Raw genomic sequence first — 57671 nt, forward strand, 5'->3', positions numbered from 1 at the left:
AATGATAGGCACTTCAATCTTTGTTCTAGTGTGAAGCTTTGCAATGTCTAGGTTTACTTGTAATCCTTTTCCTAAAGAAACAGCGTTCCCTAGTATTTCAATATCATTAGGCATTTCTCTCTACGTACTTTATAATGTAGTTTGCAATATTTTTTCCTGTTGCAGTCTCAATCCCTTCAAGACCTGGAGACGAGTTTACTTCTAGAATTAATGGACCACGAGAAGATTGTAAGAGATCTACTCCTGCAATTCCTAATCCCATTGCTTTTGCTGCTTTAAGCGCCGCATTTTCCTCTTCGTCTGTGAGTTCGATAACGTTTGCACTTCCTCCTCTGTGTAAGTTAGATCTAAACTCTCCTTCTTTACCTTGTCTTTTCATAGCTCCCACTACTACTCCGTCTACAATAAAAACACGTATATCTGCTCCTCCAGCTTCTTTAATAAATTCTTGAGCAATTACTCTTGCTTGTAAACCATTAAAAGCTTCTAGTATAGACTCTGCAGAGTTCTTATTATCTGCAAGTACTACACCTAGGCCCTGCGTTCCTTCAAGTAATTTAATTACAAGTGGCGCTCCTCCTACTCCATCTACAACCTGACCAACATCCTTAGAGTAGTTTGTAAAAACTGTTTTAGGAAGTCCTAAACCTGCTCTTGATAATATCTGTAAACTTCTTAATTTATCACGTGATCTTACTAATGCTTGAGATTCTGTTGCAGAGAAGACCTTCATCATCTCAAATTGTCTCACTACTGCTGTACCAAAAAATGTTACAGAAGCCCCTATTCTCGGGATTACCCCATCAATATCCTTTATCTCCTTACCCTTATAGACAATAGTAGGGTTTTTCTTTTCAATAACGAGGTTACACTTAGTGTGGTCAATAATGATCATCTCATGACCTTTTTTCTCCCCCGCTTCGATAAGACGCTTTGTTGAATATAAATTTGGATTCTGTGATAGCACTACAATTCTCATAATGTGGATTTAGTTTCTTTTGCCGAGAAGATAATCTAATAAGTGGTTATTTAATATTATTTGAGGTAAATATTTGTGCTTAATCACATAACTATTAATGCTTTTTTATAATAGGTACTATGTGAAGCAGTTAAACCTATTCACTTATCGCAAAATACAGCGCATAAAAAAAGCTCCACATTGCATTGAAGCTTTTTTTATAAGATCATTACTTAATAATCATAGCGGTGGGAATCTATGTCTAAGTCTAATCTTTATATCATCCCTCCAAACAGCATATGACAAGCCAAGAAAGCCACTACAGAAAGAATAATACCCACTAGAAAGATATTAAAGGATTTTCTTAATAGTTTAAATTTTCTATCCATCGTTTTACCTAAATGATACGTATCCTTTGCTATTGTTTTATAAAGCTCATCACCCTCATTCATCAATGAGGTAATATTCTCAACATACTCATGCTCCTCCATATCTTGAAAATTACCGTAAAACATTAAGTTACGGGCATTCCTATCTCCATGAATCAATTCTGGACGGGTTGCAAATATGGCATAAGCGATAGAAGACAAGTTTGTAATGAGAATGAGAACTACAGGATATATTAGGTGCGGGTCTGCGCTAAGCTGGCTCATGACAGTTCCTAATACTAAAGACAAAATAAGTGCATTGATAGAAATCAAAATATTTGATTTTGTATCAATCATTGTATTTAATGTATATTGATTTTTAGAAAGCAGTCTAAATAAAGTTTCTACCCCACGTTCTGAGCGTGGCTCTAGCTTTGCAAGCTTCTTTTTTAACTGCTTTAAGGCTTCTTTATCTATATTAAGCTCTGCCATTAAATATTTATCTTCTTCTTTTTTCTCTTTTTTATCGCTCATAATTACCTTTAAAAAATTACTCATCGCCTGAGACGCACTCTTAATTACTGATCAAAACAGCTGCGTACCTGTCAATTACAGTTACTTGATGTCAAATATAACAATGACTCTTAATATGAATACTAAGAGTTTATATTGCTAGTCATTTTTATATATCGCTTTTGCAAAAACACCTATTGAAAGTCCTTGAACGATTATAGAAAATAGCACAACTATATATGTAATATGCAGTATTAAGTCTTTTGATAACTCATCACTTAAACTTAGTGCTAGTGCAATAGATATACCGCCTCTCAATCCACCCCAAGTCAAAATTGCAATAGTTTTAATAGGCTTCTTCTCATCATGTTTAAGTAATGAGTACGGTAAAAACACAGAGCAAAACCGGGCAAAAAGAACAATTAAAATAGCCATTATTCCTAATATGAAGTAACTACTATTAAATTCTAATAAGTGAATAGCGAGCCCCATAAGGACAAATAAAATACCATTAAAGACCTCATCTAGTATTTCCCAGAAAGAATTGATTGCTTTTTGTATCGGGTTTTTATCTTCATTTATATGTATTTTATTTCCTATAAGTAACCCTGCTACTACCATAGCTAATGGCGCCGAGACATTCAATAAAAATGCGCCAGATGTTCCTCCCATGACTACAGCTAGGGTGATTATTACGGCTAGTTGTGGGTTATCTTTTAATGAGTTGATACACTTCAATCCTAAAAATCCGATGAGAAGTCCATAAAGAATGCCTCCTACAGCTTCTTCTAGAAATAAGAGTCCAATCTCTGTGCCTATCTGGGCAGCGCTATGATGCTCTGTAGCTGTGGCAATCAATAATATTCCAGAAAAAACGACAACGCCTATCCCATCGTTAAATAAAGATTCACCTTCTATTTTAATACCTAGAGACTCTGCAATATTTGTTTTTTTCAGAATTGCCATTACAGCGATAGGATCAGTAGGTGATATTAAAGCTCCAAATAACAGGGCGTGTAAAAAAGGTAACTCTACATCAATTAATTGTGCACCAAAAAAGACAAGGCCTCCTACTAAAAAAGTAGATATAAGAACACCTAAGGTGGCAAATAATAAAATTGATTTCCTCTGTTCCTCGAGTGCTGCAAGGTTAACATGTAATGCTCCTGCAAATAATAAAAAACTTAAAATCCCATCGAGTAGGAGGGTTTTAAAATCTGCCTTAACGATAATATCACAAAAGAATTTATAGAATTCCGGGAATATAGTTTCACTTAATGTTAATGGAATAATTAAAAGCAAGCTTAAAATCATTAACCCAATCGTTGTCGGTAATTTTAACCACTTGTAATTTATATAACTAAAAAGAGCCGCAATTGTAAATACAATACTAAAAGATTCAAACATATTACTTTGATTTTGTATTAATATACTTCCCTACAAACACTCCGATTACAATAGCTAGATAAAATTGGCCTATTATATTCATCACTAATGTTATAGACTGAGCAGGTGCTGTAAGTGGTGTGATATCACCATAACCGACTGTAGTAATGCTTATAAAACTAAAATAGTAAAAGCTATAACCAGAGTATCCCTCAATTAACCTAAACGAATCGCTATTTATTAAATCAATAGATTCAAAAAGAACTCCTCCTATTATACCTAGATAAAGGAATCCCAATAAAGGCCCTAATATAAACTGTAGGTTTATCTCTTTTATGAGCAATAATTGTCTCACTAAAATGACACAAAAACAAGCAAATAATAAAAAGGAGGACACTAATCTATAAATTAATATCACTATCGAACCGTCATTAGAGAGTTCTAACCATATAGCGAGCAATGTAAAAAAGCCAATGATATAGGTGATAGATTTTGCCAGCTTGTTAGTTGCTAGTAAGGAGCTCCCTATGATTAATAAGGTATAATTTATGACAGTAACATAAGCCGGGCTTATACCCGTAATAAGAATATGAAAAGGTGTTAAAAGAAAGTTGAACACACTTAATATAGCAATCAGGTATTTATAATTTGCTATTATGGAATTAAGCCTACTCATTTTATTTATAATTTATAAATTAACCCTTCTAATAGCAATCAACCTCAACTTAGACTCTTTTGCTATATTAATGATCTACTTCTAGTGCACTTTACAGATCAATAAGCTTTCTAAAACAATACCCTAAGTTGTCAAACTCCTTACTTCATAAACCTGTTCTAATGTGTAGTGTCTATATTAAATTTACGTCTGTGATTACTTCTAATAGCGCAGGGCCATCATGATCATTAAGCTTCTTCATAGCTGGCAATAAATCCTCGAGTTTCTCAACGCGAATCCCCAGAGCACCGCAGTTTTCTGCATATTTTGCAAAACTCGGATTTGTTAATGAGGTTTGCCATACATCAACCTCTGCCGCACGTTGCTCCTTTGATATTTTCCCTAGTTCTGAATTATTGAGTACAATGTGCTTAATATTCATATTATACTTAACAAGGGTGTTTATTTCCGCTAGATATTGACCTAAACCAGCATCACCAGATACAGACCATATAGGTCTTTTATCACCTTCTGCTGCCCAAGCACCCATGGCTGCTGGCAAAGCAAAACCTATAGAACCTAAATAACCAGACATTAATACAGACTGATTTGTAGGCTCAAAATATCTTCCAAATGAATACGTGTTATTACCCACATCAACAGCTATTACTGCATTTTCTGGCGTAACTTTATTCATGGCATCAAATACAGATATAGAACTAAGTCCATCGCCACAGTCTTGAAGGCGGCTTTCTTTTTCTTCGCGCCATAGTCTCCAGCGCTCTTTTATTTCTCCACGTTGATCTACTGCCACAGTCATATTATTAGTCTGAGCCGTAATGATTTTCATTGTTTCTGAGATTTCTCCCCATAAAGCAACATCTACTTTATGATGTTTACTAAGAGCCATAGGGTCGTAATCGACTTGAATGATTGGCTTCTTTGGAGTGATACCCGTATGATTAGAAAAAGAAGCACCTAGCACAAATAACAAGTCACTTTCGTTCATAAACCATGATGCTATAGGAGTACCACTTCTCCCTAAAACTCCACAACCTAAAGGGTGCTTATCTGCTATTAATCCTTTTGCTTTAAAAGTGGTGATGATTGGACAGTTTAACGCTTTCGCGAAAGCGGTAATAGCTTCCATTTCAAAACGTGCGCCATGCCCCACTATAATTGCTGGTCTTTTTGCTTTCTTAAGTAGCTGTAGAGCCTTTTCAACCATCTCCTTCGGAGGGCTTATATTAAAAGGAGTAATTCTATCTTCTGGAGTTTGTGCCTTTGCCCCTTCTGGCTTCTCTGTAAACGCTACCTCATCTGGAAAGGTTAAATGCACCACATCTCTCTTTACAAGAGCCGTCTTTAAAGCAAGAGACATCAACTCACTATGATTAGAATTTAAATGAACCGCGTGGTTGAATTGGGTCACGCTATCAAAAGCCTTCACCAGGTCTACTTCTTGAAAAGCGCCTGTACCCACCACTTGAGTGTTAACTTGACCAGAAAGCGCTAGCAAGGGTACTCTATCCACCTTTGCATCCCACATTCCAGTATACATATTTGTCGCACCTGGACCTGCAATACCAAAACAAGCAGCAGGCTTACCTGTTAATTTTGCATATCCTGAGGCTGCAAAGGCTGCTGCACCTTCATGTCTGATTCCAAAATATTGTAACTTCCCTTTTTCCTCCTGCCTTCTCATTGCATCTGCCACAGCAAGATTACTATGCCCTACCATTCCAAAAACGGTATCTACACCCCAATTTACCATGGTCTCAATCATCACGTCAGATATGGTCTCTTTGTGTGGCTCCTCTTCTGGGATTGCAACATAAATAGCCTCACCCTCCTCCTTCACTTCAAAATTCTTTATTCCATCGTCAAAGCCTCCAGGAGAATTTCCTGTGCAAGGATCATAGTCCCAGCCATGCCATGGACAGCGCAGCATACCATTCTCAATAGACCCCTCACCTAGAGGTCCACCTTGATGTGGACAAGCATTATCTAAAGCCGAAAATTTTCCTTTGTAATGAGTTAAACAAATACCTTGATGACCAGCGGTTACTGTCTGGACTCGTCCTTCAGGAAGCATTTTTCTATTGTCTAATACCTTGTACCATTTTTTGCCCTTTGAGTCCATATCTTTTATATTTAATTCAACTTATTTTTAAATTGCTGCTGACGTATTCTCACTGCTCTAAACGAATATGTTATTAAAGAAAGAATCCCTATTAATGCTAGAATAATTGCAAAAACACTAGTGTATAATGATGTTCTTTCTAAATCAAACAGCCCATTAATCACACTTGAGATTAATAGAAATGCTACTGCTACATAAAGAAAAACCATTGCTGTATTTAATAACTTTAACTGCACTAGCTTGTGACTAATCATCTCCTTTTGCTTGGATTGCTCAATCATCTGGTTTATCTCATTACTCAATGCCACCATTAAAGTGGATGTAGAAAGAATAAGCAATCCCAATCCAGGAACTATCGTAATAGGCAGATACCAGTTTTCCATAATTTACATGATGTCTAGGTTACTTGAATAGATCCAGCACTTCTAGTAGACTTATATTTTATACCGCTAGTAATAGATTGATTACCTCTTTAAAGAACTTCATGCCATCTGCCTCTACAATTCCGCTAGTATCGAGTATGGCACCTTTAAAACCGTCAGATTTCCACGTACCTAAGGTTAGTGGTTCTAGTCCAGAAGTATCTATAGCTTGACCTCCTTTGTAACCAGTGATATATAAATAGTGATTATCACAAACGCTATCTGGAATCGCTAGTCCTAAACCAATAGTTATGCTTGAATCTGGTATCTGGCTATAAATTCCAGTATCAAAATGATGTGGCCAGATTCTTATAGAGGCATTGAGATTATAGTTGTTGTCTATCCTTTCAAGAATAAATTGAGCCAGAATGCGTAGATGCATCATCTCACTTAAATCCTCAACATCAGATAATTTAAAGGTGAAATTATCATCAATAGTGTAAGGCAATTCATAGTGAAATTTATACGAATATTCTTTATTGAGAAATTCACGAGAGCTATTTGAAATCCATACTAGAAGCTCTTTATGAGTCGCTCCATCAAGACTAATTATTTTTGATACTGTATTAGATTTCCATTCTAAACTAAAGTTTCTATAATTTAATATGAGCTTATCATTAGCATCAGACAGTGGGTGAGTCTCAAGGAAACCTCCCTCAGGATTAAACCCTAGGTTTGTATGACTATCGTCTTCTTCTTTAGGTAAAAAACTTATTCCTGCTGCAGCTAGGTATTGAGAAGCGATGTGTAATTGTTTTTCTATAGTGTCCATAATGTGTCGTATTAAATTCCAGCATAATTAATTCCTGTCAAGAAGTGTATATCTCTATCGTATGTAGAAAGGTCATCTTGATTAAATTTTTCAATATCGTCATACCCACAAGCCCTTGCTATAACTCTAATTAAATTGTTTGTAGCTTCAAAGTAGTTTTGTAACTGCTTTGCAGATGAGTCAATAATTAAACGACTACGCAAAGATTCCTTTTGTGTAGCGATACCTACTGGACAATTATTACTCCCACACGCGCGCATTCCTAAGCATCCTATAGCTTGCAATGCAGAGTTTGAAACTGCTATTGCATCTGCTCCTAGCATTAATGCTTTTGCAAAATCTTCTGCTACGCGCAAACCTCCTGTAATTATAAGGGTTACATCTTTTGCTCCTACTTTATCTAGATAAGTACGCGCTCTAGCGAGTGCTGGAATGGTAGGTACATTAATATGATCTCTCAAAACGGTAGGCGCAGAGCCTGTTCCTCCTCCTCTACCGTCCAGAATAATGTAATCCACACCTACATCTAGAGCAAACTGGATATCCTTTTCTATATGGCTAGCTGCAATTTTAAATCCTATGGGAATACCTCCTGTACGTTCTCTTACCGCTTTCGCGAAAGCTTTAAAATCTTCAACACCATGAAAATCTGGAAATGTAGCTGGTGATATTGCTGTCTCTCCTTCTTTCAACCCTCTTACCTCGGCAATTTCTTTACTTACTTTACTGCCTGGCAGGTGCCCTCCAGTACCTGTTTTGGCACCTTGGCCACCTTTAAAATGGAAAGCTTGAACGTTATCTAATTTATCCCAAGAGAATCCAAATTTCGCGGAAGCGAGCTCATAAAAATATTTTGAATTATTTGCTTGCTCTTCTGGTAACATCCCTCCTTCTCCAGAACAAATACCTGTTCCTGCTAGTTGGGCTCCCTTTGACAAAGCAATTTTTGCTTCACGTGATAGTGCACCAAAACTCATATCACTCACAAACAAAGGCATATCTATGGTTAACGGTTTCTGTGCTTTAGGCCCTATAACAACTTTTGTAGCAACTGCTTCTTCATCTAGTAGTGGTCTTGAAGCTAGTTGCGCGGGTAAAAATTGAATATGATCCCATTTAGGAAGTGTGTTTCTATCTACACCCATGGATGCAGAAAAACCGTGATGACCTATGTTCTTTAAGCCATTTTTTGCAAGCTCTTTTATATAACCCGTATAAGGTTCTGTATCTTCTGGATGGGTATCTGCATACGCTCCTAGGTATTCATCTCGATCAAAAGGTTGCGGATTCTTTTTGAGATATGCATCTATCTCAAATGCATCTACCATAAGCATTCCACCTTCTATTTTGGTAGAAAATTTATGCAACACCTCACTATTATTATATTCTGAAACGCCTGAGTCTACACGATAATCCCATCCGTGTACTCCACAAATTAAATTTTCACCATCTACGTGACCATCAGACATTAAAGCCCCTCTGTGATGACATCTCCCGTAAAGTACAGAAATTTCTTCATCAAATTTTACGACGACTAGATCAAGTCCATTTACGAGCGCATGTTCTGGCTCTTTGTTTTTTAAACTGTCTACTTGAATTATTGCTACGGGCTGTTTCATATACTATATAATTTTTTTGAAGTTTAATATTAAAAGACAAAGCCTAGGGAAAACACGATTCTTCCACCATCTGTGCTTGAGTAATACCCTAGATTAGTGGTAAAAGTTTCTAAGCCACTTACCCAAAAGGAGCCCCCTACACTATTATGCCATTTGTCTGAATTATCATTTTCTACCCATACTCTTCCGTAATCAAAACCACCGGTTACACCATACTTGAGAGGGATAAAACTAGTTTTAAATTTACCTAGCAACAATCTCAAATCTGTATTTTGATACACTGAGTATTTACCTATAAAGCGTTCTTTTCTAAATCCGCGCAAACTATGATTACCTCCTAATGAGGCACCGTGATAAAATTCAAAATTATCACCTAGAATAGCTTCTCCTCCTATTTTTGTAGCTAGTACGATACTGGCACTTTTGTTTAGTCTATGGTCTATTGCTATGTGAGGACGTACATATCCAAATTTATTGTCGATGTCTTCTCCACCAATATTAGCTTTATAACCTGCCGTGATACCGGCATCTAACCCTAATGTAGGGTAAGAAATATCATCTTTATTCTTATAACCATAGTTAACCTCAAGACCAGCATAAGTTTGCTTCTCAAAAACTGTAGCCGAAGATGGTAAGAAGTTAATAAATCTATCTTCGGTGTTTTCTACTTCAAAGGACTCAATTAAAGGTTTAACATAAAATGAACCTCCATCTCTGCCATTCCAGATTAATGATATTGCAGCATTCCATTCTTTTATACTTACACGATTAAAGTCAATATCTACATCATCCTTATCATAAAGTGTTTCATTACCAAAACCGAAAAAGTTTTGTGCAAAATTTGGACTCGTATATTTTCCCTCTACACCAAAATTCCAGTTATGAAAAAAATTTGAAAACTCACCTTTATATGAAACATCATAACCAGAATTACCTGTATAATAGGAAGCGCTTACTGAATGCTTTGTAGTAAATGGATTGCGCTGGATACCATAAGTTGTAAAATTATTTACAAAACCTATTCTAAGACCATCATCTGGGTTTGCACCTATGATGGGTAAAAATTGGTTAATACTGTATTTACGTTTTTTATAGTCGTAGTTGTTAATTTCATAATCATCAACTAACCATTTTTTTGACTTGCTATTAACGATGGTATTATTCTTCCCTTTATAATCGTAGAGCTTAACTTTCTTTGTGTTCTCAAAATTATAAATGTCATTTTGCTTTCCTCCTAAAACCTTGATGGTAATTAAATCATTTCCCTTCCCTGTTACATTGAAGGTATCGTTGCCGTCTAAACCGTAGATCCAGATTTCTTTAGTTTCATCTTTTATGAACGTTCTTTCAAAAATGCCAAGGTCTTTCCTTTGAACCTCAATCTTAGTTTCTCCATTAGGAAGTCGTTTAATATTAAAGACATCGTCTTTTTGCGTACCTGTTATTACTTCATGCTTGTTTACATAATCATAATAACGGCGAGCTATATCTACAATATTCCCTCTTCTTCCCTTAAGTTTTCTCTTAATATCCTCAATGGTTTGACCCTTCATTTCTACTGGAACATTCTCAAAGGCTAGTTCTATAACATCATCTGTAAGTCCAGTTTGTAAGGCCATTGCTTCTTTCTCCCAGTCTTTCCAGTCTGATTTATTGATAAAAGTCATATCCAAAGGATAAGGCTCAAAACTGAACCATTTAGGACTACGCAATTCCTCATCATAAGATTGCATCATACGTAAGCTAGGCACAGCGCAGCTTAGGAAGTTTAAAACACTCCCGTCAAATATGGAAAAAGCTTGATCTCGATCTCTCGGTATGGGTTTGCAAATCTCTGATCCATCCTCATTTTCAAAAAGAGCCCATCTCCATTGATCCTCATGCCTATCCCAATCCCCTATGAGCATGTCAAATAATCTTGCTCTTATATAAGAAGGCTCATCTACGATAGACTTACCTGTTTTATTAATTTCTAAGAGAACGTCACTGGTGCTTAAAATATCTTTAGGCTTTCCAAAACTTGCTAAATCATTATGACCAGATTCTACACGCTCTTCTAGTAAATATAGCTCATCACCATACTCATCATTATACTCACCTAAATCTCGTTGTTTAGGTATATAGTACAACTCTGGGTTAGTATGGAAAATATTTACAGCATCTGCGAGAGTTCCTATAGTTGTAGGAGTGTAAGGATGAGCAGTTGTATAAAAATCTAAGAGAAATTTGTCTGCAAAACTTCCTTCTAGTTCTTCTTCTACATATTTGTCTTGAAACGCAGTAGATTGTAAAAACTTAATCGCGCTTTTCTTTAGAGCTCGCATTACATATTCCTTTCCGTCTTTAGTCTCTAGTCGCAGCGATTTAGACTGGTGACCACCTCCTCGTCTTACAGGAGTGAGCCCTCCTTTTAATGTGTCTATAAAAGCAACTTTGGCATTAACTGTTTTGCTATATAAATCTCTATAATGATCTCCCCAAAGATCTTTGTACAGTTTGCTTTTTTCGGTTTCTTCTAACGTATATACAGATGAGCTAAACGTATTATTAAAGCTACTTCTTTCTTTATAATTAACGATTTCTTCCTTCTCTGCCTCCATGATTGTAGCTGAGAATGGCGTTGAGATACCTTGAAAAGAAACTCTTACAGTACCATTTTTAAAAACATCAATTCGTGCATAGCCATTTTCGCTTGAAGCGAAATCTTTATCACCTTTTACAGATGCCTTTCTTGTTTTACCTGCGGCTCCACTTATAATTTGAGAAACTCCATGCTTATTAATGTATTGTAAATTTTTATCACGTCCCGATATAAAAATGAGATCTTCTGTCTGTCTTGCAAGAGTGACTAGACGATTTCTAAATTTTCTATTTTGCTTATTTTGAAAGTCATGCAATGAGGTACCACCTGTTCTAGAAATAAATCCTTCATTAGAGTTAGAAAAAACAGGATGATGCATCGCAACCATAATGATTTTTCCTTGAGATTTTTTAATCATACTCTCAAACTCTAAGAAAAAGTCTGTTCTGTTTTTTATATCACAATTTTCATTGAGGTAAATATGATCATTCCAATCTTCTAAATACCATTGTGAGTCTACAGTTATTAAAACGACGTTGTCAGTAATATTTGCCTTTTTAATGGGGCAACCTTTATCTGGATAGAATTTTGACTTACTATTTTCTTGAATAAACGCTTCTATCTTTCTCACATCTCTGTGCCCATTAGCAGCCCATTCGTTCTGACCTGGAGTAAAAATCACTTTACCGTTAAATGATTCTAATATTTCTAGTTGCGATGCTATTTCTGCACTAGCTCCTTTTGTAAAACCATTGTCAGATACTGCATTACCAAGTATGAGTAATTGTGAATCACTTAATGTTTTGGCTTCATTATTTATTTTAGTTAAAACAGCTTGATCGTCTGTATTTCCTGTATTTGCAGTTACAAATATGGAAGTCTCTAATTGTTGTGCAGTAGCAAAATAGCTTACTAATAGTAACGCACATAATAGAGGTAATTTTTTTAGATGGAAAGTTTTCATATTAGTGGTCATTCTTAGATTTTAAATAAAAAATTCTTAAACCAATTATGCTACTAAATAGCACTAAGGAATAGTAACACATAGGTGTTCCTGATTCTGTTTTTGGGCACTTAGCTTCTCCTAGGTATTGCATTATAGATGCGATGAAGGCTATGCCAAAAGCTAATCCTGCAAATAGAAAATACAATACATTCCATTTTTTAAGAAGATGTGCTACAAGTGGAACTAGAAAACATACTAGTACTACAATGCACATCGGTATGTGCAGTATTTTTGGACAACTATCCCCAGTGGCGAGTTCGTCAATCACGAGAGTTCCCGCTCCATACAGCCCTATAGTTAAGAGTACAACAATTAAATAGTATGTGATTTTTGTACTCATTATTTCTTGTATACAATTTTACAAGTAGGACACTCAGTACCTTTTACAGTACTCTTAAGTTTGATTCCATCCATATGAGTTACAATGAAATCCTGTACAAACGCATAACTAGCAGTGTGGTTGTTTACATTTATTTGGACGTCATTATACTTTTCTCTTATAAGATTATCATACTCCTGATCACCCCAACAATTTGGACAATACCCTATCGATAGATCAGATACAGCTTTAACCTTATCTGCAAATAATTCTTTTATAAAATTCATCTTGATATTGTATTATTCTTGAGTATCTAGAACTTCTTCAGTATCCTGACTATCTTTAATTAAAGACTTTAAGTCAACAATGCTATTAATTTTTGGATTTGCAACATTAACCTCCTTATCATTTGATAAGCGTACATTAATATTTAAAACGGTAGTTTCTGCACCTAGTCCAAATTGAATTAATGATGTTTGATCACTAGCTAAGCCTTCTCCAGTAACTAACCAATCTGTTAATTTCTTTGTAGGCGTCGTTACAGTTATTTTAGCACCTTGCGCACTAATTGTCTCGCCTAGATCTACCTGTAGGTAATTATTTGTGCCACCCTCATTTAAATAAGCAAGCGCAGGAGAATCGATATTTACCCAAATCATATCCAAGTAGCCATCTTGATTAAAATCACTTACTAATGATGTAATTGCATAGTGAGGATTTACAAGTTTACTTTCTTTCTCAGTAGGAGCAAATGTTCCATCTTCTTTTTGAATAAGGACTCTACTAGGTAGTTTAAAAAGTTTATTAGGAGCTAGGTCTACATAGTTTTCTGCAACCATAAGATCCTGAAGACCATCGTTATTAAGATCTGCAAAGGTACAACCCCATGAAAATTCATAATCTGCTATTTTAGCCTCTTCTGCTGTATCTGTAAATTTAAAATCCCCATCATTTCTAAATAAAATCCACTTCTCATTAAACAATGAAGCGTCTTTTATGTCTCCCTCTGCAAGTACTCTAGGTAGAGTACTCCCGGTATTTGAAAACATAAAATCAACTAATCCATCATTATTATAATCACCTACCGCTAATCCCATAGGATAAGCAAACTTCTTAGTGAGCGGATTAGGCTTCATCGTAAAAGTTAAATCTCCATTGTTTCTATAAGTTCTAGCCTCTCCTGTATCATGGACCACAACTAAGTCTAACCACGTATCATCATCAATATCTACTAATACTCCTTGAAAAGTATTATGAATGTAATCTAGACCGGCAGCTTTGGTAATACTTACAAACGTATCATCGCCATTATTAAGTAAGAGCTCGCTAGTAGCACCGTAGGTATAATCCTCAAATATGGTTTGCCCCTCCATCAATTCCTTTTTAAGGTATGTGGCAAGAAAAATATCTAAATCACCATCTTTATCAATATCACCAACAGTAATTCCAGCTGGGTTAGATTTGGCATTCATAGGAGTGTCAATAATTTTTTCAGTGAATTTGCCATTCGTATTATAGTAAATACGGAGGCCATCCTCCCTACCTAAAATAATATCCGTAAACCCATTATTATCAAAATCGGCAGAGACAACACCAACAGTAGTGGTGGTCTTACCCTTTGTAGGTAAATTGACCTCTTCAGAAATATTTACAAATTCGTTATTTCTGAAGGCAAAAATCGCATCCTCTTGATTCATCCCACCTCCAAAGAAGACCTCATCTATATTATCATTGTCAATATCAATTAATGCTGATGGAGCAATAGGCAATGATTTATCACCATTATATTGATGATTAAAGTCTATAGAGATTGGAGTGAATGTTGGTATTTTTTCTTCTGAGATTGTAATATCATACTTGTCTGAAACTGAATCTCTCCAAAAAAAACCTAAAACCAAAATGATTAAAAGAAGAATAATGACGCCAAGTGTTTTAAGTATTTTTTTAAGCATTTTGATGGTTTTTAGTAAGGTTTTTTAATTGAATAAGAGAAAGCGTGAAGAGTATGAAATGAGTTACATTCATTAAAATAGGTAACATGTGTGCTCCTAGAGATGGAATAATTTTACCTATAATTACTAATAATATGAGAATCGCTATAGGGCTAAAGAAAGCCATCCATTTTTTATAGTAGGTTCCACCTTTAAGGATCGCCGCAATGAAAGCAATAGATAATACTGCTATAACTATACGGAGTATTTTGACCAGCACTTCCATGTGGCCTGTATAATGATCTAAGATGGTTGTGTAGGTAGTAGCGTCTATACTATTTTTTAGATGCACTACATTACCTATTGATGCTCGAGAACCTATCCAAACACCTCCTACTGCAAATGCAATAAAACCTACCGCTAGAACAACTCGAGCTAACATCTCATTACCAGATTTAAGCATTCTATATATGTGTATATAACCCGCAAAATAAAATGGTAATCCTATAATTGTTATATAATGTCCCATCGATAGATTACCTAAAGACACGTATTTGAAAAACTCATAGTCTTTTGAATGTTCTAAAATATCAGGAGAGTAATGCAAAAGATACTCACCCAGCCCAACAAGGAGCGAAGCGAAAAGGCCTAGACAGCCTAAAAATTTGGTTAGTTTCATCTAATTTTCAATCAGTTAGTTTGGTTTGTGTCGACTTATGTTAAAATTCCTTTCATAAATTGAAAAAATTTGTTAATTATTATATAGAGTAGCTAATAGCTTTCATTCACAAATCGTAGAACTTGAGAATATTTTGTCCTTTAAATGGTAATCAACTATTACCTGTTCAAGTAAGAACTTATAGGTTTGCAGGACCACTGTACACTACGTTAAAAATTGAAATCTCTATAGTAAGCTAGAATCACTCAACACAATTGTTCAAATAGTCGCTTTAAACCTCATCAAGGTTCTGAGATGCTTTTGAAATGAATTCCATATTATAATTTATAACGCCTTCTTTTCTCATGGTACTCAATACATTGCTAACAGTTTGCCTAGAAGTATTTGTGAGGTTTGCAATATCCTTGTGACTTAAAAGGTTCTTAGCCTGTAAACGACCAGATACTTCAGCCTCTCCAAATTCTTCTAGATAATCTGATATAAACTCCTTAATTCTTGTTGTACTGTCTTTGTATAACAAATCATGTAGTCGTCGTTCAAGTTTTTGAATACGTAAGCCATAGATTTTGAGAAGTCCATTTTTAAGGGATTTGTGCTTATCCATAAGCGCTTCCATCTCATTGGATTCTATATAACATATAACACAGCTTTCTAACGCATAAGCAATTTCTTCACTTGCAGCTGCCTTATCATATAAAGCAAGCTCCCCAAAGACATTTCCCCTTTTAACTATGTACTTAGCAGTGTTGCTCGTTTTATCTACAATTTTGACACTTCCCTTTTTTAAGAAAAAAACACTATTCTTATGCTCATCTCTAAGTTCGATGCGCTTACCTTTTTCTATAGTATCCATTTCAAGAATCTCGCACATTCTCATCATATTGATCATTCCGAGCTTCTTAAAGAGATTAAAACCCTCTAAAAACCAGTATTTTGTGATTGTCTTCAAGCATTAATCATTTAGGTTACACAACAATAGTAGTAAAATAGTTTAGGGTTTGGACGACTTATTTTGAGAATACTTACTTCAGGCGACACTTTAGAGTAATCAACTAGAATGTGAAAACTTTTTTTTAAGAAAACTGTCTAAATGCTTAGGAATAGCAAAATAGTATGCTGCAACATCATTATGAAGTAGAGAGAATATACTGTAGGTACAGTAGGAAACTAGAGGAAATAAAAAAAGCTCCACATTACTGTGAAGCTTTTTACTTAGTAGCGGGAACTGGACTCGAACCAGTGACCTTCGGGTTATGAGCCCGACGAGCTGCCTACTGCTCTATCCCGCGATATATGTTCCAGTAACACGTTTCTTGATTAGGCCATCAGTACTGCGTTAATTGGAGTGCAAATATACAACAAACTTTTCCTTATTACCAAATCACAAAGGGCATATTTAACAAGAAATCACAAACTTTTTTCTCAGCGATTACTGCACACTATATTTAACCTATGAATAAAAAAACAAGAACGATTCTCATCTCGCTGGTAATCTTTATACTAGCACTTTTTACAGCTCAACTTCTAATAAATCGTGCAGTAAAAAATAAAGCAGAATTTTTTCTAAAAAATCGACTTCCTGATCATTTTACTGTCTCATATAGCGATATAAATCTAAAAAGCTTCTCTGGAACCATCACTATTATAGATCCAAAAGTGCATATTCAGAACAAAACGGATACTATAACGCACACAATTGTTAAGGCAAACTCATTTACAATTGAAGATGTGAGCTACTGGAGCTATCTAGTTCGTAAAGAAATTAGAATAGAAGATATAAAACTCAACGATGCAGCAATTACTTACAGCAAGCATAAATTCAAGAAATCAACAGACACGGTAAGAAAACCTCTTGCCAAAGTTTTTAAACCTATCTTGGTTGAAGAATTAAGTATAGATAATGCTTCCTTAATGATTTATGACGGAACGAAAGATTCAATATCCGTTAGCGTAGCAGATATCACTTTAGAAATAGACGACATCTATATAGATAGTAAGACGTTAACCAGAAAGCTACCTCTGGATTACTCCGACTACAATGCTAATGGTTCTGATATATCTCTAAAAGTAGGCAACTACGAACGACTCACTCTTGACGATTTTACCATAACTGATAGAAAAGGACGTTTCAACAATATCACACTGAAAACAAAATACAGTAAGGCTGACCTCTCGAATGTAATCCCAGTAGAAAGAGATCATTTTAATCTAGCGATAGCAGCGATTGAAATAGACAATCCCACTTTTGGATTTGAAAATAGTGAGTTATTTGCAGGAGCTAACTCAATTACCATTAGCAAGCCTACTTTAGAGGTTTATAGAGACAAGCTAGTTACTGACGATAATAGTTACAAGCCTCTTTATAGTAAGATGCTCAGGGATGCTCCTATTAACCTCCTAGTAGATGATGTTACTATTAAAGATGGTAGTATTGTTTATCAAGAAAAATTAAAGGATGATAATCAAGGAGGGCGCATTGAATTTTCTGCTCTTAATGCATCTATAAACAAACTAGGAAACACATATCCCGCTGGAGATAAAACAGCCTTAAAACTCACCGCTACTTTTATGGATAACACTCCTATTGAAGTAGATTGGTCTTTTGATGTAAATGATAAAAATGATCTGTTTCTATTTAAAGGAAGTATGGGCAAATTACTAGGAGAACAGATGAATCAATTTACCGCTCCTAATCTCAACATAAAGCTTACTGGAGAAACTTATCAAACCTACTTTACTATAGACGGTAATGCTAGTAAGTCTACCATAGATATGCGCATGCAATATGACGATTTTGAGATTGAAATAATGCGCAAAAGAGGAAAAGGCATTAACAAGTTACTATCTAAGGTTGTAAACCTGTTTATTAAAGAAGATAGTGATGACAAATCTACAGATTTTAGAGAAGGCTCTGGTGAGACAGAAAGAGACACAACGAAGTCATTCTTCAATTATCTTTGGCTTAACCTCAAGTCTGGTTTAATCGCAACACTAGCAGGAAAAGGGTAAACTCTTATTTTTTCATAACCCAGCACAAAGCATCTACACGTTTTTTTGACGAGAAAGCCTCTACGTCTGAGGTCATTAATAAATCCTTGAGACGCACTACTCGGCGTATCCACGATCTGTTAGATACAATCACTAATCTATTGATACGCTTAGCATAAGAAATATCAAAAAATGTATGATCAATAAATGCTCTTATTTCAATCTCATCCACATCGTCTTCCTCAAGGTAGATATTGATTTTATCGTGACTTTCAAGCTTTTTCTCTATCGCCGCCTTAACTTGATTAACACCATCTTGAGCTATTTTGTTTTCATAAACAAAGCCTAGAGTGTCATCTGCGATATTAAGTTCTATAATCATGAAGAATTTATTAATAGAAAGATAAATCTTTTATGAATGGAAAAGTAAAAACGTATTGTAAGAAAATAGTCTATTGTTCAATATCTATGGCTGAGAATGAAGTTAAGGTTCCATCCTCAAAACCCACTTGTAGTTCAATGGGGTTACAGCACACCTCACAATCTTCTACATAAACACTACTTATGGATGGATCTAAGAGCATAGAAATCTCTTCCCAACAGTATGGGCATTGAAAAAAATGTTCGTACATGATGATCTAATTTATAGAGGAGTACGCTTTCGCGAAAGCGCCACCTACGTATTAAAAATCTACATTAAGTAATTGACCTGTAAGCTGTAATAATTGTATCTCTGCAAGCTTTGCAGTATACTTTGCTGCGTTCTTGGTAGTTTGCGCATTAAGAAGATTTAATTGCGCCTGACGGAATTCTATACTAGTAATTTGACCTAACTTAAAACGTTCCTCAGACCTATCAAAGTTTGCTTTACTCGTAATTACATTCTGTTCTTGTAAGTTATAGATCGCAAGTGCATTATAATAGTTGCCTTTTGCATTTGAAATATCACGTTCTACTTGTTGCTTGAGTTGCTCTTTGATATACTCTTGGCTGTCAAGTGCTATTTTAGCATTCTTAATGCCTACTATAGAACTACCTCCATCAAATAAATTCCATCGTAAGGTTGCTCCCGTTTGAAAACCAGTAGATGTACTTGAAGCAAGAAAGTTAGTCGCAGGAAAATTCCCTTCATTCCATCCATAGCTTCCTGTTATTCCTACTGTAGGAAGTAAAAGTGATTTAGCCTGCTTTATCTGGTAATCACTAATGATTATATTTTGTTCTGATTGTAAAAGCGAAATGTTATTTACAGTCACTTCATTAATATACTCTTCTATGCTTATAGGGTTTATAAAAGCAACTGTAGTATCTGCCACCTTCAGGTCTTCTAGCTCTCTTGCAAGCACCACATTAAGATCACGCTGTGCATTGCGCAGCTGCTGTCCTGCGTTAAGGATATTTGTACTATCGGTTACGATATCTACTTGCGCATTGAGGACCTCAAGCTTATTTACTTGCCCGTAATCAAATTGATATTGCGCTCTAAGCTCACGTTCTTTTGAAATTTCAAGTGCATTTTCTAGCACACCCAGATTTTCTTCAACACGTGCAACTTCATAATACACTGTAAAGAGTTGCACCATCACATTCTCAATTGTCTCTCTAGCCTGCAGCTTAGATAAGCCATATTGTTCCTTAAGACTCTTGTAGTTATAATACCTCCCTAAGCCATCAAAAAGTGTATAATCTAGATTTACAGATGCGTTGTACCTTGTCGTCTCTGCTCCATTTACAGATCTTGATGTACCATCTTGAAAAGTAGCTTCTTGATTATCTACATTATAATTTATACCCGCTGTAGTGCTTATCGTAGGTAAATATCCTGTATTTAAAATCCCTGTATTATTTTCGGCAACCGCAACTTGATTATTGGCAAGTAGAATCCCGAAATTATTCTCAAGCATAGTACGTATCGCCTCTTCCTTAGTAAGTAAAGAAGTTGGAGTTTCTTGAGAGTACGCTTTCGCGAAAGCGAACAATAAAAGAAATACTGCTATATTTTGTACTGAAAGTTTCATTATTGATTCCTTAAAATGTTATGCAATAGCGCTTCCATCGTGAGTTTTTGAACTAAATTGTGTGGTGAAGTACGCATAATCTCAATCTCACCTGCACTTAAAATAAGCTCATCTTCACCTTCTTCTTCTAGTTTTAAATCGGCTGTATTAAATGTTTGCTCATCCTTAATATCACCTTTTTTGATCGTTACAGTGTCTCGCTGTTGTACAAATAAAAATGAGTTATAATCTAAGAAACGATTAATACCTCCTAGCATTTTAAAGCCTATGAGACCCAAACTTATCATGAATACGTAGGTAAATAGTTTTGTGAGCGTAAATTCATTACTTCCAGTAAAAATAGCAAGTAACAACCAGCAATGAATGAGCCCTACAAGTGATAAAATCACTCCTACAACAACAGCTGCTATGTCCATTAACTTTGCTCCAGAAGCTCTGCGTATGGTGATGGTGCCTGTATTTTCGTCCATCGTATACATGAAACCAATATCCTTTAAGTAGTCAAGGTTATTTATTGCAACCTCTTTTTGATTGATTTGTGACTGTAGCTCATCTGTAGGTACGGCTATAGAACGCTTGTCAATCTCGTTAAGCAAGTTGAGCTTTGCCTCGTACGTAAGTTTATCGCTTTGCTCTAGCACAGCTAGTATCTCACGGTGGGTATGATTTTTATACAAATTCATATTAAACGATGTCTGTATTATGTGGTAAAGCTGCGTAATCTTCTTGAGCATCATTCTCTGCCTCTTCTTCCATCTCTTTTACTGCTCGCTCTTGATTTTCTCTAGGAGTTTTACGCCCCATAATTAATCTATCTGTTGTAGTCTTTGCCCAGTTACTAAAGGAAAGAAAGATAGGTAACATCACAAGGGTAAGTATCGTGGCAAAACCAATTCCATAAGCAATAGAAATCGCCATTGGTATTAAGAATTGTGCTTGTCTACTTTCTTCAAAAATAAGCGGTGCAAGTCCTGCTATCGTTGTTATAGATGTCAAGAATATTGCTCTAAAACGTGAACGCCCAGCATCAAAAATAGCATCATCAAAAGTCATCCCCTCTCTAAGGTTTGTATTAAACTTACCTATCAATACGAGGCCATCATTCACCATAATTCCTACGAGCGCGATAATACCTAACATAGATAAAATATTAAGTGGGAAATCGTGTATCCAGTGTCCCCACGCTACTGCAGGAAGACTTAAAGGAATCAAGAGCAATAACATTAATGGCTGACTATAACTTCTAAAAGTAAATGCAATCACAATGTAAATAAGCGCGAGTACAGTGAGTCCTACAGGCTTTAAAGATCCTGTTAATTTACCCGCTTCTCTATTCTGACCTTCATAAGATGGTGTTACCGTAGGGTACTTTGATAAAATGTCTGGCATTACGTTAGACTGTAAATCTGCCATAACATCTGTAGCACTTACCTCTTTCGGGTTCTTAAGATCTGCAAGTATTTGTATCTCTCTCCTTCCTTCTAGGTGATTAACAGCAACATCTCCTCTTTCTATGGTATAACTTGCAATCTCATTGAGTGGCACTTTTGATCCACTAGGAGTAAGTATACGCATATCATCAAGATTTGTAATAGAAGATCTATTATCACGATCATAGCGTACCCACACTCTTATTTCATCTTGCCCTCTTTGAAAACGCTGCGCTTGTGACCCAAAGAATCCTGCGCGCACTTGCGTCATTACTGTTTGTAAGTTGAGACCAAGCGCATAAGCAGACTCGTTAAGCTGAAGTCTTATTTCCTTAATTCCTGCTGGATCATTATCTGTAATATCCTTGAGTACAGGATTGGACTCAAGAGATTGTTTTAATTCTGCCTTTGCTGCTTTAAGCTCTGCAATATTATTTCCAAGTAAAGAAACTGCTACTGGACTTCCTCCAAAGTTTCCTCCACCACCATACACGAGACTTTCATTTCCTATTACTGGGCCTACTTTCTCACGAATCATATTACCCACTAGAATGGAAGTAATATCGTTAGGCCTTTCCTCACCAGGTAGTAAGTTTACACTCAATGTAGCTGTAGAAGTTCCAGGACCTAAAGTTTTGATGATATTCTCAAACAAAGGTCCGTCTATCTCGCTTTTATATTTTTCTGAAAGCTCTTTGTTTACTTCGACAGCTCTCATTTCAATCATAGAGATAATACTATCTGTAACACCCGCATTTGTACCGTTAGGCATGTTGAGTGTTATACGCACATTATCACTTGCAACGTTAGGAAAGAATGCTCCTCTTATGATCCCAGCTTGAAAACTCCCTGAAGTCAATAAGATAAAAACGATGAAGAAGGAGAACATCAAAAACTTATAATCAAGTGCAAAACGCAAAGTAGGGCTATACACTTTATCACGTAACCATACCATTATACGATCACCAAACTCATTGACATATCGCAGCTTTGAAAATAAATTTGCAATTCCTTTTTTAGGGCGGTTATCTTGCTTTTTCAAAGCCTTAGAGTGCGCAAGGTGCGCTGGAAGGATAATAAGAGCCTCTACTAATGATACCGCTAGGGTAAGCATAACTATTACAGAAACCTCTCCAAAAAACTCCCCTATTCTACCATCTAAGAATAAGAAAATACCAAAAGCAAGAATAGTCGTTAATATCGCCGAAATAATAGGAGGTAATACTTCCATCGTACCATCTACCGCAGCTTGCACTGGTGATTTGCCACGTTCATAATGCTGATAGATATTTTCGGCAATTACAATACCATCATCTACTAGAATACCAATAACGATAATCATCCCAAATAATGATAGCACGTTTATGGTTACATTAAAATATCCCGCAAGCATAAACATTCCTAAAAAAGCCACTGGAAGTCCAAAGGCTACCCAAAATGCAAGACGTGTATTTAAAAATAATGAGAGAAATATAAGTACTAGTATCATCCCTACAACCGCATTCTCTGTAAGTAAGGCAGTACGCTGTACAAGTGTTATAGATAAGTCATTTACAACGGCAAGTTGCACGTTGTTGTATTTGTCATTAAAATCTGCGATGTACTCTTTTGCTTTCTCTGCAGCACCTATGAGATCTTCTGTGTTTGTAGAGGTAATAGATACATTTACAGCAAGATTTCCATTGAAGTAATTTGCATTAGGTGTTTCAGAAAAACGGTCTCTTACGGTTGCAACATCTTTAAGACGTATCGTTCTTCCGCTAGCGTCAGATCTTACAATCACATTAGAGAGTTCGTCGCCATAATAAGCCCTGTTATTTGCTCTTATGAGATACTCCTCTGCTTCTGTTTTTATGGATCCTCCCGTAGTAAGAATATTTGATCTACTTACAGCTTGAGAAACATCTGCAAACGACAGATTATAAGCTAGCAAGCTATTTTCGTTTACGGCAATTTCGATTTCCTCATCAGGATAACCTGATACGTTTATTTGTGAGATACCCTCAATTGCTCTTAGATCATTCTCAACCTGCCTCCCTATCTGTTTAAGCGTAGCTAGGGTCACATCTTCTCCACTTATAGAAAAAGATATAGTCTGGCGTATCGCTTCTTGTTTTGCCACTACTAGTGGCTCCATACCAGAAGGAAATGATGGCACTCGATCTACAGCATTCTTAACTTCAAGAAGCATAAAATCGATATCCTTCCCTTTTTCAATCTCTACATTTATATTTCCGCTATTCTCTCTTGAAGTAGAAGTTACACGCTCTACACCGTCTAAGCCTTTAAGGTTATCTTCTATTTTAAGTACAATACCTTCTTCAACTTCCTGAGGAGATGCTCCAGGGTAAACAACGGTAATGTTTATATTTTTTGAATCTACAAGTGGAAAGAATGAAGACTTTAATGATAAGGCTCCAAATATTCCAAAAACCACAAACATTAATACCACTACGTTTACGGCTACGTGGTACTTTATGAAGTACTCTATAATTTTACGCATCTTACTCTGCTGGTGCTTGTGATGAATCTTTCTCTTGGTATATTTTTACAAGCATACCTGCATATGCTCCTGGAACTGGCTTGCTTACTAACTTTGTCCCATTAGGCACTCCTTTTACAACGACTTCTTTATCTGAGAAGTATACTGGTTTTACATCGATAATGTCAAGAATTGAATCTCTTACAGTAAAAACTTGATTATTTGGCTGCAACAATCCTCTTGCTATTGCAATCGCATCTGTCTCCTCTTTAGCTTGGAGCACAGCCTCAAGATAAACACCTTCTCTAAGCGCACTGTCCTTTACCTCTATGTATGCATTTATAGTTTGTGAAGCTTGATCTATATTACCGTTTACTCTTGTCACCTTCCCAGTGTACGATTGGTCTCCATCTATCGTTGTAAGGGCTACTTCATTGCCTACTTTAAGCAAGTCTGCATAATTCTTACTTATTGCAACTTCAAGCTCATAAACACTTGTGTCAATAAATTCACCTAGTTTTTGGCCTGGGCGCACTAAAGTTCCCTCAGTAACCAATGCCTCGGTTAGTATTCCTGTAAAAGGTGCTACTATATTGTACTTCCCAAGTCGTTGCTCGAGGTTCTTTACATTGTAGTAAGAAGTCTGAATGTTACGCCCTGAGATAAAATAACCTTCCTTTTCTGAAGTAATTTCGGGAAGTGCAGGAGTAGATTTATTTACATCGAAGTTATTGATATACTTCTGCCACTTAGGGTAAGCCTCTGGATAGTCTAATCTCAAATCTGGCATGATAGCCGTTATTTGATTAAACAAGGCACTTTTTTGTGATTGCACAGATGCATAATATTCTGCACTATTTAAACGTAATATGGTTTCTCCTCTTCTATAGGTTTGACCAGGCTTAAAAAGTTTGCTGCCCTTTTGCAATATACCTTGCACCTCTGAGAACACCTCTAGCCTGCGCTGTGCTACAAGATTACCATTAGCCGAAATCTCTATAGGCACAACACCATTAACAACGTCTTCTACAAAGACTGTTTTAACCACCTTTTCTGGTTTTGGTCGTGTACGTTGGTTACTAGCAACAATTGCCTCAGAAGCAAAGAAAGCGCCTATTATGAGTACTACTCCTAATAGAGAAAGGATGATTTTACGCATCGTAATTTTTTTGGTTGAAAATGACCTAATGATCAATACGCAAAGCTAACCATGTCAAGGCGCGACAGTTGTTAACGATGTCTTAAAAAATCTAACAGCTCGTTAAACGGCAAAAAGAACTAGTAACACCTAAAATACTGATTCCATAGCGGATACAACATGAAGAGTCTAGAAGCGACTTCTCAACCCTAACGCTCTCATTCTTAACAAAAACCAAATAACATCAGACAACATCTTTAAAAAAATGCTCTTTAAAAACAAAACCCCACTTAAATAGTGGTGTTTATGAGTTATGTAGTGTTATAAGTACGCTTTCACGAAAGCGCAACTAAAATTTTAATTCAAAGCATCTAGCTCTTCAGTGATTTTGCCCCAATCTTCCATATATCCATCTAGCTTCTTTTTCTTACCATTGTAATTATCAAAGAAGTCTGGCTTTGCCACTGTCTCATCATAATTAGTTGCTAGCTCTGCGTCAAGTTGCTTTACTTCCCTTTCAAGCTTATTGATATTAGACTCCACCTTACTCAACCTATTATTAAGTGACTTGAGCTTCTTCTGATCTTCGTATGATTTTTTTGAACTTTTTACTGGAGCTTCTTTTTTGATGACGTCTCTCTTTTCTATCTCGCGTAAGTTTGTCACCTCGCGCTGTTCAAGATAATAATCTACATCACCTAGAAACTCACGTATGCGGTGGTCTTTAAATTCATAAACGCGATCTGTGAGTCCTTGCAAGAAATCACGATCGTGAGATACAACAATAAGTGTTCCTTCAAACTGCTTAAGACTATCCTTTAAAACATTCTTAGATTTTATGTCGAGGTGGTTAGTAGGCTCATCCATCACAAGCACATTAAAAGGCTGTAACATCAATTTTGCCAGTGCAAGCCTGTTACGCTCACCTCCAGAAAGTACGCGCACATATTTATCTACTTCCTCTCCTCTAAAGAGAAAAGAACCCAGAATATTACGCACAAGCGGTCTTGTGCGCTCATCTGCCGCATCAATCATTGTTTCCTCTACGGTTTTTGATCCGTCTAGGTATTCTGCTTGATTTTGAGCAAAGTATCCTATTTGCACATTGTGCCCTAGCTTTACATTACCTTCATGCGCTAGTTCTCCTACTATAATTTTGGCAAGTGTAGATTTACCTTGACCATTTTGACCCACAAAGGCAGTCTTTGTATTGCGTTCTACAAGTAAATCTATCCCTTGCAGTACTGTTTTATCTCCATAGCTTTTCTCAACATCGTTTGCCTCTACTACCACTTTGCCCGGAGTAACAGATACAGGAAATTTTAATGTCATCACGCTATTGTCATCCTCATCTACCTCAATACGATCTATCTTATCAAGCTTTTTGATAAGTGATTGCGCCATAGTAGCCTTAGATGCTTTCGCACGGAATTTCTCGATGAGTTTCTCCGTTTGCTCTATTTGCTTTTGCTGGTTTTTTTGAGAAGCAAGCTGCTGCTCTCTTAACTCACTGCGTAATACTAGATATTCTGTATAGGGCTTTGGATAATCATAAATACGACCTAAAGAAATCTCAATAGTTCGATTTGTAACATTATCTAAGAACATTTTATCGTGCGATACAATTGCCACAGCTCCAGAATATCCTTTTAAGAAGGTCTCAAGCCATATAATAGATTCAATATCTAAGTGGTTTGTAGGCTCATCGAGCAATAATATATCATGGTTTTGAAGCAATAGCTTTGCAAGCTCGATACGCATGCGCCATCCTCCAGAAAATGTATCTGTGAGCTTATCAAAATCTTCGCGCTTAAAACCTAGTCCCTGGAGTATACGTTCTGTCTCTCCTTTATAGTTATAACCTCCATGCACCTCATATTGATGTTGCACATCGTTAATGTCAATCATTAACTGGTTATATCCTTCACTCTCATAATCTGTACGAGTAGCTAGCTGACTATTAATCTCATCAAGTTTACCCTCTAGTTCTTTAATTTCCTTAAAAGCTTCATAAGACTCTTGAAGAACAGTTCTTCCTTCTACAAAGTCAATATCCTGCTTTAAAAAACCTATACTTATCTCTTTCTCGATAGCTATAGATCCAGTATCATAAGGTTGCTCACCAGAAATAATGCGCAACATGGTAGACTTTCCAGCACCATTTTTACCTACAAGTCCTACACGATCTCCTCCATTAAGACGGAAGGTGATTTCTTCAAAAAGATATTCGCCTTGAAATGAGACAGAAAGGTTATGAATATTAAGCATAAGGAGATAAGTAAATATTATGATTTATAAAGTTTGAGGACTGCAAAGATGCTTAAATTTGTACTCATAAACCAAGGAGATTATGGGAATTCTAAAAGGCACTAAACTTAACAGCATTATTAATGGTAAATGTCCTGTTTGCCATAATGAGTCCATGTACAAAAACCCAAATCCATATATACTATCACAAACGCTTAAAATGCATGAGCGTTGTTCTCATTGTGACACAAAATATAAGATAGAACCTTCTTTCTTTTATGGCGCTATGTATGTGAGCTATCCAGTAGGGATTGCTTTTGCAACGGCTGCCTTTGTCATAACTTACCTGTTTTTTGAGGCAAATCTTGTAAATTCTTTTATAGCAATTGTAGGAACCATGATTGTTTTCATGCCTGTAATTATGAGACTATCCCGCAACATATGGATCAATTTCTTCATGAAGTATGACCCAGCCAAAGATCAACTGTCAAGCTAATTACCAAAACCGACTACCTGAATTTTTTAGGGAAACGCATCACATCCACTTCTGCAGGAAGTGCTTCTTGATATTCTAAAAAGTTATAGAGATACTTTGCAAGTAATGGCCCTGCCATGATTCCTCTTGTGCCTAATCCATTTAATATTGCTAGCTGATTGTAGATAGGGTGAACACCAAGCAGCGGCCTTCTATCACCGGTTGTAGGACGCACACCCGCCTCTTGATCGACAACTTCATAGGTAACATTAATTAGTGCGTCAAGCTTCTCTAAAAGCTCTTCACGAGCTTCTGTTGTAGTTTCCCAATCTTTATCTGTCCAATCATAAGTCGCACCAACTTTATAAAGATCGTTTCCTAAAGGAACGATAAAGAATGAAGATTTTATTGCTGCATTTAATTGTAATTGTGGAGCACTGATAATTATGTATTCTCCCTTATTACCAACTAATGGCAATTTCCCGAAGTAAGGATTTTGCTTCACTCCATAACCTTCTGCAAAAACAATTCGAGAGGCTTTGTAACCATCATAGGTTACTGATGATTCTTGCAATTGTAATAAGTCATAATCAAATACCGCTTTCGCGAAAGCGGACTTACCAGCAAGGTATTGCTCATAAGAGGATTGAAGTTTTGTGATTGCAACCCTACCTGTCTCCAGCACTTCTCCATAATGAAATGGCGCCGAAATCTCTTCACGCTCCTCCTTTACTATCGCAGTTTTCACAAACCGATCCAACCCAGGCTTATCACTTGCCGTAAACCAATTATTTTGATCTTCGATAGAGTGGAATACTTTGCGCACGGGTAATTCAGACATGAATGACTCGCCAAGTTTCTTTTCTAAAGTTCTAAAATAAGGGATTGCAAGATCAAACTGCTCAATGGCTTTCCAGGGCAGAGAGTAACGTTTTAATATAACTGGGTTGTATAAACCAGCTGCTACGCGACTAGCACCTTCTGTACCTTTGTCTATAACAATAAAATTCTTCCCATTGCGCTCACACTCTTCACAAAATGCGATGCCTGCCAGTCCAAGACCTACGATAATATAATCTACTTCTTTCACCATACAAAAATACAAGAATAGTAGGCTCACAAAGTGCGCATCGCCTTCCTATTTATAAGTCTGAAATTTATAAAATAAAAAAGCCACCTAAACGTATTGCTTAGGTGGCTTATATCATAATTGGAAATTAATCTAGTAATTCCAAAGATCTTGTTCAATATCCCTAATACGTTCTTTGATACGATCTGACTCTAGTAATTGCATCATTGAATTATCATTGATGTACTCCTTAACCTTGCGGTCACCCTGTACGTTATCCTCTTTATAAATAGTCGCGTTAAAACGTCTACTATTTAACAAGTGGTCAAATGATATAGGCATTGATGTGTTCTTACGGTTAAATGCTTTTGCATTGTGCAATACTTCACGAGCTCCTGGAAACCATATCCAAAAAAGTTCAATATCTGCTGCACTTGAATCGTCTAAGAAGTTTACATCACCAGAAACTGGAGCAATACCTAACAAGCGGTACTTAAGTTCTCCTTGACGCTTGTCGATATACCAGTAACCACGTATGTGGTATGCGTTGATATCATAAGCAGTAATTTCTGTACGTTCAATGTTATAATCAGAAATCGATTCTCCAGCATTTAATTGATCATATCCAGCATCAGAAGTATCAATCTTTACCATTGCGGCAGAAAGATCTCCTAGTTGAATTTTTTCTGTAAAATATGAATCTCTGTAAATAGCATCAATCTTTCCGTTTTTAATATTCTTAACAAGAACATCAAAAAGTGAACGACGATCTGACCCCATATTGATGGTATCAATAGGATAGTACAGAGGGAAATTTACGCGCTCATCAAGATCAACAACCTCCCAAGTGTTTTTTGCCCATAATACGTCACGCTTTTCTACGTAACCATATGGCAATGGATTGTCGTTGTCCTTTGCTTTTTGCTCTTCGGTAACTTCAAACATTTCATCCGGCGTTTTTGCATTAAGGATATTTCCTTGTGCAAATGCTGGAACTGCCATCAATAGACCGAGTGCAACAAAAATTAAACGTTTAAGACTCATAATTACTTTTATTTTAGTTTGCTAGCTCAATGATGATTGGAGAAACTGTCTTCAATCTATATCCTGAGTTACCTTGTATACTTGCTTTAATATCAAAGATCTGTACTGTAGATCCTCTTTTTGCACGCTTTAATGCAGATTGTGCTGCTCCATTAAGCTTATTTCCTTGTACAGAAACCGTAGCCGCATCTCCTGCTCTAAACTTGAAACTATTAACTCTTAAGTTAAGATCAAAGTCAAAATCTGGAAGACTAGCTCCTATTGGCGCTGCTGCAACTGTATTTCTAGGCTTCTTTAAGTTACCACCGTCATCACCTCCTAAAGTTCCCACTGGACGTGGAATGTCTTTAATACGGAAAACAGCTTTATCAGAAGCACTACCTCCATCGGGAAGCTTTGCAGTTACATTAATCGTTACTTCACGACCTTGACCAGGAGTCATTGAATAGCTAGTTCCAGATCTTTTAGAAAGACCTACTCCAGATGCAGAAACTGCATTATCTGACACACCAGCAAAAGATATCGTCATTGGGTTTGCAACACCACGATATACTACATTCATCTTATCTGCAGCAATAGTTGCAGAGTTAGGCTTGTTAATCGTAGTAAAAGCTTGTTCAACTGGAACTTCGATTTCCTTACCATCTTGAGGGTAAAATAATGATCCCGTAATTTTGTGATCACCTACACCTCCAGTGTTTACTCCTAAAACAAGTTTACCACCATCAAAAGAAACTTTATCAGCTGGGATTGCACGTCCATCTAATTTTAATTCCACTCTAGAAGGCTTAGTAGAAGAATCTACACGACCTAAAGAAAGAACACCATCAAATGTTGATCCTGTGTAATAAGCACCTTTTGAAGTTGTCATTACAGTTTCGTAGTTGTTTAAAGAAGCAAGTTCTTTAAGATTACCAGAAAGTAATTTTGACAATAATTCATTCTCAACAACTTTAATGTCATTTTGTAATTGAGACATTTTAGTTAAAGAAGATACTGATGGAAATCCTACGTAGTTATAAGATAAATAATCCTGAGTAACTTTTGCTCCATCTCCTTCTCCGCCTGTGACGATAGGAGCTGTACTAAAATCACTTTGAATTTGCGCCGCAAGCGCTTCATTATCTCCTGCAAGTTTCAACATCCCTTCTCGGTAAGCATCCATCTTTGCAAGAAATTCTTGTCCAGTTGGCGATACTTTACCTCCCTTATAATAACGCTCATCGATAAAGTTAGACTTATCCATAGCTTCATAATCCTTAGGGTCTTTTACTTCAGCCAAAAGTGCTGCTTTTTCAGAAGCTAAGTATGCGAAATATTCATCTCCAAGAGCTTTAGCAGATTTTGCTGTTGCAGCGGCTGCTTTAAACTCTTCGTTTTCATTTGCTTTCTTAGATATATCTGCTAGTGCAAGATCATTTTTTGCTTCAAACGTCGCATTAGAACGATCAAATTTTTCGTTTATTGAACCAAAAGCAGATAATACCTCTTTAGACATATTTAGTGCTAGCATTGCTATAAACACTAAATACATTAGGTTAATCATCTTTTGCCTTGGGCTTTGTTTTCCTCCTGCCATTTTTTAAATTTTAGTTGTTAGTTTATTAATTGTGTAAACAACTAAAATTAGTTTTTGTTCATTGCAGAAAGCATTCCACCATATACTCCATTTAACGAAGAAAGATTTGTTGCAAGACTCTCCATTTGATCTTTAAGCTTTCCAGCATTTTGAGTTACTTGCTCGTTGATTTCTGCTTGACGGCTAGAAGACTCTACCTGTACTTTGTAAAGGCTATTTAAAGACTCCATTTGAGCTGCAGCAAGTGCCATCTCTTCAGAATATTTTTTAGTAGAAGACATTGCATCTGCTGTAGGTGCAATTCCTTTAGCAGCACCTTCAAAGCTACGGATGCTAGTTCCTAAGCTTGTCATAAGCTCAGAATCAATTTTTGCTTCTTTAAGCATGTTATCTAATTTTTTAGATAATTGAGCTTCTGCTTCAACAGGAGCTACTGCTTTTTTCTTTGATCCACTTGCACCACCCGCAAGTTCTGGGTACACTAATGCCCAATCAAGCTCATTATCCACAGGTTCAAATGCAGAAATAGCAAATACTACCGCCTCCGTAATTAGACCAACAATAAGCATCTCGTTACCGAAAGGCCAGTGCATTATTTTGAATAAAGCACCAATAATTACTACTGCTGCTCCTAGTCCGTAGACCATATTCATTAATTTCTTTCCAGTTTTTGATTTAGCCATGTTAAATAGGTTTTTTAGTTTAGTTAAGTAAGTTAATTAGATTAAGTAATTGTTATAATTTGGGAATTATTCAATTCGTTATTTCTTCGGCTTTCTAAGGTTGATTTTTTCATCAACACCCATAAAGTCCTGCACGGTTCTAAAACCGATATAACTACGAGCAGAGTCTTGATACTCATAGTCACGTGAGCTTACCTGTAGGAAGTAAGCAACATCTTTCCATGAACCACCACGTATAACTTTACGACGATTGTCTTTGTCATTTACGTTAGGGTTAATAGTAGACATATATTCATAAGAAGCTGGATCATAAGAAGAAGCCACCCACTCTGATACATTTCCTGCCATGTTGTACAGGTTGTAATCATTAGGTTCGTAAGCATCTGCTTCTACTGTGTATAACGCTTGATCTGCGCCATAATCCCCTCTTAAAGGTTTAAAGTTTGCAAGGAAGCAACCTCTATCATTCTTAGCATATGGACCACCCCAAGGGTAATCACCACTTTCTAGTCCGCCACGAGCGGCATACTCCCACTCTGCTTCACCAGGAAGTCTAAAACGGTTTACAAATTGTCTCTTCTTAGATTTCTGATGAGCGTTCTTGTACATCGTTCTCCACTCACAAAAAGCTTTTGCTTGCATCCATGTAACTCCAACAACCGGATACTCTCCGTATGCATCATGCCAGAAATAGTCATTATGCATAGGCTCGTTATATGAGTATGCAAAATCTTTAATCCAAACCGTTGTATCAGGATAGATTTTTACTGTTTCTGTTTTGATATGATCTTTACGACGACCGCCGTTTTTCTTTGCTGCTTCTTGAATATCAAGATATGTATAGCGGAATTCTAATTTATCAACGTCAATAGTGCGCTGTCCATTATAAGCCTCTTCCATAGGGATGTACATTGTATCCATCACCTCAGCATAATACTCATCTGGATATTCTGAAGTATCCCAAATGATATCAAGATCTTTATTAAGCTTACGACCTTCAAAACCAGTCTCTCCTAGTCCGAAGTAGTTATCATACATGTATTGCTCGTAAGGCGTCATATTCTCAGGATCTGCATCGCTAAATGCAAACTCACCTATACCACCATTACCAGGAGTCTCCCCAAGCTCATCTGCAAGGATTGCAAGTTTTGTACGTACTGTAGAATCACGTACCCACTCTACAAACTGTCTGTATTCTTCGTTAGTGATTTCTGTTTCGTCCATGTAGAAAGAGCGCACAGTAACCGTTTTAGTAGGAGCGTCATTTACCGCAGCAAAGTCATCATCACTCTTACCCATTATGTAAGCACCTCCAGAAACGAGGGTCATTCCATAAGGTTTTTCAGGGTTCCATCGCTTGCCTTTGGCACCGACGAGTTCCCCTCGATCGCCTTTGCCACAACTAGACAGCAAAGCTACTATCGCAATAAATGCAATATACTTTTTCATAGGATATTAGGTTAAGTATTCTAAAGTTAAGGGCGTAAACCTATTTATTTTATTTGTAATAAACAATTTATTCGCCAAAAATAATCATTTCATCGTTGAAACACATTGTCAAATTTCGTTTTTCTTCCTTGCCTTGAACCAACGCTCAGGGATGTTTTGGTTACAAGCATCCAGATAATCTTGGTATGTGCAAGGTAATAACGTGTGCCTTTTTAATTTATTATTCAAGCCCATAATAAATGGAATCTCAATCCACCATCTGGCTGTTTTTTCGCTTTTATAAAATGTTAACACTTCATCTTCAATTGGAACTTGATACGTAAGAAAATTTCCTTTCTCAATATCCATGTTTTCGCTTGCGCGAAAATTTACTCCCTCAATAAAGTACCACATCATTTGAGCAACGAGCATCGCGGCTTTTTCCTCGTGGGCGTCATTCTTATATTCAAAAACTCCAAAAGAAGTCACCTTATCGCTTATGCCTGCATATCGAGCAATAGTACATATCTCCTTGCCATCAAACCCATTAGGCATTTTATTATACCTAGTACTTAGCTCACTACTGCGCACAGCATTTAAGTCTATCGCAACAAGATCTGCATCTCTCATTACAGGCTCCACAATACTCATCATAGCCGAAACATTTCCTAGTCGGTAACTATCAAAGTATAACTTATCCATCAAATCTATTTCCTCCTGAGGATTAAAATAGGTTTGATACCCTATATTTGAATAGTTGAAAAGGTTATATGGTTTCTCAACGATAATCTTTCCTACGTACGATTTATTATGGATAGGCTGGCTCGCATCTCCTAAGTCAAAACGACTATCTACATTCACCACATTTACCATTTGATCCAACTTATCATAAGACCTGTAAATAGGATACACCAAATCTTGGCTTCCTCCTATGTACATAGGTACAATTCCTTTCTTAAAAAGAGTTTCGTTGACAGTTCTGATGGCAAAATAGGTATCATCTACACTTTCTCCTCCATGAATGTCACCCAAATCGGCAATTGTTGTGTGCCAGTTACCAGGGAAAAGTTCGTAAAAAGTGGTCCTAAGTTCTGTAAATGATAATGATTCTCCGAGGTTATTTTGATCACGCCTGTTTTCGCGCAAGCAAATAATAGCGACTTGCACACCTTCTAGATCTGGCATCCCCAACTCCTCACTGTGTAATCTAATGTTATTACCTAGTGATTGATGATGTTGTAATTGTATATGCGCAAGCGCAATTTCTGGTATAGGGCTTAGCACCTCAAAGGCCATATATTACTTCTTTTTTGCAGTCGTTTTTTTCTTTACAGGCGCCTTTTTCTTTGCTGGAGCTTTCTTTTTGGCCGGAGCCTTCTTCTTTGCTGCTGCTTTTTTCTTAGGTGCTTTTTTCTCTATGTACGCCTTGATTTCATCTAAGGTTAACGCTGCTGCGTCTATATCCTTACTTAGCTCAATTTTAGTCTTTCCCTTAATAATATTAGAACGACCCCATCTTGCTTTTTCTACACGTATACCTTCTTCTGGGAAGTCTTGAAGTACTTTATCAATTTCCTTCTGCTTCTTCACTTCAATAAGCTCTACAATATCATCGTCAGAAAGATTATCAAAATCGTACTTCTTATTGACGTTAATAAACATCCCGTTCCATTTTATAAATGGCCCGAAACGCCCTGTTCCTTTTTGAACTGGAAGGTCTTCATAGGTATAAATAGGAGCATCTGCCTTTTGCTTCTCTTTGATATACACAATAGCTTCATCAAGATCTACATCCATAGGGTCTCGACCTTTAGGTAATGAAACAAAGGTTGCCCCAAATTTCACATAAGGACCAAAACGACCATTATTTACAGATACTTCTTCTTCTTCAAATGTACCCAAATCTTTAGGCAGTTTAAACAAGTCCATCGCTTGCTCATAAGTCAGGTTTGCCAGCGTTTGATCTGGACCTAAACTTGCAAAACGTGGCTTTTCCTCATCTTCTACAGAACCTATTTGCACCATAGGTCCAAATTTCCCTAGACGAACACTTACCGGCTTACCACTTTCTGGGTCTTTACCTAAAATACGCTCACCTACCTCACGGTCTGCATTTTTCTCTACGTCTTTTACATGCGGATGGAAATCCTTGTAAAAGTCCTTCATCATCTTTGTCCACTCCTGCTTACCCTCTGCAATATCATCAAAATCTGCTTCGACTTTTGCTGTAAAGTTGTAATCAAGAATATTTTCAAAGTGCTGTACAAGGAAATCATTTACTACCATTCCCACATCTGTAGGAACTAGCTTTCCTTTATCTGAACCTACCATCTCTGTTAAGGTTCTATCTTTTATCTCGTTGTTTTCGAGACTCAAGACATCATACGCTCGTTCTTTACCATCTACAGTACCCTTCTCCACATACTTACGATTTTGTATCGTAGTAATAGTAGGTGCATATGTAGACGGACGACCGATACCAAGCTCCTCTAATTTCTTTACTAGAGATGCTTCTGTATATCTATACGGTGGTCTTGTAAAACGCTCTGTTGCGGTAATGTAAGAATTGAGTAATGTTTCTCCCGTTTTAAGATCCGGAAGTAATCCAGTCTCTTCTTCATCTTCATCATCATGACCTTCAAGGTATACCTTTAAGAATCCTTCAAATTTTAAAATCTCTCCATTTGCAGTAAAGTTATCTGTTCCTGCACTTGAAGCTATCTGCACATTAGTACGCTCTAATTGCGCCTCACTCATTTGTGATGCAATGGCACGTTTCCAGATCAAATCGTATAAACGCATTTGATCACGCTCCATATTTACAGAATGCTTAGAAAAATCTGTTGGGCGTATCGCTTCGTGAGCTTCTTGCGCTCCTTTTGACTTCCCTTTATAGTTACGTTCCTTATGAAATTCTTTACCGTAAGCAGCTAGTATTTCTGCTTGAGCACCGGCTTTTGCATCTTTAGATAAGTTTACACTATCTGTTCTCATATATGTAATGTGCCCTGCCTCATAGAGACGTTGCGCCATATTCATCGTTTTACTAACAGAGAAGTATAACTTTCTACTTGCTTCTTGTTGCAATGTAGAAGTTGTAAATGGTGGTGCTGGTGATTTTTTGGCTGGCTTTTTTGTAAGCGCATCTACTTTAAAAGTCGCCTTCAAGTTTTTCTCAAGAAATTCTTGTGCTTTTTTCTTAGTAGTAATGTTTTTAGGAAGTTTTGCTCTAAAAGATTTTCCATCTTCTGTAGTAAACTCAGCGTCTATTCTATAAGAAGCTTGTGCTTCAAAGTTTAACACCTCGCGCTCACGCTCTACAATAAGTCTTACAGAAACAGATTGCACTCGCCCTGCCGAAAGTCCTCCTTTTACCTTTCTCCATAATACTGGCGAAAGTTCGTAACCCACAAGTCTATCTAAAACTCTACGCGCTTGTTGTGCGTTTACAAGATCATAATCAATCTTGCGAGGATTATCGATTGCTCTTAAAATAGCAGTTTTTGTAATCTCGTGAAAAACAATACGCTTAGTACGGTCTGGTGTTAACCCGAGCTCTTGCTCGAGGTGCCATGCAATAGCCTCACCCTCGCGATCCTCATCACTTGCTAGCCAAACCATATCGGCTTTTGCGGCTAGTGACTTTAGATTTTTTACTACCTTTTTCTTATCGTCAGAGACTTTATATTTAGGAGTAAAATCTCCATCTACATCAACGCCTAACTCCTTAGAGGGAAGGTCTGCTATGTGTCCAAAACTACTCTCAACTTTATAGTCAGAGCCTAGAAATTTTTCTATTGTTTTAGCCTTTGCAGGTGACTCCACAATGACGAGATTCTTTGCCATACATCTTATTTTTCAGGGTACAAAAGTAGATGTTTTATTTATATCGCAATCCGCAAGGGCATTATTTCTGTGATATTTCACTTTTTGAAGCATCGCAAATCACTGTTTTATGGAGTTATTACGCTTTCGCGAAAGCGTAACTTTACTACGCTCCTATCTGAGCAATCATATCATCATCTTCCGTAAAACCAACCACATCTTTATATATAAGGTATGCCGGTAAATAGACAATAGAAACGGTTGCATACACTCCTACAAAACAAGCAATAAAGCCCACAATCACAGCTAAAATGCCAATAACAACACAAGTCCCAAAAGTAATTCCCCACTTTTTATTCCCTAGTGCAAAAGCTGCTTTGTAGATGTCGTTTACGGACCAATCAGGATTAAAAGCAAATATCACAATGGCAAATTGTAACGGCACCAACACATAAAACAATGGAATTATAAAAAACAAGGCAGCTAGCACAGCAATCCCCACCTGCATCATTGAAAGTACTAACACCTTCTTGAGATACTTTTTCTTGATAAACATCCCAAAACCTACTCCGCTTTCACCTCTTCGGTTGCGGTCTTTCATACGTATGATTCTGTAAAAAGCTGCTTGAAGTGCAAAGTTGACTACAGACATAACCACTAGAATCACTACATACATCACCATCATAAGAATAGCTGCAACGATACCTACCTCATCATCATTATAAGAGACATCGCCATATTCTATAAAAGCACCACCTAAGCCCATAGGCAACATGACCGCCATAGACACTCCCCAAGAAACAGCAATCGTTAACACTTGCATAAGCAAACCTTGAAGCCATACTTTTTGAAACAAATCAATCGCTCGGCCAAACAAGTCTCCAAAATCAATATGTGGTGCTTGTCTTATCTTGACAAGCATATCTGATAATATCATTTTTCATCTTTTATTAAGGTCGTAAAAATATAAGATTAATCGACAGTCAGACTAAAATCTCCTAGCAAATTGCAAGGCAACATACTGACTTCTGCCTTCGCGTTTTGTTTCTCTTGTTCGAAAATTATAAACAACACTGTATAGATTTTTTTCTCCACGGTACGTAATTCCAGATTTAAAAGACAAGATGGTTGAGACTATAGGTAATGTAAAAGCAGAGTCATCTCCAAAGGGATGCCCTTCAATGAGTGCGTTAAGAAATACATACTCTGCTCCTACTCCCGCAAAGCCATAAAACTCATGCTTACCTCCCAACCTCCCAAAAGCCGAGGAGCTAGCCACCACATCTCGATCACCTATAAAAAGGAGCGCTTCTTGTCTTGCAAAAACTCTTCGTGTTCCAAACGCTACCGTAGACTGAAATGCAACGTTTTTAAACAAATTAGAATATTCTAAATGATAGTCTTTAACAAAAGTTCCATAGCCGTTAAAATGCAAACTATTGCCTATTTCACCTTCCCAAACAGGTATGAATTCATTGATAAGCTCATGATAGGCAACTTGAATTTTACCAGCTTTAGACTGCTCACCCGCAAGTCCCAGTTCAGCATCAATTTTAAAAAGCACATCTTCTTGCGCTTTTGAAACGGAGCCTCTTACAAAAAGATACCCTGCATAAGGACGTTCAAGAAAATCAAAATTAGTTTCAAAGAGTTCTCTAGGCGTGTAGGTTTCCTGACCTAACATAAGATCTAACTGCAGCGGATACTCTTGCTTTTTAAAAATAAAGTCTCCTTGTAATTGCCTACTATAACTTAAGAATGTCCCTGCTGTATAATAACGATCTATAGCAAAGACAAAGTCGTTATCATGTTGTACAGCGATTTGATGTAACAATCGTTGTGTTTTAGTCTCCTCAACAGATTGAGAATAACCAGTCTGAATGACTAGTAACAGCAATAAGATAAATAGTTTATGTAGCAATCTTCGGGTTTTAAAAAAGCAAATAACGAGAATTTTATGTAATTCTTGGCGTCTGCCACTTTGTCACAACTCTACATTAGACGTATCTTTGCATAATCCTTGACAAAGATTTTGGACGAATAAGCAGATGGAAAAAATAATAGAAGAATACAAACAAGGGGAAGCGCTTACATTAGAGCGCAAACTTGAGAATACAAAAAAGCTTTTTATAGAAAGTTACGGTTGCCAGATGAACTTTGCAGATAGCGAGGTGGTGGCTTCCATTCTTGCAAATGAAGGGTATAATACTACTCTAATTCTTGAAGAAGCAGATCTTGTGCTAGTAAACACTTGTTCTATACGTGAGAAGGCAGAGATTACTGTGCGTAAACGCTTAGAAAAATATCAAGCCGTAAAGCGCAAGCAAAATCCTAATATGAAAGTAGGAGTGCTAGGCTGTATGGCAGAGCGTCTTAAAAGCAAATTTCTTGAAGAAGAAAAAATAGTTGATCTCGTAGTAGGTCCAGATGCTTATAAAGACATTCCTAACTTACTTAGCGAGGTAGAAGAAGGTAGAAATGCAGTAAACGTAATCTTATCTAAAGAAGAAACTTACGGAGATATCTCACCAGTACGATTATTAACTAATGGTGTTACCGCTTTTGTATCAATCACTCGTGGTTGTGATAATATGTGTACGTTCTGTGTCGTTCCTTTTACAAGAGGTCGCGAGCGTAGCCGTGATCCTCAGTCTATACTAGAAGAAGTACAAGATCTTGCTGAAAAAGGTTTTAAAGAAATCACACTACTTGGTCAAAACGTTGACTCCTACTTATGGTATGGCGGCGGACTCAAGAAAGATTTTGACAAGGCTAGTGAAATGGCAAAAGCTACTGCGGTAAATTTTGCGCAGCTCATGGACACCGTTGCAAAGGCTCAGCCTAAAATGCGCATACGTTTCTCTACCTCAAACCCTCAAGATATGACGCTTGATGTAATAGAGGTAATGGCAAAACACAAGAATGTATGTAATTACATTCACCTGCCTGTGCAGTCTGGAAGCGATAGGATTTTACAATTAATGAATCGCCAGCATACGGTTGCAGAGTACAAAACGCTCATTGATAATATTAAAAATCTAATCCCTCATATTGGGATTAGTCAAGATATGATTACTGGTTTCCCTACAGAAACCGAAGAAGACCATCAAGGAACACTTGATCTTATCAACTATGTAAAATATGATTTTGGTTTTATGTTCTACTATTCTGAGCGTCCAGGTACTATGGCAGAACGCAAGATGGAAGATGACATCCCGCTAGCGATAAAAAAGAGACGTTTACAAGATGTGATTGACCTACAAAGAGCAATCTCTAGAGACAACTTACTTCGCTACCAAGATCAAACGGTAGAGATTCTTATAGAAAAGGAATCAAAAAAGAATAAAGATGAGTGGAGCGGTCGTAATGATCAGAATGTCGTTGCCGTTTTCCCTAAAGGAGATTACAAAGTAGGTGACTTTGTTAATGTAAAAATTAATGAATGTACGACAGGGACACTTATAGGTGAGGCAACAGGCTACGCAGCGTACTGGCAATAGAAACACAAAGTACTGTGCTAGCAATAGTTTTTTGAGAATAACGCTTTCGCGAAAGCGCAACACATTTTATACTAATCAAATAGATACCCACTGTAATGGGCGTTTACTATGGAAGGAATACAAACCACAAAACAACGATTTGGTATCATAGGAGATAATCCTGCACTAAATCGCGCTATCGAAAAAGCTATACAAGTGGCTCCTACAGATATTTCTGTACTAGTGACAGGAGAATCTGGAGTAGGTAAAGAGAGTGTCCCGCGCATTATACACTCACTTTCTCATAGAAAACATAATAAATATATTGCTGTAAACTGTGGAGCAATCCCAGAGGGAACGATAGATAGCGAGCTTTTTGGACACGAGAAAGGTGCATTTACAGGTGCAACTTCTACAAGAAGTGGATACTTTGAGGAGGCAGATGGTGGGACGATATTTCTAGATGAAGTGGGAGAACTACCGCTACCTACCCAAGTACGTTTATTAAGAGTTTTAGAGAATGGAGAGTTTTTAAAAGTAGGCTCTTCAAAAACACAAAAAACAGACGTGCGCATCGTTGCAGCGACTAATGTGTCGATGTTTGAAGCTATCCAAGAAGGGAAGTTTCGTGAGGATTTATTTTATAGACTGAGTACCGTAGATATCCCGCTTCCTCCACTGAGAGAGCGCAAAGGAGACATTCATTTATTGTTTAGGAAATTTGCATCAGACTTTGCTATGAAGTATAAGATGCCAACGATACGACTGTCTGAAGAAGCAGTACAACTTCTAGTTTCATATCGCTGGAATGGAAACATACGCCAGCTACGTAACGTAGCCGAGCAAGTATCTGTATTAGAAACTAACCGTGAAGTATCGGCTGCAACTATAAGCAACTATCTTCCCGACACAGGATCTAGACTTCCTGCCATTGTAAAGTCACAAGAGAAGTCTGACTTCTCAAACGAGCGTGAGATTCTATACAAAGTCCTTTTTGACATGAAAGCCGACTTGAATGATCTAAAAAAACTCACACTCGAGTTAATGAAAAATGGGAATACCTCAGATGTACGTGAGGAGAATGAGAGCCTCATTAAAAAGATTTATGACGATGATGACGACTCATATGAGACCGTAGAAGAAGTAATGGACGTACTACAGATACCTCATAAATCACAAGCACAAGCTCCTACTCCACCTCAACCAGAACCTACCGCAGACCCCTATCATTTTGCAGAAGAAATTGAGGAAGAAGAAACACTATCGCTACACGATAAAGAGCTTGAACTTATCAAGAAATCATTAGAGCGTCACAAAGGTAAACGCAAAGTAGCCGCACAAGAACTAGGTATAAGCGAGCGCACATTATATAGAAAAATCAAGCAGTTTGATTTGTAAGTCATAATTGCAAGAGTATTTTAGTTAAAATAAATTTCATCAATCATCAATCAAAAAACTTTATTAAATGAACAAAACACTATTATTTTTAATTCTTTCATGTATTGGCATAAATAGCGTTGCACAAACGGAATACGTAAAGGGATATTTTATTGAAAATAACAACAATAAAATTGAATGCTTAATTAAAGACAATGACTGGAATAATAATCCAGAAAATTTTCAATATAAATTATCTAAAGACTCCAAGTCTTTAACGGGTGATATCAGTACAGTTAAGGAGTTCATGATTTTAAACTCTTCTAAGTATGTTAGGGCTACAGTAAAAATTGATATGTCAAGTGCTAGCGCTGATTTTTTAGATAAAAGTAGAGCTCCTATTTTTGAAACAAAAACGCTATTCCTAAATATGTTAGTTGAAGGAAACACTAGCTTATACTCTTACAAAAATGGAACTATAACCAGATATTTTTATAGTAAACCTGGGGCTGAAATCAAGCAACTTGTGTATAAGAAATTCTTAACTACAACTGGCAAAATCAGCACAAATACGCAATATAAACAGCAATTAAAAACAGAGATAACGTGTCCTAAAAACGCTACAAGTAGCCCAGAGAATGTTAGTTACAACAAGAGTAGTTTAATTGGCTACTTTATTGAACACAACGAATGCAATAATTATAGTTTTAAAAATTATAATACGGAGACAAAAGGCAAGGTCATTAACCTTTCTATAAGACCTAGAATAAACAATTCTTCCTTCTCAATTAGTAATCCAGGCGCCACCGTTAAAGAAGCTGACTTAGGCAGTAAGACAAACTTTGGTGTTGGATTAGAACTTGAATTAATCTTACCCACCAATAATAATAAATGGGCTTTCATTATTGAACCTTCATACCAAAGTTTCAAATCTGAAATAACTCAGGAAGCTGGATCTGTTTTTGGCGATGCTATTACTACATCAATTGACTATTCATCTATAGAAATACCATTGGGTCTAAGACATTATTTTTTTCTAAATGATAATTCTAAACTTTTTGTAAACGCATCATTTATTGTAGACATATCTTCAGAAACGGCTGTCGAATTTGACCCTGCAAATAATTCTTCCATTGCTCCGTTAGATGTACAGTCAGGAAGTAATATCGCTTTTGGAGTAGGCTACAAATTTAATAATAGGTATAGTGCTGAGGTTAGATATCAAACAGATAGAAATTTACTTAGCGATTTTATTGAATGGGATTCGAGTTATCAAACTACTTCCTTTATCATAGGATACACGATTTTCTAATATTTGTTTCATCATTCACTTTATAGTTTACACCACATGAAATCATTTAACAACTTCATCATTTTAATTACAACAGTCTTTTTAATTCAAGGCTGTAGCGTGTATTCATTAAGTGGCGTGTCTATAGATAAAGAAGAGACGTTTGAAGTTCGCTTTTTTCAAAACGAGGCTGCAATTGTTGAGCCCGGAATAGATAGAGAGTTTACAGAACAGCTTAGGGATATTATCCAGAACCAATCACCACTAGTACTTACAAACAGCAATGCAGATGTAGTGTACGAAGGTGAGATAATAGAATATTACATTGCTCCGCAAGCTTCTACTTCAGAAAATCTAGCAGCACAAAACCGACTTACCATTACAGTAAATGTTCGTTTTTTTAATAATACTCGGGAAGATGGTGAGTATGATTTTGAACGCAGGTTTTCATTTTTCTCAGATGTGCCTGGTGAAACACAATTAGTAGGTAGCGCTCTAGATAGTGCTCTGGATGAAATTTATGAGCGTATCACTCAGGATGTTTTTAATGCATCACTAGCTCGCTGGTAATGACTACAGAACAATACACATATTTACTAGAACATCCTGACCAGATTAATACTGAGCAGACAAGCGATTTGCGCACTATTATTGACGCATTTCCTTTCTTTCAAAGTGCTCATGCTCTGTATCTAAAAGGATTAAAAAACCAAGAGAGCTTTGCTTACAACAAAGCATTAAAGCGTACAGCTAGCCACACAGCAGATAGAGCCGTATTATTTGACTATATCACGTCAGAGCATTTCTTACAGACAGCGGTAAGTACTCAAATAAAAGATCAAGAAAAACAACTACGATCTCTAGAAGTCACAGATGCACAAGATGTATCTATTCTAGTCGAGCAAGAAGAACAAGCAAAAGCATCGCAAATTCTTGATCCAGATTTATTTGTAGAAAAGAAAGACTCTATTATGACTAGAGCAAAGGCGGAGGATACGCTTCAAGTAGGCAAGCCATTACCTTTTACAAAATCTGAAGCGCATTCATTTTCTGAGTGGTTACAGCTTTCTTCTTTTCAACCCATAGATCGCTCATCTACATCTGATGACAAAGAGCTTCCTGCTCCTACTCCTACAAAAGAAGTAGTAATTAAAAAGGAAACTACAACCGCATCAAAATCTGATAATGAGGAAACTACAACTAAAGTTTCGCGAAAGCGAAAACAACAAATTATAGATTCCTTTATAGAAACAAATCCGAAAATTGGAAATATAAAGTCAATACCGGCAGATAAAAAGAAAACAAAAAAAGAATTTCTATTTTCTTCTGATGCCTTGATGACAGAGACTTTAGCACGAGTTTATGTCGAGCAAAAAAACTTTCCAAAAGCAAAACAAGCATACCGAATTTTAAGTTTGAAATATCCAGAAAAAAGTGGTTTCTTTGCAGACCAAATTCGAGCAGTAGAACAACTTGAAGAACAAAAAGATTAAAATATTATGAGTACTACGTTTTATATATTTTTAGGATTGATCATTATAGTAGCTTTCCTTCTTATTGTCGTTATTATGGTTCAAAACCCTAAAGGAGGCGGATTATCTTCTTCTTTTGGCGGTGGTGGAACACAGCAAATGGGTGGCGTTCAGAAAACAACAGATTTTCTTGACAAAGCAACATGGGCACTAGCGACTATCTTATTAGTACTTATTCTTGCTAGTAACCTAAGTATTTTTGACGGTACTATAAGAAGCGAGTCTCAAGTTTTTGATGCAGATGCTGTAGAACAAACTACTCCTGCTCCAGAACCAGTAAGTCTTCCAGATAATGGAGGAGATCAATAGACTCTCACAACATAACATATTAAAGAGCCAGCTATTTTAGCTGGCTCTTTTTTGTTATGCAAATTTGTCAGTGCATGGTGAGTGGCATAATTTCTGTCTTTTACGCTCGCGTAACCAGTTAAGGGTTACAATAACAATTCAACTCAATAATTAAATCTATAACAATGGCAATTAAAATCAAACCATTAGCAGACCGCGTTGTAATCGAGCCTGTTGCGGCAGAAACTCAAACAGCATCTGGTTTATATATCCCAGATAGCGCACAAGAAAAACAACAAAAAGGCAAAGTAGTAGCTGTAGGATCTGGAACTAAAGATCACGAGATGACAGTAGTCGTAGGTGATACAGTTATTTATGGAAAATACTCAGGTAGCGAACTCAAATTTGACGGAGTAGATTATATGATCATGAAAGAGGATGATATCCTTGCGATAGTATAAATAGATATTCGCTTTCGCGAAAGCGTACCAAGAGTAATTAAAATATTTTAAACATAGCGCTTAAAGCATAAAGCCGCAAGCCTTTGTAAAAACAAAACAAAATGGCAAAAGACATAACATTTAATATAGAAGCACGCGACGGTTTAAAACGTGGCGTAGATAAACTAGCAAACGCAGTAAAAGTTACTTTAGGACCTAAAGGTCGTAACGTGATTATTTCAAAATCATTTGGCGCACCACAGGTGACTAAAGATGGGGTAACAGTTGCAAAAGAAATTGAACTGGAAGACGCTTTAGAAAACATGGGAGCTCAGATGGTAAAAGAAGTAGCTTCTAAGACTAACGATCTTGCTGGAGATGGTACAACTACCGCTACAGTTCTTGCTCAGGCAATCGTTACTGAAGGACTTAAAAACGTTGCTGCAGGAGCAAACCCAATGGATCTTAAGCGCGGTATCGATAAAGCTGTAGAAGCTATCGTTGCAGATCTTGAGAAGCAAACTACTAAAGTGGGTAACTCTTCTGATAAAATCAAGCAAGTAGCATCTATCTCTGCAAACAATGATGATGTAATAGGTGATCTTATTGCTCAAGCATTTGGAAAAGTAGGAAAAGAAGGTGTTATTACTGTAGAAGAAGCAAAAGGAACAGAAACATATGTGGACGTTGTAGAAGGTATGCAGTTTGACCGTGGATTCCTTTCTCCTTACTTTGTTACTAATAGTGAGAAAATGAGTGCAGAACTTGAGCAGCCATATATCTTACTTTTTGACAAGAAGATTTCAAACATGAAAGATTTGCTACCTGTACTTGAGCCTGTAGCTCAAACTGGAAAGCCACTTCTTATCATTGCAGAGGATGTAGACGGAGAAGCACTAGCAACATTAGTAGTAAATAAATTACGTGGAGCTCTCAAAATTGCTGCTGTAAAAGCACCAGGTTTTGGAGATCGTCGTAAAGCTATGTTAGAAGACATCGCAATTCTTACTGGAGGAACTGTAATCTCAGAAGAGAGAGGTTTCACTTTAGAAAATACTACACTTGATATGCTAGGTACGGCAGAAACTGTATCTATAGATAAGGACAACACTACGATTGTAAACGGAGCTGGAGATTCAAAAGTTATTAAAGCTCGTGTAGGTCAAATCAAATCTCAGATTGAGACTACTACATCAGATTACGATAAGGAAAAACTTCAAGAACGTCTAGCTAAACTTGCTGGAGGTGTTGCTGTACTATATGTAGGTGCTGCTTCTGAAGTTGAGATGAAAGAAAAGAAAGACCGCGTGGATGATGCTTTACATGCAACTCGCGCAGCTGTAGAAGAAGGTATCGTAGCTGGAGGTGGTGTTGCACTTGTGCGCGCTAAGAAAGCTCTTGAAAAAATCAAAACAGAAAATGCAGATGAAGCAACTGGTGTACAGATTGTAAATCGCGCTATAGAGGCACCTTTACGTACTATCGTTTCTAACGCTGGTGGTGAAGGAGCTGTTGTTATTTCTAAAGTTATGGAAGGCAAAAAAGACTTCGGTTTTAATGCTAAAAATGGCGAGTATACAGACATGCTTAAAGCTGGTATTATCGATCCTAAAAAAGTAACACGTGTAGCCCTTGAGAATGCTGCATCTGTTTCAGGAATGATTCTTACTACTGAGTGTGCTCTTACAGATATTAAAGAAGATGCACCTGCAATGCCTCCTATGGGAGGTGGCGGAATGCCAGGAATGATGTAAGTCGCATTGCGACAAACTTTATTTGGGTTACCTCTGGGTATATTCAATAAAAAACCTCTGCTTTTCGGCAGAGGTTTTTTTTATGGTTGTTGTTACGCTTTCGCGAAAGCGTACTACTTCTTTTTAAAATATTGCCAGACAGAAACTGCAATCATCACTACTAGAATTGGTAGAATAAAAATCAAATCATACCGAACCTCAACCCCATAGTCGAGATGCTCATGTGTCAGATATACTTGAATATTATATTCCCAAATTATATAGAAAACTACTAACACAATGGTGCAAATCTGGGCAGTGGTAAACTTTAACTTCATACAAATCTTATAAGCATAATAATTGCCATTATGATCATAATAGCATTCTCAATAAAAGTTGCTTCTGTCATAGGTAGCTTTAAAGCTGTGCCCAAACATGCGCATTGAATTTCCTTTTTACTCAACAGTGTTTTAGTCACACCCACCGTGGTAACACCAAGAATCACGATAGTAGCTATAAGTGCTATTTCTACTTGAAAACGCATTAAAAACATAAGTCCTAGTACGGTTTCGATAAACGGATAGACTTTACCATAAGCCGGTATTGTTCGAGCCAGCGGATCATACATAGAAAAGCTTGTTGAAAAGCCTTTAAGATCTAGCATTTTAAAGAAGCTAAAAACAATATAAAAAAGCCCCATAAAATCTAACATACCAGACTGCCAGCTGGCTTCTTTATAATTGAGCAATACAGATGCTACAGTGATGTAAAATAATATCAAAAGCAACGGTTTGAGTTGGTGCAATTTTGACTCTTCAACTACTTGCGCAGCTGACTCACTATTTACAAACACTCCAGAACTACTCTCTTGCTTTTCACTTATTGCTTTCGAGACCTTCTTAGATGACAAGCTATATTTTTCTGGCAAAGCATCTTGTAGTGTCTTTATAGAAATGTGATCAACCATCGTGAGGATAGCTTCTTCATCTTCTAGGGACACAATTACATTTGCAACACCATCAATATCGCCTAGCTTTTTTTCTACACCTGCTCTGCAACCATTACAGGTCATTCCCTTTACTGTATACGCTTGCTTTATCATAGTCATTAGTGATTATGGTCATCATGGTGTTCCTCCTCAAGAGGAGCTTCCACGAGCACTTCTTTTTGCTCATATACACTCAGTGACTTCCCTTTATAATTAGTTACATATAATATATCACCTACCAGCAACATATCTGTAGGTTTTAAAATGGCATCATTAATTTCTTGTTTAAAATTCCCTTCATGATCAAAAACTAAGACTCTATTATTCTCAAAGTCTGTAGAGAACACTTCTTTGTCTGAAACGTAGATACCAGTGGCTGCATTTATCTCTTGATCTTCCCCTACTGTCATCAAGTGATTTCCTTTTTTATCAAATTTTTGAAGTCTATTGTTATAAGCATCGGCTACCCAGAGGGCGTCATCTGTAATTTGCACGTCTGTAGGGTAGTAAAAATCTCCATCTGCCTTACCCTCTTTTCCAAATGAAGACCAAGTCACACCATCTTCAGTATATAAAATACGATTGTTATAAAAATCTGCTATAGCTATCGCATTACCTCTAGCATCTATACCAGCAGGTGCATCAAGACTATCGGTTATTGCGATAGCCTTTTTTGTAGCTCCTAACACAGACAGCACCTCATCATTACCGTATTGCGGGATATATACTATACCAGCATCTGTTGCGATATGCATAGGTCTATCTAGGGAATCTATAGATTGCTGTATATCTCCATTAAGATTTACTTGAACAACCCTATTGTGATCTCCATCACTTAACCACAGTCCATTTTGATCTTGTGCAATCCCAATCGGGTTTATGCCTTGAAGATTAATTGTCTTGGTATGTACCCAAGCGATTTGAGTTTTTGGCTCCTCTTTGCAGCTATATAGAGTGAGAGCTGCAATGAGTATAATGTATAAATTTTTCATAGTTATTTTGTGTTTAAAAAAGAGAGGCAGCGGCATGCTTATCACATAACTGCCTCACTCGTCTTTACCTTAGGGGTGAAAGACACTATTGTACTAAGCGCTCATATTTACAACAAGCCGGAAGATTATCATAAGCTCCTGCTGTTGCTTTATGAGCTTTTGTGTCGTGACCAGCCTTAGCTATTTCTTTTTGTATTGCATCTGTTGTTGTCTGGCTGTTATCAAAGCTAACCTCTAACATCTGATTATTCTGATTCCAAGCCGCATCTGTCACTCCTTCTATACCGGTCGTAACTTTTACAATACGCGCCTCACACATTCCACACTTACCTGCTACAAGCATTTTCTGAGTTTTTACAATGCTTTCTTTTGTAAGCTTTGTAGTATTCGTTTCAGAGAGTTCTACTTCGCCATCAGCTCTAGTGACTTTTGAGGTAATAGGAGTATATCCAGCTTTTTCTACCTGTTTTACAACAGCATCCATAGTCAGTGCTTTTTCTGCAGGATACTCAAAACTAAAGTCGCCTGTTTCAATATCAATAGCTACTTTCTTTATTCCTTTAAACTCTTTGAACTTCTTCTCTAATCCGTATGCACAGAATGGACAACCTAGGCCGTCTACTTGAACTTCAAATTGATCCATTTCCTTTTGTGCTTGCACACCCATAGTGGTAAACAAGGCTATTACTAATATTGATATTATTGTTTTCATAATGTTTAATTTAATTCTCTATATGAGATAATGTTATTATTAAAGTATAAAACGTGTTCCTAGGTATATAGAATATTTCCTCTCTACTGCCTCAGGAACGTTTTGGCTAAGCGGTACTTGAACCCCTGCTTCCCATGTCCATTGTTTTCTCGCATATTGAATTCCTTGAGCATATAGCAATTCAAATTGATCACGCTCTAAAAACCACTCGCTAGAATATTCAAAATATAAATTGAGTTGATTAACAGGATACGTAGGTTTAAGCAATGGCAATCCAAAACCTAATTTATAAACCAACTTATCAAGAGATCCATCTGGCATCCAGCTATATCCTGCTTCATTAGAAATACCATATTTGAGCGATTCATAACCTGCTACCACACCATAATACCCTGAGTATTTACCGGTACTTATACCCTCAATATCGAGGGCTTCTCCGGTAGGTAAGGTCTGTAATGTTTTGGCAACCATTCGGAAGGTTTTACCCGTTCCGTCTTTTCTATAAAACTGATATTTACCTACAATGTTGATGTCACCTAATGTGCTTCCGCGAAAATCGTCATAATCATAAGTTACGTAAGGTAAATGCACCGCTACGAGCGTGTTTGATGTAGGTAAATAGTGTAGCATAAGAGGCACGCGAGTTGCTGTCCCGTCTTCTGAAACGCGTATTTCGGTAAGTGTTTTTGCTATAAAACTTCCGCCACCTAACATGATAGGTTTATCTGCAGTAAGTGGTGGTCCTTGTGAGTACGTTTTCGCGAAAGCGAATGTCACCAATAATACTATAAAAATTTTTTTCATTGTGATTCTCGTTATACCCAAAGATTGGGTAATTAGTAATAAAAGTGTAGTTACTAAAAGAGTAACTAGCTTATATTTCTATGGCATAAAAACCATAGTGGAATCCCAAATGCGCAATGATATTGCACGAAGAGATACCTGTGTATACAGGTATTAAATTAGGTATTGATTGTAAGCAACTTGATAATCTGTAATTATCAAGGGAGGAGGATGACTTGTAACCGATGCAGAGTGTTTATCTGCTTCTACAAAAAGATATGTATAGCTATAGGTGAAGGCTTTTAAAAATACAAGTTGATCTGTAGTAAATTGATCAAATTGTATTTTGAGCTCATCTTGACCTTCAAAAACGGTTTGCTCATTCTTGCAGCATCCCATTTTTTTGTAAGTGTCTTTGCCATACTTAGCGTCTAAGGATTGCATCATCTCACAAGGAGCAGCTTCACCAAAAATCGCCACATCAATTAAGTGATCTCCACAATAGTGCTTGTCTACACTAAAAGACATCGTAGATCCTAACACTAAAAGTGCTAAAAATAAGGATGTTATTTTATGGAAACCGTTTTTCATTAATGCAAAAATAAATAAAAGCCAAATAACAATGATGTTACTTGGCTTTTTAATAACAATTACTGTGCCTATATGATCACATAGTAATTATATAGGAGCACTGATTATAATGAGTATTGTAGTCCAACTGTCACAGTCTCCTTGCGCTTGAGTTGCACTCCATTTACATCTTGTAAGAGAGGTGTAGCTACTTCAACACCTAAACGTACATTCTTTAATGCTCCTTTATAGGCGTAAAGATTAAATCCTAATCCCCCATCTATATAAGTACCACCAGAGTTTCTAGTATCTGCAGTGATTACCATAAGCGGATTCAAATCTGGATTTGCGCCATCTATTTCTGAAACTACACTTCCTTTTACACGTGCAGAAAAACTAATCCAATCTGCCGTTTTATAAGCAATCCAGTTATCAAGGCTATATATATTGCCCAATCTATAGTCGCGATCATTAGTCCCAGTGCGGATTACTCCATTTACTTGATTTCCACCAGAAAATCTATCTGTTTGCCACAAATACGTTGCTCCAAGAAGAGCATCTACGGTGCCGCTTCCTATCTGCATAGAATAAGGTAGTATTACTTCATTGCCATTAGATACAGGAGTAACATCCATTTCATCTATACTTCCTGTAGGTAATGACACCCCTACTTTACCGTGCAACTGCTGTCTGTTCTTATTGAAAACAGTATATAAGGCCGATAATTTGAGATCTGTGATTCCACTAGATGCTGTGCTAAATGTTCCTCCCATGGCTGTAAGGTGTTCCATATCCATAGATGTATATCCAAGCATTGCTGCAAGTGTAACTTTATCTGACACAGCATACATACCTCCTAGCATATGCATGTTCATAGGCATATCTGTAGGTGTAACCATATATTCTCCTCCATTAGGAAGTAATACACTATCAAAACTTACATCATCATTACCTCTCTTAAGATCATTCATTTGCATATTCATATATCTATATGAAAACATGAATTCTCCTTTTTTGTGAGTATGGTCACCCATAACAGATATAGGAGCATGCCCATCTGGACGATTACTTGACCATGATTGTGATAACTCTTGCTCTTGTGCGTATGTGCTAGTAGCGACTACTGCGGCGAGTAGTGCTATATATAATTTTTTCATTTATTGAATTTTAAATATTGTGTATAGTGAAGTGAACGTACTCTTTTGAGTACGCTCATAAACTGCGAGACTAGCGATATTAAAAGACTAGTATCTCTTTATAAATTCAATAAGCTTTGGGTGGTGGATCTATGCGCTCTTGGAAGGTTTTAATACTTCCCAAATGATTTGGAAAATTCTCCTTAGCAAAAGTTATTGCGGTAGATGATATATCTACCTGATCTTCATTTTGATAAAACAATGGGTAAAAAGCCTCTACAATCTGTAGTTGCTGCCCTTTAGAAAGATCTTCTTGGTCTACATCTAGAGTGAGCTGCTTAGAAAGAAAACACTTACCATTACACTGCAAGGCTGGCTTATCTGTATTAACGCAATACGTTTCTACAATGTAATCTATATTAAGTTCATAATATAGCACATACCCCACGTTTATGGCAGGACGTAGCGCAAAGAAAAAGAATATGACAAGTGCACAAGTAGATTTCAAAAATAAAGGCTCTCTATAGCTAATAGCACTTTATTGCTGAATCTCCTTATCTACTACACCACACTTCAACATCTTATCACCGTAGTAAGGATTACGTATTTCTTTAGAATTAGATAACCAGTAAGCACCTTTACCTTCAAAAGCCATTGGGCAGTATTGCTTATATATAGTGCCAGATGTAATCTCGCTAGATAGATATACCTCTACCTTTTTTGAAATATTTTCAAAAGCTACGCGTTGCTCTGCAGCATCTTTAGACATTGAGATAAGCGCTAGGTCGTCACTTAAGTTTCTCGTGATATCACTTTCTACTTGAGCGTCTAGTACATCTTTAAATTTTGCCGCTTCTTGAGCAGCTTCTTTAGCGTTTGTATTTACGAGCGCACCTTTTAACATTAAATAAGAAGCGTGAATTTGTGACGCTTCCTCTGTTTTAAATGTTACATCTTCAACAGCATCAGTCACATTTAAATCTCCATTTTCTGTTACTACAGCATCAATCCCTACTTGGGTAGGAGCGGTTTGCACATTAGCACCTTCTTGTTGTTTACATGACACAATTGCTAGAATAGCTATTACTAATAAAGTGTTTTTCATCTTATAACATGTTTAGACTACAAAAATACACATACCCTATTTATCAACCTTACGGTAATAAAAAAAAGCAGGTAATAAGAGAAAAATCAACAATGGCTGTATTAAGAATCTACGCACGTAGAATAACGGCAGATATTCTGAAGGGTTATGATGATGTAGTAAGTAGTAAAACGGCAATAATAATATCACCAAAACTATCAAGTAAAATATACTCGTGAATTTTAAAATACTCCTATCTGTAAAAACTGCCCATAAAATTCCGAGAGACAGTAGCATGTTGATGAAATACCTCAAGAGTACATTTAAAAAGAACTTCCCTTGCGCTAGTTCGGGCAATGCCTTATTCTGATAATCACCATGGAAGTAATCAATAAGCGGATCGTAGAATAGTTCGCTTTCGCGAAAGCGTACATACAACAATCCCAACAATAACAATCCACCTATCAGGACGCGGACTAACTTATTCATCCTTCACCGGTTTTTTGTAAGAATTGATCCAGCCCATCCATAATAAGAACACGGTACCATAAATTACCGCCGGAAAGATGGTTCCATGAAGTACATCTGCATATTGTGGATACTCATAAATACCTATGGTAAGTAATGCAATGCGCAAGACATTCATCCCGTAAATAAGTGCTACTCCTCCAAAAATGAATAAGAGCGTACGCTTCATATCACCAAAGAATGCTAGCATGAATGAAATAAATAATAGCATTACACTTACAGCATTACAGCCTTCTACAACTCTAGCAAGCGTTTTTCCATTCATTGTGAGATTCATAGCAGGCTCCCATTTACTTGGCACCACTTGCATGTCATAACCTAATGATGTGATGACAGATTGACTTTGTCTGGCAACTGTATGTGTAATAATGTCGGGAAAATAGCGACTACTACCTCCGTAGGTTAAAAATAGTTGGTAAAGCACCACAAAAACCAAATAACTTCCTATGAAGATAATGAGAAATCGAAGTACGGACTTATATTTGCGTAGTAGTTTAAGCAAGGGGCGTATTTTAACGTCTAAAATACAAGAAAAATGGCTTTTGAAGATTTAAAAATAGAAGTAAGCCGCATCGCGGATAAAAAAGAAGATAGCGCTACAAGCAAAATGACTGCAATATGTGAGTTATTGCGCGAGCGCATAGAATATTATGACTGGGTAGGTTTTTACATGGCAAACCATGAAAAGCGCACATTACACCTAGAAGCATTTGCTGGAGAACCTACAGATCACACGGTAATTCCTTTTGGTAAAGGGATATGTGGTCAGGTAGCAGAATCTAATGCAAACTTTGTAGTGCCAGACGTAAAAGCGCAAGACAATTATATCGCTTGTTCTATCACTGTAAAAAGTGAGATTGTTATTCCATTATTTAAAGATGGTAAAAACATAGGGCAGATAGATATAGACTCAAGTCATGTAGATCCTTTTACAAAAGATGACGAAGATTTCCTCGAGTTTGTAAATGTGCAAGTTGCAGCATTGCTGTAAGAAGCACCTTCCACTAATTAAAAAGCCCCAATTCTAAATATAGAATTGGGGCTTTTTTATATTATATAAAGCTATTACATCCCTGTTCTTATTGCTTCTACAGGATCTAGTCGTGAGGCTCCTATTGCTGGGATTATCCCTGCAATGATACCTATGATAAATGTTGTGAAGAGTCCTAAGAAAATATTATCAAAAGATAATACAAATTCAAAGTCTCCCGCAATCTTAGAGACATCTAGCAGCCATACTATAAGCTGCACCATAACAAGTCCAATAAATCCGCCAAAAATAGATAACAATACAGATTCAAATAAAAACTGAAATAAGATGAAACGGCGCTTTGCTCCTAGCGCCTTCTGTATACCTATGAGGTTTGTGCGCTCTTTGACACTCACAAACATAATATTTGCAATCCCGAAACCACCCACTAGTAGTGCAAAGCCACCAATTAACCAGCCCACTGTAGTAAGCACACCTATAATCCCATCAATAGCATCTGTAAAACCACTAAGTCTATTGATGAAGAAATCACTAGTTTCCCCAGCTTTTATAGACCTACCTGCTCTCATTTTCTGTTCGGCGATAGCGTAGAATTCATCTGCATCCTCACCCTCTGCAGGTACGATTGTCATTGTAGGGAAAGTAGATCTATTATTATCGCCATAAATACGTCTTATGATATTTACGGGAATTACTATTTTCTCATCCTTAGAATCTCCAAAGGCATTAATTCCTTGCTTCTTGAGAACTCCAATGATTGTAAACTTCCTGCTTAAAGTTTTTATTTGTTTCCCTATTGGATCTACACCTTCTCCAAAAAGGTTATCACGCAAAACAGATCCTATAATAGCGACGGGCACTCCATTTGTAGACTCTTGCTCATTAAAAAAGCGTCCATCTTCAAATTCTAGTTTTTCTATCTCAAAAAGCCCTTCGGTTGCATTATCTACTTGAACACTCTCTACCACTTTCCCGTCATAACTAATCTTTTGTGAAGGAATAGACATGGTATAGTTTATAGCACCTAAACCGGGTAGATTACGCTGAAGGTTCTGATAATCCTCGTAAGTAACAAGCGGAAAACGCTCTCTCTTCCAGCGTGGAACTTCTGAAGGCCCAAAAGAGATATGAGCGATAATCATACTCTCCTGATCAAGGGATGAAAGACTTCCCTTAATGTCTTTTTCAAGCGAATCTACCGCTGCGAGCACCCCGATAATTGAGAAAATCCCAACCGTAACTCCCATCAAAGAGAGAAACGTACGAAGCTTGTTATTGCGCAATGCATTTACAGCAAATCTAAAACTCTCCCCTAAGGCTCTTAAATATATTAGCATTGATTGATTTTATCTAAAGATACGAGTAAGACGCCACACACTAAAAATTGTTACAAAGTCATGTCAATTTGTTAATAGAAACCCGAAACAAAAAGGCTTGAAATACCTATTTTTGAAGCTTTTAAAACCCATCCATTTAGGATCAACCAAAATCTATTAATTTTCTCACAATGAGCACAACAAAAAAAATAGGCGCAGCACTAATTTCAGTATTCCATAAAGACGGCTTAGCCCCTATCGTTCAAAAGCTACACGAACAAGGAGTAACCCTTTATTCTACTGGTGGAACAGAGAAGTTTATTAAAGATTTAGAAATCCCAGTTGTACCTGTTGAGGATGTAACTTCTTACCCTTCCATCTTAGGTGGTCGTGTAAAAACATTACACCCTAAAGTTTTTGGAGGGATTTTAAACCGTCAAGATCACGAAGGAGATGTAAAGGAAATGGAAGAATTTGAAATTCCGCAGCTTGATCTTGTGATTGTAGATTTATACCCTTTTGAAAAAACAGTAGCATCTGGCGCGCCAGAACAAGATATTATAGAAAAAATAGACATCGGTGGTATTTCACTTATACGTGCCGCAGCAAAAAACTTTAAAGACACCTTATGTGTATCTTCTATGGAAGATTATGCAGAGGTTCTTGACATCAT

General features: G+C 36.9%; 54 protein-coding genes and 1 tRNA gene (2 of these 55 running past the window's edge). 12 read left to right on the forward strand and 43 right to left on the reverse strand.

The features are described 5' to 3' along the window. The 16 genes from ACJJVW_RS04300 to ACJJVW_RS04375 all read right to left on the reverse strand — a co-directional run. Window positions 1-114 carry the start of a succinylglutamate desuccinylase/aspartoacylase family protein gene (locus ACJJVW_RS04300; RefSeq protein WP_298330519.1) on the reverse strand. 849 nt of this gene lie to the left of the window's left edge, so the window shows 114 of its 963 coding nt (coding positions 1-114); the start codon lies at window positions 112-114; the stop codon falls past the left edge of the window. Further along, on the reverse strand, window positions 107-979 hold the full coding sequence (gene rimK, locus ACJJVW_RS04305) for a 30S ribosomal protein S6--L-glutamate ligase (RefSeq protein WP_298330521.1): 873 nt from the start codon (window positions 977-979) through the stop codon (window positions 107-109). Before rimK ends, ACJJVW_RS04300 begins: the two co-directional genes overlap by 8 nt. A 254-nt stretch (window positions 980-1233) precedes the next feature. Continuing rightward, window positions 1234-1860 (reverse strand): Pycsar system effector family protein, encoded by a 627-nt coding sequence (locus ACJJVW_RS04310; protein WP_405250856.1) that lies wholly within the window; start codon window positions 1858-1860, stop codon window positions 1234-1236. Between the two features lie 138 nt (window positions 1861-1998). Then, the gene (locus tag ACJJVW_RS04315) at window positions 1999-3246 is read right to left on the reverse strand and encodes a cation:proton antiporter (protein WP_405250858.1); all 1248 of its coding nucleotides are present in this window, start codon (window positions 3244-3246) and stop codon (window positions 1999-2001) included. A gap of 1 nt (window position 3247) precedes the next feature. After that, window positions 3248-3901, reverse strand: coding sequence for an ion channel (locus ACJJVW_RS04320; protein ID WP_035335779.1), 654 nt, complete (start codon window positions 3899-3901; stop codon window positions 3248-3250). A gap of 172 nt (window positions 3902-4073) precedes the next feature. After that, window positions 4074-6023 carry a thiamine pyrophosphate-binding protein gene (locus tag ACJJVW_RS04325; protein ID WP_405250859.1) on the reverse strand — a complete coding sequence of 650 codons (1950 nt, stop codon included), beginning with the start codon at window positions 6021-6023 and terminating at the stop codon, window positions 4074-4076. An 11-nt stretch (window positions 6024-6034) separates the two neighbouring features. Further along, window positions 6035-6406: a hypothetical protein gene (locus ACJJVW_RS04330; protein ID WP_405250860.1), complete on the reverse strand. Its 372-nt coding sequence runs from the start codon at window positions 6404-6406 to the stop codon at window positions 6035-6037. Window positions 6407-6464: 58 nt separating this feature from the next. Further along, window positions 6465-7217, reverse strand: a complete 753-nt coding sequence (locus ACJJVW_RS04335; RefSeq protein ID WP_405250861.1) for a hypothetical protein — start codon at window positions 7215-7217, stop codon at window positions 6465-6467. An 11-nt stretch (window positions 7218-7228) separates the two neighbouring features. Then, entirely contained in the window at window positions 7229-8836 is a 1608-nt protein-coding gene (locus ACJJVW_RS04340) for a glutamate synthase-related protein (RefSeq protein ID WP_405250862.1), read from the reverse strand. 29 nt (window positions 8837-8865) lie between these two features. Then, window positions 8866-12381: a metallophosphatase gene (locus ACJJVW_RS04345; protein ID WP_405250863.1), complete on the reverse strand. Its 3516-nt coding sequence runs from the start codon at window positions 12379-12381 to the stop codon at window positions 8866-8868. 1 nt (window position 12382) lies between these two features. Continuing rightward, window positions 12383-12763 carry a hypothetical protein gene (locus ACJJVW_RS04350; RefSeq protein ID WP_405250864.1) on the reverse strand — a complete coding sequence of 127 codons (381 nt, stop codon included), beginning with the start codon at window positions 12761-12763 and terminating at the stop codon, window positions 12383-12385. Then, the gene (locus ACJJVW_RS04355; protein ID WP_405250865.1) at window positions 12763-13029 is read right to left on the reverse strand and encodes a hypothetical protein; all 267 of its coding nucleotides are present in this window, start codon (window positions 13027-13029) and stop codon (window positions 12763-12765) included. The genes ACJJVW_RS04350 and ACJJVW_RS04355 overlap by 1 nt, the downstream gene beginning before the upstream one ends. Before the next feature lie 12 nt (window positions 13030-13041). Further along, window positions 13042-14694, reverse strand: a complete 1653-nt coding sequence (locus ACJJVW_RS04360) for a CRTAC1 family protein (RefSeq protein ID WP_405250866.1) — start codon at window positions 14692-14694, stop codon at window positions 13042-13044. Next, complete coding sequence (locus ACJJVW_RS04365; RefSeq protein ID WP_405250867.1) at window positions 14687-15352, reverse strand: DUF6796 family protein; 666 nt, start codon at window positions 15350-15352, stop codon at window positions 14687-14689. Before ACJJVW_RS04365 ends, ACJJVW_RS04360 begins: the two co-directional genes overlap by 8 nt. A gap of 271 nt (window positions 15353-15623) precedes the next feature. Further along, entirely contained in the window at window positions 15624-16301 is a 678-nt protein-coding gene (locus ACJJVW_RS04370; RefSeq protein WP_405222702.1) for a Crp/Fnr family transcriptional regulator, read from the reverse strand. Window positions 16302-16568: 267 nt separating this feature from the next. Then, a tRNA-Met gene (locus ACJJVW_RS04375) sits at window positions 16569-16641 on the reverse strand. A gap of 163 nt (window positions 16642-16804) precedes the next feature. On the opposite strand from ACJJVW_RS04375, the gene ACJJVW_RS04380 reads away from it, so the two are divergent. Beyond that, the gene (locus tag ACJJVW_RS04380) at window positions 16805-18361 is read left to right on the forward strand and encodes a hypothetical protein (RefSeq protein ID WP_405250868.1); all 1557 of its coding nucleotides are present in this window, start codon (window positions 16805-16807) and stop codon (window positions 18359-18361) included. Between the two features lie 4 nt (window positions 18362-18365). On the opposite strand, the gene ACJJVW_RS04385 is transcribed toward ACJJVW_RS04380, so the two are convergent. From ACJJVW_RS04385 to ACJJVW_RS04415, 7 genes are all read right to left on the reverse strand, one after another. Then, window positions 18366-18722: an STAS/SEC14 domain-containing protein gene (locus tag ACJJVW_RS04385; protein WP_405250869.1), complete on the reverse strand. Its 357-nt coding sequence runs from the start codon at window positions 18720-18722 to the stop codon at window positions 18366-18368. A gap of 70 nt (window positions 18723-18792) precedes the next feature. Next, a complete protein-coding gene (locus tag ACJJVW_RS04390) occupies window positions 18793-18972 on the reverse strand; it encodes a CPXCG motif-containing cysteine-rich protein (RefSeq protein WP_013751183.1) in 180 nt (59 codons plus the stop codon). 51 nt (window positions 18973-19023) lie between these two features. Further along, complete coding sequence (locus ACJJVW_RS04395) at window positions 19024-20358, reverse strand: TolC family protein (protein ID WP_405250870.1); 1335 nt, start codon at window positions 20356-20358, stop codon at window positions 19024-19026. Next, window positions 20358-21041 carry a hypothetical protein gene (locus ACJJVW_RS04400; protein WP_405250871.1) on the reverse strand — a complete coding sequence of 228 codons (684 nt, stop codon included), beginning with the start codon at window positions 21039-21041 and terminating at the stop codon, window positions 20358-20360. Before ACJJVW_RS04400 ends, ACJJVW_RS04395 begins: the two co-directional genes overlap by 1 nt. Window position 21042: 1 nt before the next feature. Next, complete coding sequence (locus tag ACJJVW_RS04405) at window positions 21043-24291, reverse strand: efflux RND transporter permease subunit (protein ID WP_405250873.1); 3249 nt, start codon at window positions 24289-24291, stop codon at window positions 21043-21045. A gap of 1 nt (window position 24292) precedes the next feature. Beyond that, complete coding sequence (locus tag ACJJVW_RS04410; protein WP_144785050.1) at window positions 24293-25429, reverse strand: efflux RND transporter periplasmic adaptor subunit; 1137 nt, start codon at window positions 25427-25429, stop codon at window positions 24293-24295. Between the two features lie 336 nt (window positions 25430-25765). Further along, a complete protein-coding gene (locus tag ACJJVW_RS04415; protein ID WP_298330544.1) occupies window positions 25766-27676 on the reverse strand; it encodes an ABC-F family ATP-binding cassette domain-containing protein in 1911 nt (636 codons plus the stop codon). Between the two features lie 82 nt (window positions 27677-27758). Here ACJJVW_RS04415 and ACJJVW_RS04420 point away from each other — a divergent pair, with 82 nt between their 5' ends. After that, window positions 27759-28151 (forward strand): DUF983 domain-containing protein, encoded by a 393-nt coding sequence (locus tag ACJJVW_RS04420; RefSeq protein WP_298330548.1) that lies wholly within the window; start codon window positions 27759-27761, stop codon window positions 28149-28151. A 13-nt stretch (window positions 28152-28164) separates the two neighbouring features. On the opposite strand, the gene ACJJVW_RS04425 is transcribed toward ACJJVW_RS04420, so the two are convergent. The 9 genes from ACJJVW_RS04425 to ACJJVW_RS04465 form a co-directional block, all read right to left on the reverse strand. After that, window positions 28165-29223 carry an NAD(P)/FAD-dependent oxidoreductase gene (locus ACJJVW_RS04425; protein ID WP_405250875.1) on the reverse strand — a complete coding sequence of 353 codons (1059 nt, stop codon included), beginning with the start codon at window positions 29221-29223 and terminating at the stop codon, window positions 28165-28167. Between the two features lie 129 nt (window positions 29224-29352). Next, a complete protein-coding gene (gene gldN, locus ACJJVW_RS04430) occupies window positions 29353-30243 on the reverse strand; it encodes a gliding motility protein GldN (RefSeq protein ID WP_108877002.1) in 891 nt (296 codons plus the stop codon). A gap of 13 nt (window positions 30244-30256) precedes the next feature. Continuing rightward, window positions 30257-31822 carry a gliding motility protein GldM gene (gene gldM, locus ACJJVW_RS04435; RefSeq protein ID WP_405250876.1) on the reverse strand — a complete coding sequence of 522 codons (1566 nt, stop codon included), beginning with the start codon at window positions 31820-31822 and terminating at the stop codon, window positions 30257-30259. Window positions 31823-31869: 47 nt separating this feature from the next. After that, on the reverse strand, window positions 31870-32505 hold the full coding sequence (gene gldL, locus ACJJVW_RS04440; protein WP_339849787.1) for a gliding motility protein GldL: 636 nt from the start codon (window positions 32503-32505) through the stop codon (window positions 31870-31872). Between the two features lie 78 nt (window positions 32506-32583). Beyond that, window positions 32584-33954, reverse strand: a complete 1371-nt coding sequence (gene gldK, locus ACJJVW_RS04445; RefSeq protein ID WP_405222675.1) for a gliding motility lipoprotein GldK — start codon at window positions 33952-33954, stop codon at window positions 32584-32586. A gap of 108 nt (window positions 33955-34062) precedes the next feature. Next, the gene (locus ACJJVW_RS04450; protein ID WP_298330567.1) at window positions 34063-35229 is read right to left on the reverse strand and encodes a formimidoylglutamase; all 1167 of its coding nucleotides are present in this window, start codon (window positions 35227-35229) and stop codon (window positions 34063-34065) included. Between the two features lie 3 nt (window positions 35230-35232). Further along, a complete protein-coding gene (gene topA, locus ACJJVW_RS04455) occupies window positions 35233-37779 on the reverse strand; it encodes a type I DNA topoisomerase (RefSeq protein ID WP_379952781.1) in 2547 nt (848 codons plus the stop codon). 145 nt (window positions 37780-37924) lie between these two features. Further along, window positions 37925-38695 carry a hypothetical protein gene (locus ACJJVW_RS04460; protein ID WP_405250877.1) on the reverse strand — a complete coding sequence of 257 codons (771 nt, stop codon included), beginning with the start codon at window positions 38693-38695 and terminating at the stop codon, window positions 37925-37927. Between the two features lie 51 nt (window positions 38696-38746). Next, window positions 38747-39679, reverse strand: a complete 933-nt coding sequence (locus tag ACJJVW_RS04465) for a lipid A-modifier LpxR family protein (protein ID WP_405250878.1) — start codon at window positions 39677-39679, stop codon at window positions 38747-38749. Between the two features lie 127 nt (window positions 39680-39806). Between ACJJVW_RS04465 and miaB the strand changes: the two genes are divergently transcribed. The 8 genes from miaB to groL all read left to right on the forward strand — a co-directional run bounded on the left by miaB (window position 39807) and on the right by groL (window position 47919). Further along, the gene (miaB, locus tag ACJJVW_RS04470; RefSeq protein WP_405250879.1) at window positions 39807-41258 is read left to right on the forward strand and encodes a tRNA (N6-isopentenyl adenosine(37)-C2)-methylthiotransferase MiaB; all 1452 of its coding nucleotides are present in this window, start codon (window positions 39807-39809) and stop codon (window positions 41256-41258) included. A 108-nt stretch (window positions 41259-41366) separates the two neighbouring features. Continuing rightward, a complete protein-coding gene (locus ACJJVW_RS04475; RefSeq protein ID WP_013751165.1) occupies window positions 41367-42635 on the forward strand; it encodes a sigma-54-dependent Fis family transcriptional regulator in 1269 nt (422 codons plus the stop codon). Between the two features lie 67 nt (window positions 42636-42702). Then, the gene (locus tag ACJJVW_RS04480) at window positions 42703-43926 is read left to right on the forward strand and encodes a porin family protein (RefSeq protein WP_298330585.1); all 1224 of its coding nucleotides are present in this window, start codon (window positions 42703-42705) and stop codon (window positions 43924-43926) included. A gap of 36 nt (window positions 43927-43962) precedes the next feature. Further along, complete coding sequence (locus tag ACJJVW_RS04485; protein ID WP_013751163.1) at window positions 43963-44475, forward strand: LptE family protein; 513 nt, start codon at window positions 43963-43965, stop codon at window positions 44473-44475. Then, the gene (locus ACJJVW_RS04490) at window positions 44475-45398 is read left to right on the forward strand and encodes a hypothetical protein (protein WP_405250880.1); all 924 of its coding nucleotides are present in this window, start codon (window positions 44475-44477) and stop codon (window positions 45396-45398) included. Before ACJJVW_RS04485 ends, ACJJVW_RS04490 begins: the two co-directional genes overlap by 1 nt. A gap of 6 nt (window positions 45399-45404) precedes the next feature. After that, window positions 45405-45746 (forward strand): preprotein translocase subunit SecG, encoded by a 342-nt coding sequence (gene secG, locus ACJJVW_RS04495; RefSeq protein ID WP_108877017.1) that lies wholly within the window; start codon window positions 45405-45407, stop codon window positions 45744-45746. Window positions 45747-45910: 164 nt separating this feature from the next. After that, window positions 45911-46186 (forward strand): co-chaperone GroES, encoded by a 276-nt coding sequence (gene groES / locus ACJJVW_RS04500; RefSeq protein WP_013751160.1) that lies wholly within the window; start codon window positions 45911-45913, stop codon window positions 46184-46186. A 101-nt stretch (window positions 46187-46287) separates the two neighbouring features. Next, entirely contained in the window at window positions 46288-47919 is a 1632-nt protein-coding gene (groL, locus tag ACJJVW_RS04505; RefSeq protein WP_405250881.1) for a chaperonin GroEL, read from the forward strand. 313 nt (window positions 47920-48232) lie between these two features. Here groL and ACJJVW_RS04510 read toward each other — a convergent pair whose 3' ends face one another. The 10 genes from ACJJVW_RS04510 to xrtF all read right to left on the reverse strand — a co-directional run bounded on the left by ACJJVW_RS04510 (window position 48233) and on the right by xrtF (window position 55193). Then, window positions 48233-49000: a heavy-metal-associated domain-containing protein gene (locus ACJJVW_RS04510; protein ID WP_405222650.1), complete on the reverse strand. Its 768-nt coding sequence runs from the start codon at window positions 48998-49000 to the stop codon at window positions 48233-48235. A 5-nt stretch (window positions 49001-49005) separates the two neighbouring features. Further along, entirely contained in the window at window positions 49006-49878 is an 873-nt protein-coding gene (locus ACJJVW_RS04515) for an NHL repeat-containing protein (RefSeq protein ID WP_405250882.1), read from the reverse strand. Window positions 49879-49963: 85 nt separating this feature from the next. Continuing rightward, window positions 49964-50590, reverse strand: coding sequence for a heavy-metal-associated domain-containing protein (locus ACJJVW_RS04520; protein ID WP_405250883.1), 627 nt, complete (start codon window positions 50588-50590; stop codon window positions 49964-49966). 39 nt (window positions 50591-50629) lie between these two features. Then, window positions 50630-51394 carry a hypothetical protein gene (locus tag ACJJVW_RS04525; protein ID WP_405250884.1) on the reverse strand — a complete coding sequence of 255 codons (765 nt, stop codon included), beginning with the start codon at window positions 51392-51394 and terminating at the stop codon, window positions 50630-50632. Between the two features lie 153 nt (window positions 51395-51547). Then, window positions 51548-51964 carry an HYC_CC_PP family protein gene (locus ACJJVW_RS04530; RefSeq protein WP_405250885.1) on the reverse strand — a complete coding sequence of 139 codons (417 nt, stop codon included), beginning with the start codon at window positions 51962-51964 and terminating at the stop codon, window positions 51548-51550. A 104-nt stretch (window positions 51965-52068) separates the two neighbouring features. After that, window positions 52069-53100 carry a transporter gene (locus ACJJVW_RS04535; RefSeq protein WP_405250886.1) on the reverse strand — a complete coding sequence of 344 codons (1032 nt, stop codon included), beginning with the start codon at window positions 53098-53100 and terminating at the stop codon, window positions 52069-52071. 106 nt (window positions 53101-53206) lie between these two features. Further along, the gene (locus tag ACJJVW_RS04540) at window positions 53207-53587 is read right to left on the reverse strand and encodes a hypothetical protein (protein ID WP_405250887.1); all 381 of its coding nucleotides are present in this window, start codon (window positions 53585-53587) and stop codon (window positions 53207-53209) included. A 30-nt stretch (window positions 53588-53617) separates the two neighbouring features. Next, window positions 53618-54184: a DUF3347 domain-containing protein gene (locus tag ACJJVW_RS04545; protein WP_405250888.1), complete on the reverse strand. Its 567-nt coding sequence runs from the start codon at window positions 54182-54184 to the stop codon at window positions 53618-53620. Between the two features lie 36 nt (window positions 54185-54220). Then, on the reverse strand, window positions 54221-54652 hold the full coding sequence (locus tag ACJJVW_RS04550; RefSeq protein WP_013751149.1) for an exosortase F system-associated membrane protein: 432 nt from the start codon (window positions 54650-54652) through the stop codon (window positions 54221-54223). Next, complete coding sequence (gene xrtF / locus ACJJVW_RS04555) at window positions 54645-55193, reverse strand: exosortase family protein XrtF (RefSeq protein WP_405250889.1); 549 nt, start codon at window positions 55191-55193, stop codon at window positions 54645-54647. Before xrtF ends, ACJJVW_RS04550 begins: the two co-directional genes overlap by 8 nt. 33 nt (window positions 55194-55226) lie before the next feature. Between xrtF and ACJJVW_RS04560 the strand changes: the two genes are divergently transcribed. Next, entirely contained in the window at window positions 55227-55682 is a 456-nt protein-coding gene (locus tag ACJJVW_RS04560; RefSeq protein ID WP_013751147.1) for a GAF domain-containing protein, read from the forward strand. Window positions 55683-55756: 74 nt separating this feature from the next. Here the strand turns inward: ACJJVW_RS04560 and ACJJVW_RS04565 are convergent, their stop codons facing one another. Further along, window positions 55757-57019 (reverse strand): ABC transporter permease, encoded by a 1263-nt coding sequence (locus ACJJVW_RS04565; RefSeq protein ID WP_405250890.1) that lies wholly within the window; start codon window positions 57017-57019, stop codon window positions 55757-55759. A 170-nt stretch (window positions 57020-57189) separates the two neighbouring features. Here ACJJVW_RS04565 and purH point away from each other — a divergent pair, with 170 nt between their 5' ends. After that, window positions 57190-57671 carry the 5' end (the start) of a bifunctional phosphoribosylaminoimidazolecarboxamide formyltransferase/IMP cyclohydrolase gene (gene purH / locus ACJJVW_RS04570; protein ID WP_405250892.1) on the forward strand. It continues 1051 nt past the right edge of the window, so only the first 482 of its 1533 coding nucleotides appear in the window; it begins with the start codon at window positions 57190-57192; the stop codon falls past the right edge of the window.

Origin of the sequence: Dokdonia sp. Asnod3-C12 (genome assembly GCF_045063975.1) — a bacterium.
Taxonomy (GTDB): Bacteria; Bacteroidota; Bacteroidia; order Flavobacteriales; family Flavobacteriaceae; genus Dokdonia.

Bases quoted from the DNA above. Each gene is read 5' to 3' on its own strand.
- ACJJVW_RS04510 (WP_405222650.1), bottom strand. From the start codon at position 49,000: ATGATAAAGCAAGCGTATACAGTAAAGGGAATGACCTGTAATGGTTGC.
- ACJJVW_RS04545 (WP_405250888.1), bottom strand. From the start codon at position 54,184: ATGAAAAACACTTTATTAGTAATAGCTATTCTAGCAATTGTGTCATGT.
- ACJJVW_RS04360 (WP_405250866.1), bottom strand. From the start codon at position 14,694: ATGCTTAAAAAAATACTTAAAACACTTGGCGTCATTATTCTTCTTTTA.
- ACJJVW_RS04315 (WP_405250858.1), bottom strand. From the start codon at position 3,246: ATGTTTGAATCTTTTAGTATTGTATTTACAATTGCGGCTCTTTTTAGT.
- ACJJVW_RS04410 (WP_144785050.1), bottom strand. From the start codon at position 25,429: ATGCGTAAAATCATCCTTTCTCTATTAGGAGTAGTACTCATAATAGGC.
- ACJJVW_RS04400 (WP_405250871.1), bottom strand. From the start codon at position 21,041: ATGAATTTGTATAAAAATCATACCCACCGTGAGATACTAGCTGTGCTA.
- ACJJVW_RS04515 (WP_405250882.1), bottom strand. From the start codon at position 49,878: ATGAAAAATTTATACATTATACTCATTGCAGCTCTCACTCTATATAGC.
- ACJJVW_RS04525 (WP_405250884.1), bottom strand. From the start codon at position 51,394: ATGAAAAAAATTTTTATAGTATTATTGGTGACATTCGCTTTCGCGAAA.
- groL (WP_405250881.1), top strand. From the start codon at position 46,288: ATGGCAAAAGACATAACATTTAATATAGAAGCACGCGACGGTTTAAAA.
- gldM (WP_405250876.1), bottom strand. From the start codon at position 31,822: ATGGCAGGAGGAAAACAAAGCCCAAGGCAAAAGATGATTAACCTAATG.
- ACJJVW_RS04560 (WP_013751147.1), top strand. From the start codon at position 55,227: ATGGCTTTTGAAGATTTAAAAATAGAAGTAAGCCGCATCGCGGATAAA.
- ACJJVW_RS04535 (WP_405250886.1), bottom strand. From the start codon at position 53,100: ATGAAAAAATTATATATAGCACTACTCGCCGCAGTAGTCGCTACTAGC.
- ACJJVW_RS04485 (WP_013751163.1), top strand. From the start codon at position 43,963: ATGAAATCATTTAACAACTTCATCATTTTAATTACAACAGTCTTTTTA.
- ACJJVW_RS04405 (WP_405250873.1), bottom strand. From the start codon at position 24,291: ATGCGTAAAATTATAGAGTACTTCATAAAGTACCACGTAGCCGTAAAC.
- ACJJVW_RS04530 (WP_405250885.1), bottom strand. From the start codon at position 51,964: ATGAAAAACGGTTTCCATAAAATAACATCCTTATTTTTAGCACTTTTA.
- ACJJVW_RS04450 (WP_298330567.1), bottom strand. From the start codon at position 35,229: ATGGCCTTTGAGGTGCTAAGCCCTATACCAGAAATTGCGCTTGCGCAT.
- topA (WP_379952781.1), bottom strand. From the start codon at position 37,779: ATGGCAAAGAATCTCGTCATTGTGGAGTCACCTGCAAAGGCTAAAACA.
- ACJJVW_RS04425 (WP_405250875.1), bottom strand. From the start codon at position 29,223: ATGGTGAAAGAAGTAGATTATATTATCGTAGGTCTTGGACTGGCAGGC.
- ACJJVW_RS04355 (WP_405250865.1), bottom strand. From the start codon at position 13,029: ATGAATTTTATAAAAGAATTATTTGCAGATAAGGTTAAAGCTGTATCT.
- ACJJVW_RS04475 (WP_013751165.1), top strand. From the start codon at position 41,367: ATGGAAGGAATACAAACCACAAAACAACGATTTGGTATCATAGGAGAT.
- ACJJVW_RS04390 (WP_013751183.1), bottom strand. From the start codon at position 18,972: ATGTACGAACATTTTTTTCAATGCCCATACTGTTGGGAAGAGATTTCT.
- ACJJVW_RS04480 (WP_298330585.1), top strand. From the start codon at position 42,703: ATGAACAAAACACTATTATTTTTAATTCTTTCATGTATTGGCATAAAT.
- ACJJVW_RS04350 (WP_405250864.1), bottom strand. From the start codon at position 12,763: ATGAGTACAAAAATCACATACTATTTAATTGTTGTACTCTTAACTATA.
- ACJJVW_RS04345 (WP_405250863.1), bottom strand. From the start codon at position 12,381: ATGAAAACTTTCCATCTAAAAAAATTACCTCTATTATGTGCGTTACTA.
- ACJJVW_RS04340 (WP_405250862.1), bottom strand. From the start codon at position 8,836: ATGAAACAGCCCGTAGCAATAATTCAAGTAGACAGTTTAAAAAACAAA.
- ACJJVW_RS04565 (WP_405250890.1), bottom strand. From the start codon at position 57,019: ATGCTAATATATTTAAGAGCCTTAGGGGAGAGTTTTAGATTTGCTGTA.
- groES (WP_013751160.1), top strand. From the start codon at position 45,911: ATGGCAATTAAAATCAAACCATTAGCAGACCGCGTTGTAATCGAGCCT.
- rimK (WP_298330521.1), bottom strand. From the start codon at position 979: ATGAGAATTGTAGTGCTATCACAGAATCCAAATTTATATTCAACAAAG.
- ACJJVW_RS04365 (WP_405250867.1), bottom strand. From the start codon at position 15,352: ATGAAACTAACCAAATTTTTAGGCTGTCTAGGCCTTTTCGCTTCGCTC.
- ACJJVW_RS04415 (WP_298330544.1), bottom strand. From the start codon at position 27,676: ATGCTTAATATTCATAACCTTTCTGTCTCATTTCAAGGCGAATATCTT.
- ACJJVW_RS04460 (WP_405250877.1), bottom strand. From the start codon at position 38,695: ATGATATTATCAGATATGCTTGTCAAGATAAGACAAGCACCACATATT.
- ACJJVW_RS04490 (WP_405250880.1), top strand. From the start codon at position 44,475: ATGACTACAGAACAATACACATATTTACTAGAACATCCTGACCAGATT.
- gldL (WP_339849787.1), bottom strand. From the start codon at position 32,505: ATGGCTAAATCAAAAACTGGAAAGAAATTAATGAATATGGTCTACGGA.
- ACJJVW_RS04520 (WP_405250883.1), bottom strand. From the start codon at position 50,590: ATGAAAACAATAATATCAATATTAGTAATAGCCTTGTTTACCACTATG.
- ACJJVW_RS04385 (WP_405250869.1), bottom strand. From the start codon at position 18,722: ATGATTATAGAACTTAATATCGCAGATGACACTCTAGGCTTTGTTTAT.
- miaB (WP_405250879.1), top strand. From the start codon at position 39,807: ATGGAAAAAATAATAGAAGAATACAAACAAGGGGAAGCGCTTACATTA.
- ACJJVW_RS04380 (WP_405250868.1), top strand. From the start codon at position 16,805: ATGAATAAAAAAACAAGAACGATTCTCATCTCGCTGGTAATCTTTATA.
- ACJJVW_RS04550 (WP_013751149.1), bottom strand. From the start codon at position 54,652: ATGAATAAGTTAGTCCGCGTCCTGATAGGTGGATTGTTATTGTTGGGA.
- gldN (WP_108877002.1), bottom strand. From the start codon at position 30,243: ATGAGTCTTAAACGTTTAATTTTTGTTGCACTCGGTCTATTGATGGCA.
- ACJJVW_RS04395 (WP_405250870.1), bottom strand. From the start codon at position 20,358: ATGAAACTTTCAGTACAAAATATAGCAGTATTTCTTTTATTGTTCGCT.
- ACJJVW_RS04330 (WP_405250860.1), bottom strand. From the start codon at position 6,406: ATGGAAAACTGGTATCTGCCTATTACGATAGTTCCTGGATTGGGATTG.
- secG (WP_108877017.1), top strand. From the start codon at position 45,405: ATGAGTACTACGTTTTATATATTTTTAGGATTGATCATTATAGTAGCT.
- gldK (WP_405222675.1), bottom strand. From the start codon at position 33,954: ATGAAAAAGTATATTGCATTTATTGCGATAGTAGCTTTGCTGTCTAGT.
- ACJJVW_RS04325 (WP_405250859.1), bottom strand. From the start codon at position 6,023: ATGGACTCAAAGGGCAAAAAATGGTACAAGGTATTAGACAATAGAAAA.
- ACJJVW_RS04335 (WP_405250861.1), bottom strand. From the start codon at position 7,217: ATGGACACTATAGAAAAACAATTACACATCGCTTCTCAATACCTAGCT.
- ACJJVW_RS04320 (WP_035335779.1), bottom strand. From the start codon at position 3,901: ATGAGTAGGCTTAATTCCATAATAGCAAATTATAAATACCTGATTGCT.
- ACJJVW_RS04420 (WP_298330548.1), top strand. From the start codon at position 27,759: ATGGGAATTCTAAAAGGCACTAAACTTAACAGCATTATTAATGGTAAA.
- ACJJVW_RS04310 (WP_405250856.1), bottom strand. From the start codon at position 1,860: ATGAGCGATAAAAAAGAGAAAAAAGAAGAAGATAAATATTTAATGGCA.